Raw genomic sequence first — 56,525 nt, forward strand, 5'->3', positions numbered from 1 at the left:
GTGTTCCTCCAAATCTTTACGCATTTCCCCGCTACACTGGAATTCCACTTTCTTTTTCTGCACTCAAGTCCCCCAGTTTCCAATGACCCTCCACGGTGAAGCCGTGGGCTTTCACATCAGACTTAAGACCCACCTGCGCGCGCTTTACGCCCAATAATTCGGGACAACGCTTGCCACCTACGTATTACCGCGGCTGCTGGCACGTAGTTAGCCGTGGCTTTCTGGGTAGGTACCGTCAAGGTGCCGCCTTATTCAAACGGCACTTGTTCTTCCCTAACAACAGAGTTTTACGATCCGAAAACCTTCTTCACTCACGCGGCGTTGCTCCGTCAGACTTTCGTCCATTGCGGAAGATTCCCTACTGCTGCCTCCCGTAGGAGTCTGGGCCGTGTCTCAGTCCCAGTGTGGCCGATCACCCTCTCAGGTCGGCTACGCATCGTTGCCTTGGTGAGCCGTTACCTCACCAACTAGCTAATGCGCCGCGGGTCCATCTGTAAGTGATAGCTAAAAGCCACCTTTCAATTTTCGGTCATGCAACCAAAAATATTATCCGGTATTAGCTTCGGTTTCCCGAAGTTATCCCAGTCTTACAGGCAGGTTACCCACGTGTTACTCACCCGTCCGCCGCTAGGCCCGAAGGCCTCGCTCGACTTGCATGTATTAGGCACGCCGCCAGCGTTCGTCCTGAGCCAGGATCAAACTCTCCATAAAAAGTTTGAGCAAGCTCACTTGTTTTACACCGAAGTGTAAATTGTTTTTGTACCTCAAGGGTACTAATTTTAACGTTGACGTGTTGTCTTTTCAGTTTTCAAAGTTCAATCACCGTCGCCCTTGAGCGACTTTTATATCTTACAACTTTCAGTCCGAGAAGTCAACATCTTTTTAGTAAGTTTTTTCGTTCGTTCTGATCGTTGTTGTTGCGCTTTGTTTTGCGGCAACGAATAATAATATACCACCATTATTCAGACGGTGCAACACTTTTTTACAAAGAATTAATATTTTTATTCAACTAATTTTATAATCTTAATTTATAAAGGTTTTTCTTGTGATTGAAAGCTATATATAGTAGATAAAGGGCAAATCTAATCATCTTACTTTACTTGTTTCTACTATAAATACTATTTCAATATATAGATCAATCTTATATATAATAAAAAACCTCCAGGTCACGAGACCTAGAGATTTTTATAGAAAGATTAATCACGATGACGCATTAATGGGAACAATAATACGTCACGGATAGATGGTGAGTTTGTCAAAAGCATCACTAGTCGATCAATTCCAATACCTAGTCCACCAGTTGGAGGCATACCGTATTCTAAGGCTTCAATAAAATCATCATCCATCATATGAGCTTCATCATTACCTTCCTCGCGTTCTTTTAGCTGTGCTTCAAAACGCTCGCGTTGGTCAATTGGATCGTTCAATTCAGTAAACGCATTCGCGTGCTCTCGTCCTACAATGAATAGCTCGAAACGATCCGTGAAGCGTGGATCTTCATCATTTTTCTTAGCAAGTGGAGAGATTTCAACCGGGTGACCATAAATAAATGTAGGTTGAATTAACTTATCTTCTACGCGCTGCTCGAAAAATTCGTTTACTACATGTCCATATTGCATCGTGTCTTTGATTTCAATTCCGTGTTCTTTTGCTAAAGCACGAGCTTCTTCATCGGTCATTTCTTTCCAGAAATCTACGCCTGTATGTTCTTTAACAGCATCAACCATATGAAGACGAGTCCACTTTGGCGCTAATTCTACTGAATAGTCACCGTAAGGTACAGTTGTCGTTCCTAATACCTCTTGTGCAATATGAGCGACTAGGTTTTCTGTTAGCTCCATGATATCGTTATAATCTGCATAAGCTTCATATAGCTCTATCATTGTAAATTCAGGGTTATGTCGCGTTGAAACACCCTCATTACGGAATACTCGTCCAATTTCATATACCTTTTCAAGTCCACCAACGATTAGGCGTTTTAAGTGGAGCTCAATGGCAATACGCATAAATAACGGCATATCTAATGCATTATGATGCGTTGTGAACGGGCGAGCAGATGCTCCACCTGCAATACTATGCATCATAGGTGTTTCTACTTCTAGATAGCCATTAGAATCTAAGTAGCGTCTCATCGACTGGATAATGCGACTTCTCGCAATAAACGTTTCACGGCTCTCTTGATTTGTAATTAAATCTAGATAACGTTGGCGGTATCTTTGCTCTACGTCTTTAAGACCGTGATATTTCTCTGGAAGTGGACGAAGTGCTTTGGTTAACAATTCAAAGCTCGTTACCTTAATCGAAAGTTCGCCTACTTTTGTTTTAAAAACAGTTCCAGCAACTCCGACTAAGTCCCCTAGATCTGCTTGTTTGAATAGCTCGTATGCTTCTTCTCCGACAGCATCTTGACGAACATATAGCTGAATTTGACCAGTTAGATCTTGAATATGTGTGAAACCTGCTTTCCCTTTACCACGCTTTGTCATAATACGACCAGCAATTGCAACAGAAGCATTTTTCTCTTCAAGCTCGTCCTTTTCAATGTCAGCGTATTGTGTTTTTATATCTTCAGAAAGATGAGTTCTTTCGAAACGTTTACCAAATGGATCCTTCCCACTTGCACGTAAGCTTTCCATCTTATCGCGACGCACCCGCAGTTGATCATTTAATTCTTCATGGATCATTGTCTTCACTCCAATGCTTTTTTAATACTCTACATGTATTCTATTTATACTTTACCATTTTACACAAATGAAAGGGTTGGCACACCCTTTTACCTGTAAATGGAGAAGAAAAATGTGTAGTCCGAATTATTTTAACGCAAAAGAAAAAAAGTCGCCACATTTAATGACGACTTCCTTTTGCGTTAACCTACGGAAATCACAGGTTCAAGTTCTTCCGCTTGCTCAACTAATCCATCTAGTACAGCTACTAGGTCATGACGAGTGTTACTTTCATTCACAGCATTGCGGAATTTCCCGTTACCGCGAATACCTTTCAGATACCAGGCAGCATGTTTTCTCATTTCCCGTACAGCAACATGTTCACCTTTTAGATTGATTAATCGGTCTAGGTGGAGTTTACATACATCAATTTTCTCACGAGCACCCGGTTCGTCTATTAGCTGTCCTGTCTCAAGGTATTTCACTGTACGATAGATCATCCATGGGTTTCCTAAAGCAGCTCTACCGATCATCACTCCATCAGCACCTGTTTCATCTAGCATACGTTTAGCATCTTGTGGAGTTTGGACATCACCGTTACCGATGACAGGAATACCAACAGATTGTTTCACTTCACGAATGATATCCCAATTCGCTTCACCTTCATACATCTGAACGCGAGTGCGACCATGCAAGGAAACAGCTTGACCACCAGCACGTTCGATCATACGCGCATTTTCGACTGCATATATATGATCCTCGTCCCAACCCATTCTCATCTTAACTGTTACCGGTTTATCTACTGCATCTACTACAGCAGCTACCATCTCATATATTTTATTAGGGTCTAACAGCCATTTTGCACCCGCGTCACATTTTGTGATCTTCGGTACAGGACATCCCATATTAATATCGATGATGGCGGCGTTTGAATGTTTATCAACAAACTTTGCCGCTTCAACTAGCGTTTCTTTTTCTCCACCAAAGATTTGTAAGCTTAGGGGATATTCTCGTTCATCTATATAAAGCATATTCATCGTCTTGGCATTTTGTAAGACAATCCCTTTATCACTTACCATCTCTGCGCAAACAAGTCCCGCTCCAAATTCTTTCACCGTTAGGCGAAAGGCTGAGTTACATACTCCTGCCATCGGGGCAAGTATAACGCGGTTGTCTAGTTGGATGTCTCCAATTTTAAGCATTTGGTTACCTCCTTTATTCGTTTGTCATTTATAAATCTGGAGGAATTAAGTCCTGATACGGAATGTTCAATACTTCTGTTACTTTATGAATGAGCTCAGCTGAGGGCATACGGTTACCCCGTTCAACTTCCCCTAAGACTGAAACAGACACTCCCAGTTCCTTTGCAAAATCCTCTTGTGTAAATCCTTTTAGCTTTCGATAAGCACGTATTCGTCTTCCCCATTTATCTGCTTCCATAACTGAACTCCTTTTGTATTCGGTAATGTTTTTAACACCTCATAGGCAGGTATGTTCATCTTCGGAATGGTTATCTCTGGGGTAAGTTCTAGAAGCGGTATAAGGACAAATGCCCTTTCATGCATCCGAGGATGAGGGATTATGAGCTTCTCCGTTTCCCTATTCTCATGATTATATAATAAAATGTCAAGGTCTATGGTTCTCGGCCCCCACTTCAACTCTCGCTTTCGACCTAGGTCTTGCTCTACCTCTAAACAAAAGTCTAAAAGCTCTTCTGGAGACAAGTTCGTCTGAATCTTCACCACAAGATTTAAGAAGCTTCCTTGATCGACATATCCAACCGGTTCTGTTTCATAAATAGAGCTTGTCGTAAGAAACGAGATGTTTGGATGGTTTTTCATCGCGGCAATCGCACACCAAAGGTAGTATTCACGATCTCCTAGATTGGTTCCCAATGATAAATACGCTATATTCATAGGCTTCTCCCTCTCGTAATCTCAATTGCCACGTATTTATAGTGTCCCGGAATAGGGGGGTCAGGCTTTATTAGCTTCACTGTAACCTGCTGTATACCCAAATATTTTTGTAGAAGAGTAGACGCAATCTTCTCTGCTACCGCTTCTACTAGCTTAAATGGTTGGCCCTCTACTATATCACGGCACTCGTTATATAACTCTCCGTAATTAATGGAGTCGTGTAAATCATCCGATTCGCCCGCTTTTTGCAACGAAACATGGACAGTTAGATCTACTTCAAATCGCTGACCTAGCTTTGTTTCTTCTGGAAAGACCCCATGATATCCATAAAACTTCATACCTTGTACGATAATTTTATCCATGCCACTCCCTCTTTCCTGTTAAAACATCCATCATTTTGACGGTTCTCTTCGTTTCTTTTACATCATGAACGCGGACGATATGACAGCCTTTTTGTATCCCGTAGCTCACTGTAGCAAGCGAGCCTTCTAGCCGTTCATCTACAGGTAAGTCTAACACATGACCAATCAAAGATTTTCTGGAAGTTCCTAGTAAAACGGGAAACCCAAGGCTCACCACTCTATCTAAAAGCTGCATCATTTGAATGTTCTGCTGTACATCTTTTGCAAAACCAATACCAGGGTCTAGAATGATTTGATTATTCGCTACGCCAGCTTCTCTGCAAATGGCAATACTTTCGTATAATTCATATAAAACCTCTTGCTCAAACGATTCATAGTGACTGTCTACTCTGTTGTGCATCACAATAATCGGAACACCATAATGAGCAGCCACTTTGGCAATTCCAGGCTCTCGTTTCGCACCCCATACATCATTAATGATACTTGCGCCTGCTTCCACCGCCTGTCTCGCTACCTCTTCTTTATACGTATCAATCGAAATAGGTACGGAAATCTCTTGGCTTAACCGCTGGATAACAGGAATAACTCGTGCTATTTCTTCTTCCTGGTCAACTGGAAGATGCCCCGGTCTAGTTGATTCCCCGCCCACATCAATAATATCCGCACCTTCTGCTATCATTTCTTTTACTCTTGTTACCGCTTCTTCTAGTCTAGTAAACTTACCGCCATCAGAAAAACTATCAGGGGTAAGGTTCAAAATCCCCATCACGAGCGTTTCCTTCTCTATATTTAACATATATTGACCAGCTTTCATCTCTCTATTCCCCCCTTACTTCAAATCGACTCCACGTCCGCTGAGTATAACGCTCATATTGTTCCATTAAAGAAGTCGTCACCTTACCTGATAACCCTGGTCGCTCTAGGCCGTTACATTCATTTATTGCGACAATCCCCTGAACCGAATTGGTCACAAACAATTCTTCACACTTTTCAAGATCTTCACTCCGAACCCACACTGTTTCAACCTCAAGTCCCATGGATTTCCCAAGCTCCATTACAAATTCGCGTGTTACTCCATTTAAGATACCCGTATCCAGTACCGGTGTAAGCAGACGACCATTTTTCACCAAGAATATATTCGACGTAATTCCTTCCGCTACAAAGCCTTCAGCTGTAAGAAAAAGACCTTCTACTTCAGGCGTATCTTTAATTTCGCGTTTCCCTTCGATGTTATTCATATAGTGATGAGATTTTAATCGATATCTGGTTTCAGGGGTATTGCGAGGTAGAGTTAACACCTTCGCCCGCTTCTCTTTACTCATGTGAACGGGTAGCTCCTTCTGAAAACAAATCACCGTTGGTTCACGATAAGCGCTTGTCTGCAGACCTATCTCTCCAACACCACCCGATACATTGAATCGTATATAAGCATCCTGCAACTCATTCTTTTCTAATAAGCGCTGGACAATCTCACCTACTTCTTCCCTTGTAAAAGAACGCTCTATCTGCAGTTCTCGTAAGCTCCTATTTAATCGGTCAATATGATCGTCTAACAAAAAAGGATGACCCCCGTAGGTACGAAATGTTTCAAACACACCTACTCCGTACAAGAAACCATGATCAAATGGAGAGATTCTCGCTTCTTCTCCTTTTATATAGTCACCGTTCAAATACAAATACATAGGCTTTATTCCTTTGTATGTTGAAGCAAGAAGTTCTTCAACAGCACTTTCCCGTCTTCGGTCATGATAGACTCTGGATGAAATTGAACCCCTTCTACAGGTAAGCTCTTATGACGAATTCCCATGATTTCCCCTTCGGATGTTTCTGCTGTGATATCAAAGCAATCTGGTAGGGTTTCTTTCTTTACGATTAACGAGTGATAGCGAGTAGCTTCCAGTGGATTTTTTAATCCCTTGAAAACCCCTAGTCCTTGATGATACATCTTAGAGGTTTTTCCGTGCATCAAACGTTCAGCCCTGACTACATCGCCTCCAAAGCTTTGAGCTATGGCCTGATGTCCTAAACACACACCAAAAATCGGATACGTCCCTGAAAGCTTTTCTATAACCTCTAAACTTATGCCAGCATCGTTTGGAGTGCAAGGTCCTGGGGAAATCATGATTACCTTCGGACCGAGTTCATTAATCTCTTGTATCGAAATTTTATCGTTTCGCTTTACCACTAACTCTTCACCTAACTCACCGAGGTATTGAACTAGGTTATATGTGAACGAATCGTAATTATCTATCATGAGAATCATGGTGTGATGTCCGCCCCTTCTGCTAGCTGTTTCGCTTTCCATAATGCCTGTGCTTTTTTTAGCGATTCTTTATATTCATACTTTGGATTACTATCAATAACAACTCCAGCTCCCGCTTGTATATAGGCTTTCCCGTCTTTTACTAGCATGGTACGAATGACAATATTTAGCTCTATATCATGGTTGAAGCCTATCCACCCAATACTCCCCGTATACAATCCACGCCGGACGGGTTCAAGCTCTTCAATAATTTCCATTGTACGCACTTTAGGAGCTCCTGTGATCGTTCCTCCAGGAAACACGGCACGAATAAGATCAGCTTCGGTATGCTCTTCTGCTAATTCCCCTTGTACATTGGAAACGATATGCATAACATGTGAGTATTTTTCAATCACCATAAATTCATTCACTTCCACTGTCCCGTATCGGCACACTCGTCCTAAATCATTTCGTTCTAAGTCAACAAGCATCACATGCTCTGCTCGCTCTTTCTCATTGTGAATCAATTCATCTGCAAGCTTTTGATCTTCCTCTTCAGACCTACCTCGAGAGCGCGTCCCTGCTATTGGACGAGTACTAACTTTGTTTCCTGACTTTTTTATTAACAGCTCCGGAGACCCTGATACGATTTGGAATTCTTCCGTCTCCATATACGCCATGTAAGGAGAAGGGTTGAATTTTCGTAACTCTTCATACACCGAAATCGGCTTTGCGTGTAACTCTTGATCTTGTCTCACAGACAAATTCACTTGAAACACATCTCCTGCACTAATGTATTCCTGTATCTTTCGTACAGCCTCACCAAACTGCTCTTCTGTAAAAGAAGGTGTAATAGGGGTACTAGTAGACTTCCCGTACTCCACTTCACTATGGTACGGAACCCTCCAGCGTTCTACTTCCTCCTGCCAACATAAACTATTCTCATCGGTTAAGCTCATTACATATAAAAGTTCTTCACTGTGATCATAAACAACCCAATCCTTAAAGGCTAAAAAATATAAATAAGGTACGTCCACATCAGCACTAGAAGAAGTAGGCAGCTCCTCAATATTTCTGGCATAATCATACGAGATAAAACCAATAACGCCACCCTGGAAATCCGGAAGGTCACCTACCACATCAGTTTCATACCTCTTCATCCACACTTGCATTTCAACTAAAGGATCTCCCATTCTCTCTTCCGTTCCATCCTCCGTTATGATATGTAATCGGTTCTCTTCTCCTTTTAAAATGGTAAATGGTCGAATACCTGCAATACTATAGGTTCCTCCGCGACCACTCTCTAACAGGACAGATTGAGCGCTTTTATCCTGTCTATTCTTATATCTGTTAAAAAATTCTTCTTTTGTCATTGATAACGTATCGTATTTCAACACACTTTTCATTACTCCCACTCCCTACACCCCTGCTTAAAGAACATTATTCTCTCAGTATGTTCGGATTCCTACCTCTTTACACACTTGCTCATTTCACGAGCGATATGCCTCTATTTTATCAAACATATGAGGGAAATAGCATGTAAGAGAAGTAGTGGGACAAAAATATTCCACCTTACGGCGAACCCCTATATGAAAAAAGGGCCCTTCTCTTAAGAAAGGCCCTTTCTATATGTTATTCATCAAATTGATAGAGCGGTGTACTTAAGTATCGTTCACCGTTACTTGGAATAATGGCCAGTACTTTTTTGCCTTTCCCAAGCTCTTTGGCCACTTTTAAAGCAGCTGAAATAGCTGCGCCAGATGAGATTCCGCCTAGGATCCCTTCCTCTTTGGCTGCTTTTCTAGCGTACTCGAATGCTTCTTCATTCGCTACTTTAATAACTCCGTCATACACTTCAGTGTTTAAGATGTCAGGTACAAACCCCGCCCCAATACCTTGTATTTTATGAGGACCTGGTTGCCCTCCTGATAATACAGGGGAATCTGTTGGTTCAATGGCATATAGCTTGATTGCTGGGAAATGGTTCTTCAGCACTTCCCCAGCACCTGTAATCGTTCCACCTGTACCAATCCCAGCAACAAACGCATCCAGTTGATCCATTTGCTTCACAATTTCTTGCCCAGTCGTTTCACGGTGTACTTTCGGATTGGCTTCATTTTTAAACTGCTGAGGCATGAAATATCCTTTGGCCTTTGCTAGCTCTTCCGCTTTGCGGATGGCACCACCCATACCTTCAGAACCAGGGGTTAATACTAATTCCGCTCCGTACGCTTGTAATAGGTTACGTCTCTCCATGCTCATCGTATCTGGCATAACAAGCACTGACTTATACCCTTTCGCTGCCGCTACCATCGCAAGTCCAATACCAGTATTTCCACTCGTTGGTTCAATGATTGTATCTCCACTAGCTAAAACACCTTCTGCTTCAGCCGCTTCAATCATTGCTAGTGCAATTCGGTCTTTCACTGAACTTCCAGGATTAAAGTATTCTAGCTTTAAATACACATCTGCAGATTCTTCTTCTACTAGTCTGTTTAACTTAACAATAGGTGTTTGTCCGATCAGCTCTGTAATTGAGTTCGCTACTCTTACCATCTTCCACCACTCCTAATCCCAACCCTTTTGGTCGGCTTTTTTAAAATGTACCAATCTTGTGGGTATTCTGTCAAATTGTATGTACAGACGATAGAAAAAAAGACAGCATCAAGCTATCTTTTTTGATCATAAAACGTTTGAACATCAAATTCGTCGTAAAACATCCCAACAGAAACCGGAGATGACCGCACTTCTTTTGCAAGCTTCCGTTCAATATAACCACTAACTTCCTTCAAGCTATACGACGTCCCTTTTTCTATCTGATGAACATACACAATCGCATACTCTTCGCCCCACTGGAATACATTAGACCATTTACCTGCCTTCACACCTTTGACCTCTTCCCACATTTCTTCAGGATAAAGGGTATTTCCGTAAAATAAAAAGCCTATCTTTCCGCCGGCTTCGGCACTATAAGGGTCAGTGGACTGCTCTCGTGCTAAACTCTCAAAATCAGCTCCCGTTGAAAGCTCAGCCACAATACGTTTCCCGTCCTTTAAACTAGGCACTTTGATTAAGGAAAGATCATATTTATCAGGAACTTCAAATAAATGTTGATTGGTTTTATAGTAGGACTCTATGTCTGATTGGMTAATATTTACATCCTTACTAACAAGCTTCTGAAATAAAAGGTCATAATAGATAGCTCGCTCTCTTTCCTGTTTTTCCTTCCGATAAATCAGAAGGCAGGATAAGGTCAGTAAGAGACTCTTCTAGTGCGAYTTCTTCTTTTGRAACGTTTAGATCATATCGCTCTGCAGCGAGATCTAACACACGCTCATCCACCAGCTCTTGAAGACTCTTCTCTCCCACTTCAGATTCCAACCGATAAAGCCAATCATTTCTTGTAATACGTTCTTCTCCTACAGTGGCAATAACCTCTTCATTTGCAGCTAAAAAGGACTGCTCTTGGATGACTGGATAAGCTTGTAACTGACTAGAAGAGTACCAACCAATTAATGTCACACAATTCGTTAGTAACAATATACCAATGAGCAAGGTTGTTCTCTTCATCTTCATCCCTTATTTCGCTTCTTTTTCCAACGCTTCAAGTTCTTCTTTTGAATAATTGTATACTTGGTTACAGAAGTGACACTGAGCTTCTGCAGAGCCTTCTTCCTCTATCATTGATCGAATTTCATTCGCACCTAATGAAACAATTGCGTCAGCAAAGCGCTCTTTTGAGCAGCGGCATTGGAATGCGACTGGCATCGTATCAAGGATTTTCATCTGATCTTCACCAAGCAGTTCATATAGAAGCTCTTCTGGTGTTAAACCTTTTTGGATCAGTTCAGAAACAGGAGCGATTGATTTTAAACGCTCTTCAATTTTCACAATCGTTTCCTCATCCGTATTCGGCAATAGCTGAATGATGAATCCACCAGCAGCAAGAATGGAATTATCCGGGTTTACCAAAACTCCTAGACCAACTGAAGAAGGTACTTGCTCAGATGTTACAAAGTAATACGTAAAGTCTTCCCCAAGCTCACCTGACACAAGAGGTACTTGACCAGAGAATTTCTCTTTTAACCCTAAATCTTTGACGACGGTGATAAAACCATTTTTACCAACAGCGGCCCCAACATTTAGTTTCCCTTCTTGGAAACGTTCTTCAATATGAGTTCGAGGATTGGCAACATATCCGCGCACTTCCCCTTTTGCATTACTATCAATAATCATGTGACCGAGTGGACCGTCGGCTTCTATTTTAATGGTAATAAGGTCATCACCCTTCATCATGGCACCCATCATAACGCCTGCTGTCATGGAACGACCTAACGCAGCCGATGCCGTTGGCCATGTTTGGTGGCGTTTTGTGCCTCCCCTACAGTATCTGTTGTTCGTACAGCGTATGCTCTAACCTTGCCATCAAAAGCAAGTGCCCTTACTAAATAATCTGACATTCTTATTCTCCTTTACTAATCCCTTGATTACGCTCATAGATTAAACGCAATCCTTTTAATGTTAAGAACGGATCGACTACATCAATCTCTTCTGATTCCTCAGCAATCAATGTGGCTAATCCTCCTGTTGCAATGACTAACGGTACTTCTTTGCTTTGCTTTTTCATTTTCGAAACAATACCATCAACCTGTCCTACATAGCCATATAATATACCAGCTTGCATAGCAGCAACCGTACTTTTCCCAATGATGCTATCCGGTTTCGCTATTTCAATTCTAGGTAGCTTTGCTGCTTTCGAATAGAGGGCTTCTGTTGATATATTTATTCCCGGGGCAATAGCGCCTCCCATATATTCTTTGTTTTCATTCACAAAGCAATACGTCGTCGCTGTCCCAAAATCCACAATAATAAGAGGACCACCGTACTCAGCTGTGCCTGCCACCGCATTCACAATACGGTCTGCTCCCACTTCTTTCGGATTATCATATTTAATGTTTAATCCCGTTTTCACACCAGGACCCACTACAATTGGTTTTAATTTAAAATACTTTTCACACATACGCTCTAGTGAAAACATAATAGGTGGAACCACAGAGGAAATAATGACTCCTTCAAAATCTTCAAAGCGAAGGTTTACATGAGTAAAAAGTTCTTTAATCATCATCCCGTACTCGTCTTCACTTTTAAAACGATTCGTTTCCATTCTCCAGTGATACGTTAATTCTCCGTTGTTATATACCCCTAATACAATATTCGTATTGCCTACATCTAATACAAAAATCATCCAAATCCACCACACTCATCTAAATGTTCATTAATGCCACCATCATACCATTATATGTTTAAAAAAAGAACCAAGACGCCCAATCTCATGAAATTTCACAGAAAAAAGGTACCCATTCTGGGCACCTTTGTGATTATGCTTTTGGTGACTCATCGTCCGAAGATGGAGTTTCTGCATCCTCTTTCTTTTGGATGTTTACTTTTACACCATCTACTGAATCTGAATCAGATGTACTTACTTTGCGCTCTGGAAGTGTTCCTTGTTCATGTAAATGCTTAATTTGCTGAGCATCTAATGTTTCTACTTCAAGAAGCGTATTGGCAATAAGGTTTAGCTTATCTTTGTGCTCTGTCAAGATTTGCTTCGCACGTTCGTAGCTTTCCTTAATAATGCGTTGAATTTCTGTGTCGATGTCATACGCAATTTTATCGGAGTAGTTTTGTTCGCTGTTAATGTCGCGACCTAAGAACACTTGACCACCCTGCGCTTGACCGAACTGAAGTGGTCCAAGCTTATCACTCATACCGTATTCTGTTACCATCTTACGCGCAATATTCGTCGCACGCTGGAAGTCATTGTGAGCACCAGTCGATACTTCACCAAACGTAATTTCTTCTGCGACACGGCCTCCTAGTAATCCTACGATCTTATCTAGTAGTTCCGGTTTTGTCATAAAGTAACGATCTTCTTTTGGAAGCATAACGGCATATCCGCCCGCTTGACCACGAGGGACAATCGTAACTTTGTGGACCATTTCGGCTTCGTCTAAGATTAAACCAATCACCGTATGACCAGCCTCATGGAACGCAACAATATTACGTTCTTTTTTAGAAACCACTCGACTCTTTTTAGCAGGACCTGCAATAACACGGTCTGTTGCTTCATCGATGTCTGTCATATCTACTTTTTTCTTTATTTTGACGAGCAGCTACAAGAGCAGCTTCATTTAATAAGTTCTCAAGATCCGCACCAGAGAAGCCAGGCGTTCTCATGGCGATGGCCTTTAAGTCAACATGCTCATCTAACGGTTTGTTACGAGCGTGAACTTTAAGGACCGCTTCACGACCATTTACATCTGGGCGATCTACTGTAATTTGACGGTCAAAACGTCCTGGACGTAATAATGCTGGGTCTAGAATATCTGGGCGGTTCGTTGCTGCAACAATAATGATTCCTTCATTCGCACCAAAACCATCCATTTCAACAAGGAGCTGATTTAAGGTTTGCTCCCTCTCATCGTGACCTCCACCTAATCCGGCACCACGTTGACGTCCAACTGCATCAATTTCATCAATAAAGATAATACAAGGCGCATTCTTCTTCGCATTTTCGAATAGATCACGTACACGAGACGCCCCTACCCCAACGAACATTTCTACGAAGTCAGAACCTGAAATGGAGAAGAATGGTACTCCTGCTTCTCCTGCTACTGCTCTAGCAAGTAAAGTTTTACCTGTCCCTGGAGGTCCTACTAATAGTACCCCTTTTGGAATACGAGCACCTAGCTCAGCGAATTTACGAGGGTCTTTTAAGAACTCAACAACCTCAACAAGTTCCGCTTTTTCTTCATCGGCACCTGCTACATCTTTAAAGCGAACTTTTTTCTTTTCTTCGCTATATAGCTTCGCTTTACTCTTACCGAAGTTCATCACTCGGCTTCCTCCACCTTGAGCTTGGTTCAATAGGAAGAAGAATAAAATAAAGATAATGATGAAAGGAATAATGGTCGTTAAGAACGATACCCAACCATTTGCTTCATCTGCTGGTAATGTTTCAACTTTGATGTTTTGTTCCTTCGCAAGGCTGTAGAAGTCTTCTACAACTCCAGATGCAGGAATTAGGTTTGTAATGAATAACTCCCCTTCTTCTGCGCCTTTCATTTTTCCGACAACCTCATAAACCCCTCGCTCAGGCTGAACAGTAAAGCTTTCCACCTCACCGTTTACAACAGCTTGTTCAAACTCTGTAGTGCTTATGTTCTTAGTCGGATTAGCACCGCTATTAAAATAGCTGACCACTCCGATAATCACAAGAAATATTAATAGATAAAAAAAGGTGTTTCTAATAATTCGATTCATCCCTTACCTCCTCCCACGGTCAAAAACTACATCAAATAGTATCATACTGATTCTCGTGGTTTCAATTATTTCCATGCGGGTGACTGGCTTTTTCCATTATACTCTAGTAGACGTCTATTATTCTCCTGTAGAGTATACTTCTGGCTTTAATACTCCGATATAAGGTAGATTGCGGTACTTCTCGATGTAATCTAAGCCGTAGCCAACGACGAACTCATCTGGAACGATAAATCCTACATAGTCCGCTTCGATATCCGCTTTTCTACCAGATGGTTTGTCTAATAAAGTAACAATTTTAATGGACTTTGCTTTTCTGTAGCGGAACAACTCAGCTAAATAGCTAAGCGTTAAACCGGAATCAATAATATCCTCAACAATTAGGATATCGCGACCTTCTACTTTTGTATCTAGGTCTTTTACGATTTTCACTTCACCTGTTGATACAGTAGAAGCACCGTAGCTAGACACGTCCATAAAGTCCATTTCAAGATACGCGTCTACACGTTTTAGAAGATCACCCATAAAAGGCATAGCACCTTTTAATACGCACACAACTAATGGAAATTTATCTTGATAATCATCCGTTAATTGTGCCCCAAGTTCTCTAATCTTTCCTTGAATTTCTTCCTCTGAAAATAATACCTTTTCGATATCTTGTTTCATCTTAACTGCTGCCCCCTAGAAGATTTACTGATAGAGTAGATGAAGATCCTTCTTGCTAGTCGGAGAATCATAAATGTTGACTGATTTTCGAATACCGGGGATCCAAAGTAGCTTGCCCGTTTGATCAAAGATTAATGGCCACGTATTACGTAAAGATATCGGTACTTTTTCATCAATAAAGATATCTTTCACCTTTTTACTTCCATTCAAACCTTTCACCTGCATTCGATCGCCAGGCTTTCGTGAACGTATGACTAGTGGCAAAGAAATTTCTTCCGGTTTTAAATAAACACCACTCTGTTTGACTCCTTCTGTTATAGCAAGAGAGAGCACTTTCCCATCTGTTAAGGAAATGGTTTCTCCTACTCCTAGCTCCCTTTCATCATCGATTCGTTTAGTAGTAGAAGAGAAAGAAAAAATAAGGCAGTTATACGATTTCTCCACTGTTAACTTGCGAGGAAAATCCAGTGAGCCTGAAGGGTGTGGTTTAGATATAAGATCTAACACATCATCAATATGTATAGCCGACAGAGTAAGTGGCTTATGTTGATAAAGATAGTTTAATATTAGATGAATCCCTCTCCTTTGTAAAGGCAGAGGCATTGAACGATAGGCATCAATTTGTAGTTCTACACGATTCTCTCCAAAATATGTACATTTCTTCACGTTTAAAGAAGTTAACTCCCATAAATAGTCATCATCTTCCCTCTGTTCTTTTGAAAACCTCAGAAAATGTTCATGAACTTTTGGGTTTTCAGACTTTAAAAATGGTAGGGTATGTAATCTAAACCGATTTCTCGTGTAATCCTCTTTTTGATTACTAGGGTCTTCTCTATACGGTATACGATGATGTTGTACAAACGAATAAATGTCATCTTTCGTAAGAGGTAAGAGTGGGCGAATGAGAGGATATCCATGAAAATCACGTGTAATAGGAATTCCGTATCCCTTCGATGTACCACCTCTTGTTAATCCCATTAATACCGTTTCAACTTGATCATCACCGTGTTGTCCTAATGCTAGAACGGTTGCCTTGACCGCCTTGAGTGTTTCTAAAAAAGCACCGTATCTCATGTCCCGCGCAACTTGCTGCAGGCTTCCTTTTTGGGCAGTTAAAGCATGCTTAACATTTACCTGCTTACCTACAAAAGAAATTCCATGCTGCTCACAATACGCCCGTACAAATTCTAAATCCTGATAAGATTCCTCCCCCCTTAACATATGGTCCACTGTTACAACGGTAATTTTTAATTCCTTTTCTTTTTGCAAGGCCATCAGCATAGATAGAAGCATCATGGAATCCGCTCCACCTGAAACACCCACGAGAACATGTTCCTCGCCCATTAATAGGCGCTCCTTATCTATGAACTGGCGCACTTTCATTTCACTATTCACTAGTCTATTCTCCTAATGCTAGAGTTATTCCCTCTTCATCAAGAGGAAATAATGGTATGAAAAGATTATAACAATTCCCCGTAAATATATAAAAGATAAAGAACAGACATAATAGAAAGAACTAAAACCGTTTCTGTCATAGCCCCTCGTTTTTGCCTTGTACTCCTGCGCTCCTGTCTAGTTGGTGCCGAATTCCTCTGGTTCGTAGGAGCCGACACCTGCGCATGGTGTACTTTTCTCACCTTTCGGTCATGGTCTTGCTTTTTTTGGACAATCTGAAGAAGGTCTTGTCGCATCGTTTTCGCCGTAGAGTATCGCCCCTGAAGTCCATTTAGCATCCATTTTTTATATGGATGTAATTCTTGCTTCTGGTCAATCGCCCTTTCTAATTGCGATAAGCCCATCTCCTTCCTTTGAAATCTTGTAGGATAAGCTGTATTGAGGAAAATCATAGAAACAGCAAACAAATCATATGTCGGCTCAGCTTTTCTAGACCCCATCCCCCAGTAGCCACGGTCGAAAAACTCCGTAAACTCTTTAATCGCTCTTCCTTGTTGTGTCGTTCCACCAACGTCAATACAGCGTATTTTGACTGGATGATGAGAGATGATTAAATTTTCCGGCTTCAAATCACCAAATACCCATCCGTTCTGATGGAGTGAATCGAGATTGGATAACAATTGTAAAATAAGAATAGGAGACCAAGTGGCCCCCCTCATTCGAATAAAATCTAGAAGATCCGGCCCATGAATATATTCCATGACATAAAATGAAAAGGTCTTTCCATTCCACAGCAAATCATCGACATCCACTAACTCTGGACCTAAAACCGATTTTTTATCTTTTGAAAAAGCTTTCAGCACATTAACCTCAGAAGTAATCGTGTAGCTCGTATCACTTACTTTTAAGGCTTGTCTTTCTCCTTTTTCATCCTTCACCAAAAATACAGTACCGTTTGCTCCGTATCCCAGCTCTTTCAGTATCCAATAAGACTGATGATGCCACTTTCCTCTAATGTGTGTCCCTGGTGGGAAATTAAATGGTTTCTTCAAAGTAGGATTCATCATCATGACTCAACAAACTCCTAAAGGAACGCTTTTTCTTGAAATGACCTATAGCTTCTTGTATAGCAGGACCGGTTGGTGTTATTCCTCCAGGCTTTAGCTTCGAAAAGACAGAAGTTAGGGATTCCAATTTTGGTGTCCAATCTAATAATCTTTCTACCTCTTGGTTTTTCCCAGGAAATATAAAGACAGAAAATTTATTTTCTCCCATTCTAGCATTTAAGCTAAGAGACAAATCTAAAAGTGCCTCTTTCACCATTGGAAGCTTATGCTTCATGCTCGCGCTTGTATCTACTAGTATGAGCACCTCCATACTAACCGATTCTCCCAATTCATCGACAACCTCCATTACCTCTCCGCGTTTTTCTGGAGGTAATTCTTCCACTGTAGAAGATTTCCCTAGAATACTCTTTAACTGCTGATTCACCACCCCATGTAACGTTTGAGTCATTGCTTTTCTTGTGACCATCTGCACAGTCTGTGATAAATTTTTCGCATAGACAATTTGGCTCACTCCACCCCCTGATGTCGCAATCCCTTCAATTTCACTCATGCCCTTTTCATCAATTGTATCGTTATCCATTACACCTATAACATTAATCGTTAAACCTTGTTCATAAGCAAGCGCCGCCATAGCCACAGGATCTCCACCTGAATTGGAGCACCCATCCGTTAGTAATAAAATTTGTTTGATGGTACCTACACTCATCTTTTTCCCCTCCTAATTTGCGAGTTGTTACCATCCTCGTCAAATAATCGAGAAAATATACGAGCTTTTCAGCTAAGAAATTTTACTCTTCTGAAAAGAATATTGATTAGCTGGAATGTTTGCCCACCTTGGTGTATTATGATCAATCCTTGTCACCAGTACCGTCATATCATCTTCTATATCACCGGACCTTGAACGAATAACCTCCTCCATAATAATGTCTGCAATATCCTGAGGGTCACTTGTTTCAATTTCTGCAATCTTGCGTTTGATCCACATTTCATAATTCTCCACATGCTTAGGTCCCTCAAAGATTCCATCACTCATCATGACTAATATGTCGCCAGCCTTTAATTGCTCGGATACAATTTCAACATCAAACTCATAAAAGATACCCATCGGTAAATTTCCAGACTCTACCTTTACCATCTTACTTCCCCTTTTAATAAAGCTAGGTGAAGATCCAACCTTTAAAAACCGTGAAGAAGCATCATGTAAATCAATAATGGCTAAATCTAGCGTAGAGAAAATTTCATCCGTGGTTCGTAACGAAAGAATGGAATTAACAGACTTAATGGCTACTTTTTCTTTAATACCTGACTGTAAAATTTGTTGAAGAAGTCTCAAGGTCTCATTACTTTCACTATGAGCACGCTCACCATTCCCCATTCCATCACTAATCGCCACCGCATACTTCCCAGCCCCAAGCTCAATCATCGAATAACTATCTCCTGATATTAATCCTCCATCCTTTGCAGCGTTCGCCACTCCTGTCGTAATTTTGAAATTTTGGGCAGATCCGAATATATACCGTGTCGGACCCGTCGCAAATTCTGTTTTTTCAATTTTGCTAATGATAATGGTCTCTCCTAAAATTTCCGATAGCATCGGAGCGACTAGTTTTTCTCCCATCCCGTGCTGGTCTGTATAAGGAATCGTCACTTCAATATCCACATTCCCTTTATCTAAACTGTAAATTTCCACCCGCTCAACATCGACACCAAACGTTGAAAAGTTATGCAATATTTCTTCTTCTAAAGCATAATGATTCTCCTGTTCCTTTTGAATCTCCTGTGCGAAATCGTTCATGACTTCTGATACACCTTTTAACTGCTCTGAAACAAGTTTTCGACTCTCCTTTACTTGCTGCTTTAATTTAATATTCGCTTGATAAAATGTTAGCTCCTTCGATATCGCCTGAAGAACCTGTTGACTCCTCGAGCACTTTGCTTTTAAATCCTTATGGAGCTTAGGGGTGAGCGGGACGGGCCCGTTCTCATATTCATGTATAACATCCTTCATCACATTGTACGTTTCATCAAAGTTCCTCACCCAGCAATGCTCCTTTTTAAAACACGTTTGGCACGTCTTTTCTGTCACATTGCTTAGTAAGAAATCAATTTCTCGCTCCTCCTCTAATTCGTCTTTCCCATGCTCTAATTGATCGAAGCTCTTCGCCAGAGCTTGAAAGACGGTACCAAATTGAGCTACTCTACTAGACGTAACGTCCCGAATCTTGCTCAAATACTGATGCTGCTCCTGATAATTCTCTGCCGTTCCTGGAATATGCTTGGCGAGGTTTTGAGTTAAGAATGTTGGGGTAAGGAATAAGAGAAGAGCTGCAACCCCAGATTCGATTAATGTCGGTAAAATGTTGCCACTACTATCACCGTACATGGCCATAAGTAAGGTGGCAATCACTAATCCACTAGCTACCCCTAGTTTTTTCCCTTCTTTCATTAAACCGCCGAGTAAACCAGCAAATGCTAACAAACTAAGCTGATACAGTGAAGTGACATTCGCTAAACTAAAAATTAACCCTGTCACGACACCTACCGTCGACCCGACAGTAGCACCCGCTACAAAAGCAAATAAAATCACTAAATATCTAGATAATATATGCTCTACGGATAGGTCATACATCGACCATCCAATCGTTCCGGTTAAAACTGAGCTCAAAAGAATCACTAAGCTCACAACTTCTTCCGTTTTTAAGGTATTTTTTTGTTTTCTTGATGGATAAAAGGGGAATACTCTGCATAAATATGAGAGTAAGAATAAAGGCAAGAGAAGCTTCTAATCCTGAAATCAGCCCATCATAAATGGTCAGCTGAAAACCGGCATCAAGGTAAAGGGTAGTTAATTTAGAAAAAAGACAACAATAAATGTTATATAGGGCAAGGCATACACATTTTCCTTTCTAAGTTTTGCCGTCGCCTTATACAACCCAATAAAAAAGAGGGCCGCAGAAAATGTATAGACCATTGATTGAAACGATAGGGTTAATGATCCTAGAAGTAGTCCAACAAGTGCAATAGGTGATTGATTCCGCTTCATTACAAATACCGCTGCAAAATACGGCAGGGCAAAAGGAGCTAAATGAGTCAAAATCAGCGCTCTACCAAGCAGTAATCCGACAACAAATAAAAGCAATCCTTTTTGGAATAATAACCACTCTAGCTTCAACTGCATCTTTTTGATAGAAGGCTTCTCCTTTTCTGATGCTGCTCCAAATCCCATATTCTTCTCCATCGGCATATAACCAGCGTTCACTTTCCCCATCATTTAACACTCCCCCAATTACATTTAGTACCACTAATTATAAAAGGACAATTCTTAAAACATTGTCACAATTACAGGACGAGCAGTAAAAATAAATCGACTAACTTCTAGGCATACTGTGTAATATTCTGAATATTCAACGCATTTTCATCATATTACGACCCCTTCTTCCTTCTCTAATAACTTTCAAAAATATATTGACACTTTTTTTATTTTCTATGTATTATAGATTTTGTGCTTTAAAACATAATTTATGGCGGTGTAGCTCAGCTGGCTAGAGCGTACGGTTCATACCCGTGAGGTCGGGGGTTCGATCCCCTCCGCCGCTACCATATTTTTGCGTTTCGGCCCGTTGGTCAAGCGGTTAAGACACCGCCCTTTCACGGCGGTAACACGGGTTCGAATCCCGTACGGGTCATCGGCATAAAAAAGAGAGAATGAAGGTACAAGCTGCCTGGAATTCTCTCTTTTTTTTGTGTGTTTTTTGGTATTGTACTTTTGTGAAGTAAAGGTTAGCTCGGTTGGGACTGCTTTTTAAACGAAATTTTGTGGCTTGGATTTTTTTGCGTGCAGGTTTGTCGTGGGTGGGACTGTCTTCTTGTTCTCTTTTCCTCTCATCTGGTGCGCCTATCTCCAAATCCCGTGCGACTCTTACTTTCTTGTGCGGCTAAACCCTCTTCTCGTGCGGGTTTACTCCAATCTCGTGCGGTCCCCTTCTCTTCTGGTGCGCCTATTTCCCATTCCCGTGCGACTCTTACTTTCTTGTGCGGCTAAACCTCATCCTCGTGCGGGTTTACTCTAATCTAGTGCGGTTCCCTTCTCATTTGGTGCGCCTTTCTCCCATTCTCGTGCGACTCTTACTTTCTTGTGCGGCTAAACCTCATCCTCATGCGGGTTTACTCTAATCTCGTGCGGCTCCCCCAAGCCTCCCCCTACTCTGCACACCTAAAATCCAGCACAAAAAAAACCAAGACACAATGATCTTGGCTGAAGTGGCTTATATCGCATGTAAGCCTGTATATAGAATGGACAGCAAGTTACCCTCTTTTAGCTCCTTTTCCGCCTCTTCTAGATTCTGTGTTCTTTTTAAGAGAGGAAAGGCGGTCTTCACTATCTTTAAGAAAGCGAGCCATTTTTTGTTCGAATGTTTCTCCTCTTGGTGCCGCGCGGTCTTGCTTGTGGTTTGAATTGCCTCGTGGACGTCCGCCACCTGATGGACGGTCATGACGTGGTCTTTCTGGTCTGTCCGGTCTTTCTGGCTTGTCAACTGCTTTACGTATAGATAGGCCGATCTTTCCATCACTTTCTACATTAAGGACTTTAACTGTCACTTCGTCTCCTACTTTTAAGTGATCGTTAATATCCTTTACGTAGTTATCTGCTACTTCACTAATGTGAACTAGACCGGTTTTACCTTCTGGCAACTCCACGAACGCACCAAAATTTGTAATACCTGTCACTTTCCCTTGTAACTTGCTGCCTACTTCGATTGACATAAAAAAATGTTTCCTCCTTAGAAAATGAAAATAACCTTACTATATATTATAGACTTTGATTAAAATACGTGTCAACATACCGAACTCTTATTATGGATTGGAGGTTTCTTCCTTGTCTTTAGGTAAGGTGAAAATAATCTCTCCCTCATCCGAAAGAAAATAATCCCGCCTTGCCAGCTTTTTAATGTATTCGTCGTCATTCAGTTTGATAATCTCTTCTTCTAGCATTTGTTGCTGCGACTCTACCTGTTGTAATTGTTCTTTTTGAGCCTGCAGTTCTTCTTTTTTTGCTTGAAGCGTCCCAGAGCTTGAAAACAACACATTTGCGAGTGCACCAATAATCGCTACGGATAAAGTGAACAATACTAGTAATCTTCTTACTAGCATTTTCTTCTTTACAGATTTTTTATGAGATTGTTGTTCTCGGTACGTTACATAGTCGTTTTGCATCGTTGTAATTTTACGTCTGGAGCTCATTCAAGTTCCTCCTACTTCTTTTTCCTATTACTTATATAATGAACTAGAGCCTTCTTCTTTTTCAAGATAAATTTTCCTGTTCCTTCATATAAGTTATCGACACGAGTTGTAAGAGTTTTAGGGAAAAGTTTCCACGCCTGTAGAAAAATCCACTTCAATGGGAGTAAAAGAAAAATTCTCACGAATTTCCACAATAATAAGAACAACATCCCGACAATTTTCCAGATGGCTCGTCCAATCCATAGAATCGTAGCGAGAAGAAATAGCAGGAGTCCTCTTATAGGTCTGTACACTAGAATGGTAAGTAATTTTACAATGAAACGATAAACTGAGACGACCCCATCGATTACTGATTCCTGTAGCATTAGATAAAACCGCTTTAACAAGGCTTGATACATACTGAAGCCCAAGAGTATCGCGAGGAATAAATAGAATCTCACTTCCCCATAATTAACTAAGTACAGCACGTAAAATATAACGAGTGCTTGAAGAATCCAAAACAATAGGTCATGGACAAACACAATCCAGCGGTTCCGGTTGGGACGGTTTAGAAACCGTTGGTAGGTGTCTAAACTCATCCCTAAAAGAGAACCCATTAAGATCATTGAAAGCATCGTATAGAATTGTGTTGAGAGGGTCATCGGAACAACTTGCCAAAGAAACCTTTAGCTTTCTCCTCATTCTGCTCATCCAGATAGACTATATCAAAGATCTTTCCTTTAATGGAAACCAAGCCTTTGTCGACGTCTAGATTTTTCATTTGTAAATTTTGACCGCGAACAGCTAAGAATCCCATGACTGTTTCTAGGAGAAATTCTTCGTTATCGAAGCTTTCGACTTGTTTTACCCCAGTTATCTCTAATAACCTTCGTCCTCTCATCACAACATCGTGCTCGACCGCTACCTTTGAATGGTTAGGTTGATTTTGATCACCATAATATTGAGTCATTGCTATCCCCCACATCTCTAAAGTACAAGCTTTTGTACTAAGTGTATGTGATGTTGGATCAGGATAGAACTAAAAGGTTATCCTTCTAATTCCTTGACCATTTCCTCACTTACAATCGTGTAAAGAGAAGCTGCATCTTCTTTTTTCGTTGTATCTTTAAGGCTTTCCACTTTAGCGGTTACCACTTTTTGACCAAAGCGTACCTGAAGCTCGTCACCTACTTTTACAGTGGAGCTTGCTTTTGCCACATTCCCATTAATCGTAATTCTTCCTTGGTCGGCTACTTCTTTTGCAAGTGTTCTTCTTTTGATTAAACGTGATACTTTTAAGAATTTATCTAATCTCATCGTTTCCATACTCTTTATTCTCTCCCCTTTGCCTCATTCCATAGAGCATCTAATTGTTCTAATGATAGGTCTGTTAATGTTTGACCTCGTCCAGCTACCGCTTGTTCTATGTACTGAAATCGATGTTTAAATTTCAAGTTTGTTTGAACTAACGCTTCCTCTGGATGGATGTTGAGCATTCTTGCTACATTCACTAGCGAGAAGACCACATCTCCCCATTCCTTTTGGAGGTCTTCATTATTTCCATGCTCCCATTCTTGTGCAAATTCTGCTAGCTCTTCTTTTACTTTTTCCCAGGCGTCTTTAGGATCTTCCCAATCAAATCCAACTTTAGCCGCTTCCTTCTGAAATTCATACCCTTGTTGAAGAGGAGGTAACCCCTTTTTCCCGTCTAAAATTGAGCTTACGTTTGACGACTTCTCCTGCTTTTTAATTTCGTCCCAGTTAGACGTGACCTCATCTGCGTCCTTTACGCTTACATCGCCAAATACATGAGGGTGTCGCCTTACCATCTTCTCACTGATGACTTCTATAACATCTGTGATATCAAACATCCCGTCATCTGCACCGATTTGCGCGTGGAGCATGACTTGTAATAGAACATCACCCAGCTCTTCAATAATGCCATCAATATCATCTTGGTCAATTGCTTCTATTAACTCATATGACTCTTCTAGAAGGTACTTTTTTAATGATTCATGGGTTTGCTTTCGATCCCACGGGCAACCATTTGGCCCTCTGAGTGTCGAGATAATCTCTTTTAACGTAGCAAATTCTTTATACAATTCCTCTTTTTTTGTGAGAGCAGGTACGAATAAACTGGTTAAGTTGTTAAGTTCTGCATGATGATCCATTTCGTACAGTGGAACTTCTCTTATCACTTCATCTCGACTTCCCGCAGCGGTGACGAGCTTCACCTTATGATCGTACGGATATTTCTCAAGTAGCACCAGCTTTACTTCAGAAGCAACCATTGCATCATACACTTGTCCAACAAAGATATTTTGAGTGGGTAAAATGCTGCTTGGATGTAAGTTCGTTCCATCTACTAGCTGAAAGCCCTCAATTGGATCTACTTTTACAGAGGTGAATAAACTATCTAAAAAGCTTTGTCCTCCTAGAATCCCCAGCTCTATTTCTCCATTTCGCTCCGCCTCTATTAGTAATTGAACGGTACGCTCGGCTACTAATGGGTGCCCTGGTACCACGTATAAAACAGGCCCTTTTTCAGACTTTTTGATTAATGTTTGAACGATTGCTTCATACACCGCTTCAAACTGATCGTGTTCTTCGTAGACGGCATCGAATGATTCATACTCGAACCTTCCTTTTCTAACTCTCTTACAACAGGATGTTCTTTCGTACGAAGATATGCGTGAGAGCTTTCTTTTAATCGTTTATAGATTCCATACGGCAGTTGGTCTAAATCTCCTGAGCCTAGCCCTATGACGTCAATTTTATTCATGGAATTCATCACCTTTCTCGTTTCCATTGGAGTTTCTTTAATCGATCTCCAAGTGGGAGGAGTTCTATTTCTCCCTCTTCAAATATACGGCTATTTATCATAGCCAGTGCAAATATGCTAGCTCCCCACGCAACACTAGTAAATGTTTTGAATACAGCTAGTAATCGGTCATCTGGTGCACCTATTCCACTTAGAACAAACAACCAGGCTTGTATGGTTAACGTCATGAGAAAGAGTGCAATCATCCCATCGATAAAAAACGCTTTGGAGAAGGCGCGAACGTCAAATATTTTACGAATTGAGAAAACAAGACACGCACTAATCAAGCCTAACGCCAAAACGGTTGCTATGGATGCACCCATTGTTCCCAATCTTGGAACTAATACGGTGTTACAAGCATATTTGAATACTACTCCTAAAAGAATGAAGATTCCTGGAGTATATATTTTACCAATACCATGTAAAACCCCTGATACTGTTAAAATGATCGAGCTAAACAAGATACTGATGACGAATACAGCAAGTACATTAGATCCTTTATTGGTAGAGAATAATGTAATATTTGTGACCTCTATCACATTCACAAGTCCAACAGCAGCTGCCGACCCTATGACTATACTTACCTTTATGGCTAGTATAATATACCGGTTCACCTCACGATTCTCTCCGCGCTTAAAAGCACCTGATAGCAGCGGCACACTTGTTAAAGATAGTGACGTAGCTACAACCGTTCCTAACTGAATAAGAGGCTGCCCTCTGTCGTAGACACCTTTTTCTATCTTAGCAATGGCTTCGTCTATACCGCTTTCTAAAAGCATGGGATAGACACTAAAGGCATCGACTAGCTGTAAAAGTACGAGCAACATTCCACTTATACAGATAAACGTTCCGTTGACGAGAATCTCTTTCATTAAACGGATATCTAGTGAGGCGTAAGAATGCTTTAACATGCCTTCTTTGTATGTAAAAAAGAATAAGACAAGCATGCCTGTTAATCCACCAGTTACGGACCCAAATAATGCTCCTTCTCCAGCAGCATATAAGGAACGCCCTGAGGCTACAGCAAGATACGATAGAAGTAAAATGGTGACGACTCGGACGATTTGTTCTAGCACCTGCGAAACCGCGGTCGGTATCATATTCCCTTTCCCTTGAAAAAGACCTCTCCATAGAGACAAAAAAGGGAGAAACAAGAATGAAATGGATACCATTTGGATGAGAGGAGTTAAGTGGGGATCTCCCATTCCTTTACTAATAAAAGGGGCAAAGGAAAATAAGAAAGAAAACCCAAGTAATCCCATCCCAAGCAGCAACCAAAAGCCTGTTTTCAAGACTTGGGAAACTCCATATTGGTCGCCATCCTCTATTCGCTCGGCTATCATTCTTGAGAATATGACGGGGAAGCCGTAGGTAGATAACGCGATGAGTACCCCATAAAAAGGATACACCTGCTGATAAATATAGAATCCAGTATCCCCTACTATATTTTGAAAAGGAACTCGGTAGATGGCACTGAGCACTTTCGTCACAAGGGCTGCTACGGTAAGGATCAGCGCTCCTTTCAAGTAGTTCCTAGAATCATGCATATTCAAACCCTCTTATCAATAGAATTACTTGGTATTATAGCATATTTAGGAAGAAAAGAAGGGGAGAGGGGCATGAAAAAAGGTTGTCCATCTATAACGATGAACAACCCTCTCTCCTATTATGATTCCATTTGTCTTGCTAAGAAACTAGCCGCTGTTTCCACAGCTTTTTGCTCTACTTCTCCAAGAGTTCTTTCCTTTGAAGAAATAACCACTGCACCGATTGGGTCTCCGTTCGCTACAATTGGAGCTACCGTATAGGCATGTAATTCTTCATCAAACCCATCGACAAGTGAAACCGTAGATTTTGACGTATTCAATACGGATGTTCGCTCATCCATTGTTTTTTCTAGCAATTCACTGATGCTTTTATTTAAATACTCTTTCTTTGAACCACCAGCAACAGCAATGATGACATCTCGGTCACATATCATGACTGGACTTGCTAAGCTATCATACAAGGCTTCTGCGTACTCTTTTGCAAAATCACTTAACTCACTGATTGGTGAATATTTCTTTAAAATAACTTCCCCTTCACGATCGACAAAGATCTCTAAAGGGTCACCCTCTCTAATACGAAGTGTTCTTCTGATTTCCTTCGGAATTACTACACGTCCCAAATCATCAATTCGACGAACAATACCAGTTGCTTTCATCTTACGTTGCCTCACTTTCATCAGATGATAAATGGAAAGGATTCTGTATCTCTTGAATCAATTTCCAAGATTGAAATTAGTATCCTTCAATCGCCCATGAATATACACTAACAACGTTTTTTCTCTATGTTACATAAATCTACTACAACAGGGTGAACTTTCCATATTAGAATACATAGAGACTTTACCCGTTTTCTAGTGGTTAAAACGTATCATCTGATAGCTGCGAGATTAGTCACGCTTGGCATGTTTTAAATTTTTTACAATATCGTAGGCTTTTTCAAACCATTCTTTAGGTTTAACACCCTTCGTCTTAATGGATACCTGCAGTTGGTTGCTTTCTAAACGCAGCTCCACATCTCTACCGTGTTTAAGAGTCGTTAGCTCCATCACCTTACTACCGTCAATTGAGTTGGTACCCTCTTCTGTCATATAGATGGTTACTTTTCCTTTTTCATCTTTTATCGTTTGCAGCTTCGACTCGACTGCAAAAATACGCATTTCAGCGATCTGAAGAAGAAGCGATACTTCTTCAGGATATTCTCCGAATCGGTCAATCAAAATTTCTTTAAGCTCCTCTACCTCTTCTTCCGTAGAAAGAGCTCGCACTTGTTTATACATTTCAATCTTTTGCTTTCCATCAGGTATATAAAATTCAGGAATGTAGGCGTCTAGACTTACCTCTACTTCAAACGCTGACGTTGATTCTTTAGGTGAAGTTGTTTTCATCGATTTGTCTTCCTTCAATACGCTCTTACGTTCTTCAATCGCATCTTTTAGCATTTGAGAGTACAAATCAAAGCCAACAGAATCAATAAAGCCGTGCTGCTCTGCTCCTAATAAGTTTCCTGCTCCGCGGATACTCAAATCGCGCATCGCAATTTTAAAGCCTGAGCCAAGCTCTGTAAATTCTTTAATCGCTTGAAGTCGTTTCTCTGCAACATCTGATAATACTTTATCTTTCCGATACGTAAAGTAAGCGTAGGCCACGCGGTTTGACCGTCCGACGCGTCCACGCAGCTGATACAGCTGCGAGAGACCCATACGATCCGCATCATGTACGATTAGAGTGTTCGCATTAGGAATATCCACACCCGTTTCAATAATAGTGGTCGTCACTAATACATCTGCTTCTCCTTCTAAGAAGCTTAATATAACCGATTCCAACTCATTCTCGGTCATTCTCCCGTGTGCATATACCACTCTTGCCTCTGGAACAAGCATCGCAATCTCGTCTGCCTTGCGCTCGATATCCTCTACCCGGTTATATAAGAAGAATACCTGTCCTTCTCTAGCTAATTCTCTTTCAATCGCTTCCCGTACGAGAGCTCCGTTATATTCAAGAACGTACGTCTGAACCGGGAACCTGTTCTCTGGTGGTGTTTCAATGACTGATAAATCACGCACCCCAAGCATCGACATATGTAACGTTCTTGGAATAGGGGTAGCTGTTAAGGTTAACACGTCAATATTCGTTTTAAGCTGCTTAATTTTCTCCTTATGGGTCACACCAAATCGTTGCTCTTCATCAATAATTAATAATCCCAAATCCTTGTATCCAATTTCCTTTGATAATAAGCGATGGGTTCCAACCACTATATCCACACTACCATCCTTTAACCCTTTAATGGTATCTGTTTGTTGCTTGCGTGTTCTAAAGCGGCTGAGTAAAGAGACATTGACCGGAAAATCTTGAAAACGTTCCTTCATCGTCTCATAATGCTGTTGAGCTAAGATGGTCGTGGGTACGAGAAAGGCTACCTGCTTCCCATCCGCAATTGCTTTAAAAGCAGCACGAATGGCCACTTCTGTTTTTCCATATCCCACATCTCCGCAAAGAAGACGGTCCATCGGCCGAGATTTCTCCATATCCCGTTTAATCTCTTGAATAGATCGTGTTTGGTCTTCCGTTTCCTGATATGGAAACAACGATTCAAATTCACGCTGCATTTCTCCGTCTGGATTAAAGGCGTAGCCGACCGCCGCTTCGCGCTCTGCGTATAACTTAATTAAATCATCGGCAATATCTTGAACAGAGGATTCAACTTTTCGTTTAACCTTTGCCCATTCACTACCCCCAAGCTTATACAGCTTTGGTTCTTTGCCTTCAGATGCAACATATTTCTGAACAAGATCAATTTGCTCTACTGGAACATATAATTTGTCTGTTCCTTGGTAGCGAAGATGCAAATAGTCTTTATGTGCCCCGTTAATCATGAGCGTTTCGATTCCTAAATACTTCCCTATCCCGTGATTAACGTGAACAACATAGTCGCCTACCTTTAGTTCTGAGTAGCTCTTAATACGCTCTGCGTTTGAAAGCTTCTGCCTTCTTGCAGGAGCTTTTTTCGTTTTTTTATTGAACAGCTCTTCTTCTGTGATGACGGCGAGCTTCTGAAGCGGCAACTCGAAACCGCTATGTAAAGAACCTTCGACAAGCTGAGCAATGCCGTATTGAAAGGCTTCATTTTCACTTAATACTGTAGTATGAATCTCATATTCTTCTAGCATTCTTTGAACTTTTGTTTGCCGCTCTTTTGTCGGAATCAAAAGTAAAACAGCTGTCCCTGTTTTCTTCCAACGTTCAATTTCTGCTTTAAATACATGCATTTGTCCGTGAAAGTTCTGCATTGGCTTACAGGAAAGATTGACAATATTCTCCGGAGAAGATTGCGGAATGCTTCTCATGAATAACGACATATAAATCTTTGTTTGTTCACATAGGGCCTTTACTTTTTCTAACGAATAGGAAATGGTTACATTGTGGACAATCTTTCCTTCTTCAAGTAAGCTGGTAAACCATTCTCCTTCTTCCTTTTCAAGAGACTGATTAATTTCTCCTATCCTACTGTACTCATCAAAGATAACAATCCCGTTTGAAGCAACATAATCTAGCAAACTACTCGGCTCTTCGTACGCTAAACTACTATACTTAAATAAATCATCTGGTAACTGACCATTTCGTAATCTTTCTAAGTCATATCCAATATTTTGGGATAATTTCTCTTTTGCTTTCGTCGATTTCAGCTTTTTTAAACTTAGCGCAAGCTCTGTTGCAAGCTTATCCCCTAGCCTTGCAATGTCTTGTGAGGTTAAAACAAGCTCTGTTGCAGGGGGGATAAGGACCGTTTGAAGCTTATCAATCGATCGTTGATCTTCTGCTGAAAACGTACGAATAGAATCAACCTCAGTATCAAAGAGTTCAATACGTACAGGATCAGTGCTTGTTAAAGGATAGATATCAATAATTCCTCCTCTAACGCTAAATTCTCCTGGGGCGCTAACCATATCAGCACGTGTGTACCCAGTTTGAACTAAAGATGTTAATAGGGAGGATACGTTAATATCCTCTCCTACCGTTAACGTGATTTGGAACATTTCCCACTCTTTTTTTGGTGGCAACAGTTTCCTAATCCCTGCCATTGGAACAATATAGATTCCCTTATGGCCAGAAGCCATATGATATAGCGTATCGATCCGCTGTGCTTTCAACTCAGGACTTGAAATACTTAATTCAGCAGCAATAAGCTCATTCGCTGGATAAAGATAAACAGACTCCTCCCCTAAAAGAGCAATCAAATCCTCCTGCAGCTTTTGAGCTTGAAATAGATTATGAGTAACCACAACAGTTTGTCTATTAGTATCCTTAAAAACAGAAGCAATAAATAAACTTCTCCCAGAGCCAGACAGGCCTGCAATGAGTTGCTCATGCAAGCCTTCTTGAATCCCCGAAACAATGGATTGTACATCTTCCTTTTCAGAAAGCAATGAAATCATTTTATGCAACTTGTGCTCCTCCCCTTCTGCAAGCACGATCAAAAGAATCATGAATCGTATATCAATAGAAAAAACGCTTTGGACCCATCTTTTTGTTTCCAAAGCATGCTATCAATGAATGAGAAAATCTAAAAGATGATAATCAGGTGTTCTTTCTAGAGATTCTTGGCAATCTTCACATATGGCTTGTATCATGATATTCCCATCATCAGTATAGGAAACCATCTCATTTCGTTCTTCTTGATTTAATGCTTGAAGACCTAGTTTTTCTGAGTGAATAGACATGTTTTGAATCGAACCAATATGAGTTCCACAATGTCTGCACGTATAGTGTATCGCCATGCTCTAATCCCCCTTCCGGTCCATACTTCTTTTTATAGTATGAACGGAAAAGGGATGTGTTATTCATAGAGGAAAGCCTAATTAAATTTATTCATAACAGATAAAAATGGTTCTTTCAACCAGGCTTCACAAGCATCTGCGGAAGCCTTTACAACTTCTTCAACTAACGGCTGTTCACTTGCTGTGAATTTCCCTAGAACATAGTTTGGGACGGTCATTCCTGAAGGTGGACGGTCAACTCCGAGTCGAATTCGGTTGAATTGCTGACTGCCTAAATGAGCAATCGTCGACTTCATTCCATTATGTCCGCCGGCACTTCCCTTTTGTCTTAAACGTAGCTTGCCAACCGGAAGATCAAGATCATCATAAATGACAACCAGATCTTCTATATCTATATCGTAATAGTCCATAAGTGGACGAATACTCTCTCCTGATAGGTTCATGTAAGTGAGAGGCTTTAATAAGATAAACTTCTCCCCTTCATGACGAACGATGGAATAGACTCCTTTAAATTTAGATTGATCTAGAGCTACATTAAATCGTTTGGCGAGCTCATCAATTACTTCAAATCCAATGTTGTGGCGTGTTCCATCAAACTTAGCCCCAGGATTTCCTAAGCCAACTATTAGCTTCAACTACATACACCTCTCTTGTTACATTATCTTTAGTCTATACGAAAATGGGCTTAACCACAAAAGGTTAAGCCCATTTTTTTCGTTATTTATTCTTCATCAGAACCAACAGGCTCGGTTTCTCTACCTTCCTCATTTGTAGGGTGACCGCCCTCTTGTTCTTCACCACTGTTGATTTCTTCTTCTTGTCTTGGCGCTAGAATCGAAGCGACCGTTACATCATCTTCTAGGTTTAGCTCGTAAGAGAATTGCTGTCTTATATCTCCTACCGTAATCGTTTCCCCTACTTGAAGATTCTCCACATCTACTTTTATGCTATCTGGAAAGTCTTGTGGTTTTGCCGTGACAGATATTTCATGAAGAGGTTGTTGCATAACGCCACCATCTTTCACACCTGCAGCATCTCCTACTAGATCAATTCTTACGCTTGCTTCCATATCTTCAGACATGTTAATCGCTAGGAAGTCCGCATGAACCACTTCGTCTTTAATTGGGTCACGTTGATAATCTGTTAAGACTACCTGCGTTTTATTTCCGTCAACTAATAGATTAATGATACCATTCCTTCCAACTTCTCTCATGGTTTTAATGAAAGAAGGTTCATCAATCATAATAGAGGTTGAATCCATTTTATGCCCATATACTACCGCAGGGATACTCCCTTGATTTCGTAAGCTTGTTAAATCAGAACGCTTGAACCCTTCTCGTTTTGTAGCCGTCAATTGGTTTGACATATGTACTCCACCTTTCTACTGAATAAATAAGCCTTTCTATTAAAATTCCCCAAATAGAACCGGTCTAAACAATAGAAAATGAAATGTGTGGAAAGAGCTATAAAAAAAAGACTATCCAAAGATGAAAAACCTTTGGATAGTCTCCTATCATTAATCGAATAAAGTACTTACAGATTGCTCTTCAAATACGCGGATAATCGCTTCACCGATTAGAGGAGCAACACTTAACTGTACAAGTTTTTCTATTTTCTTTTCTTCTGGAAGGGCAATAGAGTTTGTCACCACTAGCTCTTTAATTTGAGAGTTATGAATACGGTCAATAGCAGGCCCTGATAGTACAGGATGTGTACAGCATGCGTACACTTCTTTTGCACCGTTTTCAACTAGAGCATTTGCTGCTAACGTGATCGTACCGGCGGTATCGATAATATCGTCGATTAGAATCGCTTTTTTACCATCAATATGACCTACGATATTCATCACTTCAGCAACATTTGGCTTTGGACGACGTTTATCAATAATAGCTATCGGTGCTTTAAGACGCTCTGCAAGCTTACGCGCACGTGTTACACCACCGTGGTCTGGAGATACAATGACTACATCCTCATCTATGAAACCTTTACTTTCAAAGTAATCACCTAAGATTGGAACACCCATTAAGTGATCAATAAGAATATCAAAGAATCCTTGAATTTGCGGGGCATGTAAGTCCAAAGTAATCACACGATCAGCACCAGCAGTTTCTAATAGGTTTGCTACTAGTTTTGCTGTAATTGGTTCACGAGCACGTGCTTTACGGTCTTGTCTAGCGTATCCGTAATATGGATTAACAATATTAATGGTTTTTGCTGACGCACGTTTCAACGCATCAATCATAATTAATAACTCCATTAGGTTCTCATTCACTGGAGCGCTTGTTGATTGGATAACGAATACATCACAGCCGCGAATACTTTCTTCAATGTTGATTTGAATCTCACCATCACTGAATCGTTTTACCGAACATTGACCAAGCTCTACACCGACTTCGCTTGCGATCTCTTTCGCCAGCTCTACATTTGAATTCAAAGCAAAGACCTTTAGCTTAGAATTTTGGTACTGATTTTCCATTTGTTATTGACCCCTCCAACTATTACTTTAAGTTAAGATTTTTAACGTAATCTTCTTTATTCACTTGACGAGCTCTTGCTATAGTTAACGCCTCAGACGGAACATCTTCTGTAACAGTTGATCCCGCTGCTACATAGGCTCCTTTACCAACGGTAACTGGTGCTATTAGATTAGAGTTACATCCAATGAACGCTCCGTCTTCAATCGTGGTTAGATGCTTATTTTTCCCATCATAGTTCACGGTAATAGAGCCGCATCCTAGATTCACATCAGAACCAACCTTTGCATCACCAATATAGCTTAGGTGAGATGCTTTACTCTTAGGACCCATCTCTGATTTCTTCACTTCCACGAAGTTTCCTATTTTTACTTCATTATGAATACTTGAAGCTGGACGGATATGGGCAAATGGCCCAATTGTAACCTCATCCCCAATTTCACTGTCATGTGCAACAGATTGCTTAATAGTCGTAGCGTTACCTATTTTACATGCTTTAATCTCAGTTCCTGGTCCGATCAAACAATCTTCTCCAATCACTGATAGACCTTGAATATAAGTGTTTGGAAGAATAACTGTATCTTTCCCAATTTGTACATCCGCTTCAATATAAGTGGATGCTGGGTCAATAATAGTTACACCGTTTCTCATATGAGCTTCATTTATTCGTTTTCTCATAATGGTCTCTGCTTGAGAAAGAGCTACTCGGTCATTAACCCCTAGAGTTTCTTCCAAATCAGAGGTCTGATAGGCAGCGACAATTTGTCCTTCTGACTTCAAGATCTCCATAACATCTGGAAGATAGTATTCACCCTGTGCGTTATCATTTTTTACTTTTTTAAGCGCCTGGAATAGTGCTTCATTATCAAAGCAGTATGTACCCGTATTAATTTCTTTTACACTCTTTTCTGCTTCAGAAGCATCTTTTTGCTCCACAATGCGCTCTACATGACCGTCTTCATTACGAATGACGCGCCCATAGCCAGTTGGGTCTTCAGCATAACCTGTTAGGACAGTGGCTTTTGCTCCCAGCTTGGTATGCTCTTCCATTAACGCTTCCATTGTAGACGTTTTAATTAGAGGGGTATCCCCACAAATGACGAGAGTGATTCCTTTTTTATCTTGTAGCAGTTCTTCTGCTTGCATAACGGCATGAGCCGTTCCTAACTGTTCTTTTTGAAGAGCAAAATCACTTTTACCTTCTAAGTATGATTGAACTTTCTCAGCACCAAACCCTACGATTGTTACAGTTTGATCTATACTTAAAGAAGATAGTTGATCCACAACGTGTTCAACCATTGGTTTTCCACAAACTGGGTGCAATACCTTATATAACTTAGATTTCATTCGAGTTCCTTGACCTGCTGCCAGAATAATAGCATATCGATTCATTAATTTAGGCCTCCAGTAACCTTTTTATCCATTAAAGACTATATCCTAAAACCTCCTTGATTTCAAGACAACATATGAAACTACCGAATTGAATTTCTTTATGAAATGGGAATAAATGTTTAAGATGGGGATGTTGGGGTAAATGGGGAAGGGATTAAGGTAGAAAAAAACTTAATAAAAAAAGAGCCATACTTCTAGAAGCAGGCTCTAGTTGCAAACGATTCTATTAGGAGGCACCGGCTTCTTCTAATTCCATCCCCTCTAGCTCTCCTAAACGATGGTATTCTTCAAGAACAGCATCTTGAATCTTCCCACGTGTAGTAGAATTAATTGGGTGAGCAATATCGCGGAATTCTCCATCAGGAGTACGCTTGCTTGGCATCGCGACAAATAGACCGTTGTTGCCATCGATCACACGAATATCATGAACAACAAATTCATTGTCTAATGTAATTGACGCAATTGCACGCATGCGACCATCCGTATTTACTCGACGTAATCTTACATCAGTTACTTCCATTTTGTTCACCACCTTTTTTTCTAGATGAAATGTCTTTAACTATATTCCATAAAAATTTCAATATTCCTTCTTTATCGTTAAAAAAATTAAAAAAAAATTAACGAAAAATAGGTAAATATACCGTTCAATCTACCCAAAATACTATATTTGGTAAACTCAACATGGCCGATTTTCATATATTTCTACCTGTTTTTACTAAAATGATCGCGCTAAAGCATTAAAAAAAGACAAGGTTCAAATCACACTACCAACCTTGTCTTTTTTTCTACATTTTATACCTTTTATAGGTCTTTTTTTATACCACCATTATTTCACTAAAGCAATGACTTCAATTTCAATAGAAACATCCTTCGGAAGCTTAGATACTTCCACACATGAACGCGCTGGTTTATGAGTAGAAAAATAAGTCGAATAAATGTCATTCACTGTTTGAAAATCGTTCAGGTCCTTCAAGAAAATAGTCGTTTTCACAACTGTCTCAAAGCTTGCACCTGCCTCCTCCAAAACCGCTTGCAAATTCTTCATTACTTGATGCGTCTGTTCTTTAATAGACTCCCCTACAAGGTCGCCATCCTTCGTTAAAGGGATCTGCCCTGAACTATAGAACATGTTATTCACGATAATTCCTTGCGAATATGGACCAATAGCTGCTGGAGCTAGGTCAGTATGAATCGCCTTCATCTTATTAGACACCCCTTCTTATAAGAATTCTTGCTTTGTTTCAAAGTAATTTCCTAAAGAAACTTTAATGGTTTTTTCTCTTTCGTTCACTTCTGTTAATTTCACCAGCGAGACATAATCATCAACTAAGCGATCTTTCGTTTCTTCGGATTCAACTAACACACCTATCCCCGCGACATTCGCAGAAAATTCTTCAAGAAGGCTCTTCATGCCGTTTACCGTTCCACCAGCCTTCATAAAATCATCCACGATCAAGACATTAGCATTTTCTTTTAAGCTTCTCTTAGATAAAACCATCGTTTGAATTCGTTTGGATGATCCAGACACATAATTAATAGAAACCGTGGATCCTTCCGTTACTTTACTGTCTCTTCTCACTACAACCACAGGAACATTTAAATGATTAGCTACTGCATGAGCAATTGGAATACCTTTTGTTGCCACGGTCATAATGACGTCGATATCTTTTTGGTGAAAGGCATTTGCTAAGAGCTTGCCCATTTTATTTAATGTTTTAGGATCCCCGAGCAGGTCCGTCATATAGAGATAACCACCAGGCAACAACCGAGTAGCCGCTCCAAACTGCTCACATAAGTCTTCAATTAATTCCCTTGCTTCTGACTCTTGAAGGCGAGTAATAAACCGAACGCCCCCAGCAGCTCCTGGTACTGTTTGTAAGGTTCCTATTCCACGTTCTTCAAACGTCGCTTTAATAATCACTAAATCCTCGCTGATGGATGATTTAGCTGCATTATATATTTCAGCAAAGTAAGACAAGGAAATCAGTTGAAAAGGATTTTTCACTAAATAATACGTCATATCGACTAACCGTTCACTTCGTTTAAATTTCACTAGTCTAGTCGCCTCCTGTAAAACCGAATAATTTATAGATAATATAACACTAATATACGGTTTTATACAAGAGAGTTTCGCTCACCCTGCATACGAACAGCAAAGACCTGATCACAAAATCCTCTTAATCCGTTATATACTCTTTGTACCTTTGACTCATACTCGACAATTCCAAACACAGTTGGCCCACTTCCACTCATTAGTACAGCGTCTGCGCCGAACCTTAGCATTTGTTCTTTAATTTGAGCAACCTCTGGATGCATGGTGAGTGTCACGCTCTCTAATACATTTCCTAATTGATCACACATCATGTCATAATCGCTTAGGGTTAGTGCTTGAATCATTCCTTTTGTATGGGGGTGACTAACAGAATCTAGCTTAAGATTTTTATATACGTCCGCCGTCGATACACCAATAGTCGGCTTTGCTAAGATGACCCAACAATTAGGCGGGGCAGGTAACTCTTGAATCTTTTCACCTCTACCTGTCGCTAGCGCCGTGCCTCCGTGTACGCAGAAAGAAACATCTGAACCTATTTTTGAGCCTAGTTCTGCAAGTTCATTTTGAGATATCCCAAGATTCCACAGCTGATTCAAACCGCGTAGCGTAGCAGCTGCATCACTACTTCCACCAGCTAAGCCAGCTGCAACTGGAATAACCTTATCAATGGAAATAGAAACACCTTGTTTAATTTGATACTGCTCTTTTAATAGCTTTGCTGCTTGATAAGCTAAGTTTCTACCATCATCAGGAACAAAGCGATTATGAGATAAAATACGAATTTCATCCTGTGGTAATTCTTGCAGATCAATTCGATCCGCTAAATCAATCGTCGTCATGACCATTTCAACCTCATGGAATCCATCCGGCCTTTTATGTAGTACATCTAAGGATAAATTAATTTTCGCTGGAGCTTTTACCATAAGCTTCAATACAAACACCTACTTCTTCTCATCACTCTAATAATTGTCTTTATTTTACCACTTTTCTTCTTAAATCGTAACTGCCTGTACATCTTCATGGTAATTTCATTAGAATGTTCAATAAATGAGGTGCACAGAACCACCAGTAGGAGCAGTTCCTCTATATAGAAAAGAAAAGCCGAACTCAAAGGTTCAGCTTTTAGTGGCATGGTATGGTAATAAAAAGATCAAACTAGTTATTGGTTCATCAGCTGTTGCTGTGCAATTTCAACGGCACGTTTGGTGATATTACCAGCATCTCGGGCTGTAATACCACCCCAACCTTCTCTTTCGACAACATCATAAAAGCCGAGTTCTTTCGCAATCTCTTCTTTTACTTTATAAGAAAGAACACCTTTTCGTCTGCTCATCTTATCAACCCTTTCTGTGCCACTACCTTTAGTTTTCTTCATTATTTAAGAATTCATTAGCGTAATTCTTGGGTCTTTTACCAACCATCCAAAGCAAACGAAAAAAGCAGAGAGCAAAAGGCTACAAATCAACCTGCTGTTCTCTACTTTTTTCGAATTGCATTATGTCATTGCAACGTTCCCTGGTGCTTCTTCGTAAAATGTTAACTCAACTGTTTCAGTTAAGACATCGGCATAGCTGTATGAAACTCTCTCAAAAGCATTTTCTTCTTGGTCTAGCTCCACTACAAAAACAGAAGGATACGTTTCAGAAAGAATTCCCGTTCGTTCGATGGTCTTACGACGTCCCCCGTTTGCTTTTAGTAAGAGTCGTTTTCCAAGATTAGAATCGAGTGCTTTTTTAATATCGCCTAGAGTTTTTGGCATTTCGCTCCACCTCACTAATTATAGTGTAACACGGATACAAAAAAACGTACAAATAAATATTTAATTTTAACAAGGAAAATAAAATTTTGTCAACGTTTTTTCTTCTACAAATTCTTGTCAATTTCAACATACTTAGTATATCCCAGATTTTTTTTCCTATGTAAAAAGGCCGATAGATCTATTTATCGGCCTAACGTTACTCTTCTTCACCTATTGAATGGTACGGCATCCCTGTCCTTAATACACCTTTTGACTCTATGCCACCAAGTCCTTTATCTCCCGTTAAGGTATTCCGAACGACTTCCCACACGTTTATGTGGTCTTTAAAAGGCGTATAAGCTATTTTAGACACAATATAAACAGGATCTAATGCATGAATATTAATACGTGTAGGAGAGCTTGCAAAATTAGCACCTGCGTGGATAAGAGACTCAAAGTGTGACTGACAAGCTCCCGCAAAAATAACAAGCTGATCTAAATGTGGAAATTTCTTTCTAGCCTCAAGCACCGTTTGAACAAAATAGGCAGAATGACGATACGCTTGAAGGTCCGTCTTCTTTCCTTTAGACCTAGAATAAGCATCGTGACCTGTAATGACTACTATTTGAGGACGGTAATAATCCAATAGCTTTCCTATTTCATTTGGCATCTCTTTTTCATTGCAGTAGAACCCATGTACAGGAACACCTATTTTTTCATACAAATCTAAGCATTTTTTTAAATACTGAGGATCTCCGTCTAAATGAAGAACCTTTCCAGGCACTTGAAAATAAGGTGAATGTTCCGTGTACCCTTTTGTAGAAATATGCTGCTCCCTTTCAAGGAGTAATCGCTTATCTTGCTGAAACAACTCAAAGGACTGCTCCTCTAAATTCTTCAGTTCCTTCGCTTTCGCATGGACACTTCTTGTATCCATCTCGACTAAATCCTCAAGCGGTGCATCCGCTATTAGGCGATAGTCTTCACCGTACAATATCGCAAACTCTTTCCCGTCTATTTTTTTCAGTTCAATAACCCGAAACACTATATCTTTATCATAAGATCGTCTTCCAACGACTGAATGAAGCTTTATTGTCACCTTCCTCATCTCCAGTTGGACCATTATCCCAAATTCTTTTCTTTCTACTTTATGCGTAAAAGGGAGGAGAAGTGAATGGAACCTTTTACCCCAAGAGAGTGAAGTCTGACTTTATCTCTAAAAGCCTAGTCAAAGTTCTAAACATCCCCTACAAAGCAGCACCTACATACCACTCTATTTGTTCAAGCTTCACCCACTTTTAACTACCCTACAAAACAAAAAAAGCCTCCAAATGGATATCTGAAGGCTCAATATACTAGATATTCTCTTTAAAATGCGGGTAGAGAGCGTTGCTTAGTTCAGCAAACTCTTCAATACTTAATGTCTCTCCTCGGCGCGTAGGATCCACTCCTACGCTCTCTAGACACTGAACAAGTAGATCCTTTTTGTTTTTTCCTTCTACTAACTGAGACGACAAGTTGTTCAGAATCGTTTTTCTTCTCTGGGCAAAAGACGCTCTCGTTACGGTAAAAAAGAAATCTTCATCTTCTACCCTAGCAATAGGTTCTTTTCGTTTCGTTAAACGTATAACCGCTGAATCTACATTAGGCTGCGGCATAAAGACCGTTTTCGGTACAATCATCACCGTTTCCGCTTCCGTATAGTATTGGATGGCAATCGATAAAGAACCATATTCCTTCGTCCCTGGCTTGGCAGAAATACGATCAGCCACTTCTTTCTGAAGCATCACCACAATACGATCGATCGGCAAGCGTTCAAGTAGCACTCTCATAATAATGGGTGTCGTAATATAATACGGCAAGTTAGCCACCAGCATGAGTGGGTCATCTGGAGAAAACTGTTCGCGTAATACTGATTCCACATCCGCCTTTAAGAAATCCTGTAGGATAATTTCAACATTATCATATGGAGATAGTGTATCTTCTAATATAGGCACTAGACGCTGGTCGATTTCAAACGACACAACCTTCTTCGCACTCCTAGCTAAATGCTCGGTTAAGGCCCCAATCCCAGGGCCCACTTCCACTGCGCCGAATTCTTTTGTTAATCCTGCAGCTTCCGTAATATTTCGAAGTATATTGGGATCGATTAAAAAGTTCTGTCCCAGACTCTTTTTAAAAGAAAATCCATGTTTTTGTAAAATCTCTTTCGTTCGTATCGGTGTAGCAATATCCTTCACTCAGCTTGTTCCTCCTCGATGATTTCTTGTACAGCACTACTAAATTCTTCTTTAGAAATTTGAAACATTGTTAATCGCTGATATAACTGTTTCCCATTTGTATACCCTATACGTAGCTTAGTGCCTAATCGCTCTCTTCTTGCCTTGGAGCCAGGTCCTGCGACCAAACCGGCATCTAATAAATCTTCTTTGGTAATAAATGATTCTGTGGGTGCCTCCATCGTTAATGCGTGCCGTAAGGCCTCCTGAATACTTCCTTTACTCGCATGCTCCACCCCTACTCCCTTTCGGTTGCGTCCGTACGCTTCCTCTCGTGGAATAAAGGCATGCTTGCATCCCGGTACAGCCTGTTCAATGGTTTTGCGGATCTTCTGCCCTGGATAATCAGGGTCCGTCAAAATAATGACCCCTCTTTTTTCTTGTGCGTGTTTTATCTTTTCAATGGTTTCAGATGAAATGGCAGATCCATTCGTTTCAATCGTATCTGCGTTCACTGCTTGCTGCACAGCAACCGTATCATCTTTACCCTCTACTACTATAATCTCTTTAATTTTCACTATAAACGCCTACTTACTTTACTCTTTTTCGTTGGTATCCTCACTATCATACTCATTCTACACTAAAAAGCGCAAGTTCCTCCTTTTAGTCCTTGATTTCTCTGTATCATTTTGAAAAGAAGCTTTGTTCTATCTGGATTGTTGATTTACGATCATCCTCAGTAGTGGATTGGAGCGGAAGCCCACAACAGTATAGAATATATCCAAAAAGAAAACAGGAGACATAAGCCTCCTGTTTCCCTTTTAACCTATTAATCTAGGATTTTAATTAAGACATTCTTTCGCCCGAACGCTAATGCATCTGACTTAGAAGAAAAGAATAAATCAATCTTGTTTCCTTTAATCGCTGATCCTGTGTCAGCAGCAACGGCATAGCCGTACCCTTCCACCCAAACTTTGGTTCCTAATGGGATAACACTCGGATCAACAGCAATTACTTTGGAATTTGGATTTGCTCTTAAATCAATACCTGTCGCAGTTACCCCAGAGCATCCGTTACAAAAAGCGGTATACGCTGTGGCACTCACATAAAACTCACGAGCACTTGATGATGGTGCGGATGAAGATGTGGTCCCACGAGACACTTGTGCTGTCACAACTTTTGTTCCAACGGCAACAATTTTATCTTCTGCTTTCTCTACAACTTCTTCCGTCACAAGTTTGCGGTCTACTTCTTTGCCATTTTCTTTAATGACTTCGTATTCTTTTTTCACTTTACCGCTTTTACCTGATTGAACGACTTTTTCTACACCTTTTCAAGACTTGAATCCTTCTGTGTAACAACGGCATAATCCGTGGATTCTTCCACTACATCGGTGACTTTTTCAACTCGGATGATATGGATCCCATCATTTTGAGAGATCAATTTGTCTAAGCCTGGCTCTACACGGTCAAGTTCACCTAGTGTAAATCCTTGTTGCTTTAAAAAGTCAGCGACCGTAGTCGAAACGGACCACACTTCTTTTTCTTCTCCGCCATCATTTACTTTAACAGCGAATGCTTTCTGTATTTGTACCTTCGTATCTTTTGCTAACTGTTCGCTTAACTTCGGAGTTACTTGATCATTTTCTGCAAGGGTAATATCTTGCTCTCTCAACAGCTCTTCAACGGTATCGGCTGTCGTCCATACGGAAATAATTTCTTCTCCTACAGTTAATTGTACCTGTTTTGCTGGTTCCCAAATGACTTGCATATGATTGGTTACCTTCGAATCCAACGCTGGGTATACATAGTCCTTTTCGTTAAAGGCTACGTCTAAATCTTGTAATATTTCTTCAACTGATGCTGCTCTCGTAGATAAGGTTTGTTCTTCTCCGTCAAGAATAACAGTGATTGAGTGCTTTGAAGTTTCAAAAAGAATAAAACCATAGATGATTGAAAAAGCTATGGAACTTGTAATCGCAATCAACCAATTCCTTTTACGCGATGAATTAGAAAACAGGCTTTTCATGTTTGTAAAGTTCATGAAAAGTCCCTCCTTTTCTTTCGGAGTGATTATATAGGATAGTTAAATAGAATGTCAACTGGTAGGGATTTCTAATTCAAATGATGAATCATAAAACAAAGTAGAATTCTCCTTCTTCGTACTAGCCGTACAACTCCCTGACAAACCTAACTGATTCCTATATAATCACTGCATAATATCGACCATGCCTCTTGTATTAACGATCAGCTTGAATGTTAAATACACGAAGGGCATTTTCTGTCGTAATTTTTTCTACCTCTTCTATAGAAATTTCTTTAATAGAAGCAATCTCTTCTGCTACTAATCGAACATACGCCGGCTCATTTCGCTTCCCACGATAGGGATGCGGAGCTAGATAAGGACAATCAGTTTCAACTAGTAATTTTTCTATTGGGACAACGTTGGCTACTTCTTTCGGCTTCTTTGCATTTTTGAATGTTACTGGTCCACCTAGAGATATGTAAAAGTTCAGTTCAACACATTCCATCGCTGTTTCTGCACTCCCACTAAAGCAGTGCATAATTCCTCCAACTTCTTGTGCATTTTCTTCTTTAAGTATTTCAACTATATCTGCTGTGGCATCTCGATTATGAATGACAATGGGTAACTGAACCTTACGAGCTAAGCGGATTTGCTTTCTAAATACTTCTTTCTGCACATCCTTTGGTGACTTATCCCAGTGGTAATCTAACCCCATCTCTCCAAGAGCAACAACTTTTGGGTGAGCGGAAAGTTCTTCAATCCAAACTAGATCTTCATCTGTCATATCAATGGCGTCAACAGGGTGCCACCCCACACTAGCATATAGAAAATCGTATTCTTCAACTAGCTCCATTGCTTTTTTTATCGTTGGACGATCAAACCCAACAACGACCATCTTTTCTACTCCAGATTCTTTTGCTCTCCCTATCACCTCGTTTAGGTCAGAATCAAATTGCTCAGCGTTTAAATGTACATGAGTATCAAACAACATAACCAAAAACACTTCCTTTGGTAAAATTAGTGTAACGGAAAAGATAATGACAAGCATCTCATTCCCATAACAATTCTATTACATTTTTCCTATAGTACTTGTAATATATCCTTAAAAGCGATAATATGTCGGACTTTCGTTTCATATGGCGATATAGCTTTACCCTTGTAGAATGCTGTTTAAACCATTCCTATTTTTTTACTCGCTCTTACTTTTTAGACAAAAATCACCACTTGGCAGAAGAAAAAAAAGAGATTCACGTCGAAAAATGTTTCACGTGAAACTCTTTTTACTCATTACTTCACTTGCGTACCATTCGGTAAGGTTTCAGCGATAGAAGCGAGGGATAATGCACCGTCTTCTTTCCCTGCTAAGATCATTCCTTGAGATAATTCTCCTCTTAACTTCACTGGCTTAAGATTTGTAACACAAATGACTTTTTTGCCCACTACTTCTTCAGGTTTATAAAACTCGGCAATACCAGAGACAACTTGGCGTTTTTCATACCCTAAGTCAAGCTGAAGCTTTAGAAGCTTATTGGCTTTTTTGATGGGCTCCGCTTCTATTACTTCTGCTACTCGAAGATCAATTTTCATAAAGTCGTCAATCGTTATCTCTTCTACTTCTGGGATAGCTGGTGCTTCTTTTGTTTCTTCTACTGAAGCTGACCCACTCATTTTTTCTTTAATATAGGTTACTTCCTCTTCCATTTCTAAGCGAGGGAAAATTGGTTCACCCTTTTTCACCACTTTTGTACCACTAGGAATAGAATCAAAACGTTCAATGCTTTCCCAAGATTGTAACGATTCATCTGTTACGCCTAATTGTTCAAAGATTTTCCCAGGCGTTTTGGTTAAGAAGGGCTTTAATAAAACGGCAGCTCTTCTTAACGATTCCGCTAAATGATACATAACCTCTGACAACTCTTCTTTTCTTTCTTCCTCTTTTGCCAGTGCCCAAGGAGACGTTTCATCAATGTATTTATTTGTTCGGCTAATTAACTGCCATACTTTTGTTAACGCAACAGAAAACTCCATGTTCTCCATCGCTTCCTCATACCCTTTTACGGTCTCATGGTTTACCTTAACTAATTGTGTTGAGAACTCATTTTTTGATTCACTATATGAAGGTATTTCACCATCAAAATACTTGTTCATCATAGCCACCGTTCGGTTTAAAAGATTTCCTAAGTCGTTAGCAAGATCAAAGTTAATGCGTTCCACGAAACCTTCTGGCGTAAATACTCCATCTGCTCCGAACGGTACTTCTCTTAGTAAATAGTAACGAAGTGAATCTAATCCATAACGATCAATTAACGTAACAGGATCCACTACATTACCTTTAGATTTACTCATTTTTCCGTCTTTCATTAATAACCAACCATGAGCAAACACCTTCTTTGGTAATGGTAGATCTAAAGCCATTAACATAATCGGCCAATAAATGGTATGGAAACGAACAATCTCTTTCCCAACTAGATGTACATCAGCAGGCCAATAGTTAACATATTTATGGTCATCCTCTGAACCGTATCCAAGAGCAGAGATATAGTTTGATAACGCATCAATCCAAACATACACAACGTGCTTAGGATTTCCAGGAACTTTAATTCCCCAATCAAAGGTTGTCCTAGACACTGCTAAATCCTCAAGTCCTGGTTTAATGAAATTGTTAATCATTTCATTTTTACGAGATTCAGGTTGGATGAAGCCTGGATTTTCTTCATAGTATTGTAATAAACGGTCTGCATATTTACTTACTTTAAAGAAATAGGATTCTTCCTTTACCTTTTCTACTTCTCGCCCGCAATCAGGACATTTTCCGTCAACTAGTTGACGTTCTGTAAAGAAGGATTCACAAGGTGTACAATACCAGCCTTCATATTGATCAAGGTAAATATCCCCTTGTTCTACAAGCTGAGCAAAGATTTTTTCAACCACTTGCTTATGACGGGATTCAGTCGTTCGGATATAATCGTCATATGAGATATCAAGCTTCTCCCATAGATCCTTGACTCCCTTCACAATCTCATCTACGTATTCAATCGGTGTAACATTTTGCTCCTCTGCTTTACGTTGGATCTTTTGTCCATGCTCATCTGTGCCTGTTAAATACATCACGTCAAACCCTCTTAGGCGTTTATATCTTGCCATGGCATCTCCTGCCACAGTTGTATACGCATGCCCAATATGTAAGTTACCGCTAGGGTAATAGATCGGGGTCGTTATATAGAATGTATTTAGTTTCTCTTGCATATTTTCTCCTCCTTTAACTTCAAATCCTTAAGGATCACTAGATAAAACATATGGTCTCATACCAATTATACAAATAAAAGCAAGAAATTCCTCGGTATTCCTATCCTCTTATTCTAAATATCTTTACATTTTTTCCTCTTCTATCATCAAAATATACCTAAAATTAAAGACTGCTGCAACTTTCTACCTTATATATAGGCTTGGATAAACAGTATGCGGAGACAAAGAATAACGAAAGCTACTCGCTCACGCTAGAATAGAAACTTCAAAAGGTGTTCTTTTGCTTCTAAAATGCCTTAAAGGACTTAGCCGCTGGAGCTCGACAAGACCCTACTAACTTCTTCAGGACACTAAATAATATCCCTTGAATTGTTAGCGGCCGAAGGGGGTTTTTCTCGTCGAATAGACCGGATTTTTTGTCGAATTTTGTCTTACGATGTAGTTTTTCGACATTAAGAAGTTAGTACGGGAATAACTTTTTCTTTCATTTTTTCCAATAGAAATAAATGTAAAATTGCATAACGCTAGCATTACACACGATATTTTGACCAAAAAATTTACAGTTATTATTATTGACGTTTTTAGGAAACGCTGATATGATAGATTCATAAGCAAGAATATTGTCGAATGTTGACGAAATGATAACAGATCATTATGACATAAATAAACTAGTAATCTTAATTAGTAGGAGGAGAATTATATGAAATCTACAGGTATTGTACGTAAGGTTGACGAATTAGGACGCGTGGTTATTCCAATCGAGCTGCGTAGAACTTTAGGAATTGCTGAAAAAGACGCATTAGAAATCTACGTAGATGATGACAAAATCATCTTAAAGAAATACAAACCAAACATGACTTGCCAAATTACTGGTGAAGTTTCTGACGATAACCTAAAACTTGCTGAAGGAAAAGTAATCCTTAGCCGTGAAGGTGCAGAGCAATTAATCAGCGAAATTCAAAATTCGTTTAAATTAAAATAATACCAAAAGCGTCATTCATGTAAATATGAATGACGCTTTTTCTTACTATTCAATCTCATGATAAGCCTGATACACTTCACGCTTTTGAATAGTACGCTCTACTGCCACTTTTTTTATAGCATCCTTTGAAGATAATCCTTTTTCATCTATGTAATATAAAACATGCTCACGAAGGCCTAATGTTTCCCACCAGTTGGGTTCTTCTACCTTTTCAGAGCCTTCAATAATCATGCAAAATTCCCCTCTAATCTCATGGTCTTCTGCCCATTTAACCGCTTCTGCCGTTGTCCCTCTTAAAAATTCTTCGAACTTCTTGGTTAATTCCCTACATAAGACGATTGGACGTTCACCTAGAATGTCTAAAATCGTATGTAAGGTGTCTTTCAGACGATGGGGAGATTCGTAAAGAATAAAGGTTGAGGTTTGTTTAGTTAACTCTTCAAGCTCTCGTTTTCTTTGCTTTTTATCACGAGATAAAAATCCATAAAAATAAAATGGCTGAGGAACGAGACCTGACGCTATGAGAGCCGTTAACGCTGCATTCGCACCTGGAAGTGGAATCACACTGATTCCTGCCTCAATTGCCTCTTGGACAAGCTCATAGCCTGGGTCTGAAATACACGGCATCCCTGCATCACTTACAAGAGCGACCGTTTGACCGCTCTGCAGCTTTTCAATTAAATGACCCCCACTAACTCGTTTATTATGATCATGGTAGCTAACAATCGGTGTCGTAATATCAAAATAATTACATAGTTTTTTCGTATTTCTTGTATCCTCTGCTGCAATCCAGTCCGCCTCTTTTAGGAGTCTTACACAACGGAATGTCATATCTTCAAGATTTCCAATGGGAGTAGCAACCAAATATAGCTTTCCTAGCGACTCCACTTCATAGCTTTTTTGACTCTTCACCGTTAACTCCTCCACTCATTTGATCTATTTTACGTTTTCTAGATTGCTTTTTAAAATAATACTCCGCCCTCATGGCTTCTCTCTTACTTTCAAATGTTTCCCAGTACTTTAGTGTCACTGGTCGCTTGGCCTTCGTATATTTGGCCCCTTTTCCTGTATTATGCTCATGTACACGCCTTACCATGTCCGTCGTATAACCAGTATAATAACTACCATCTGTACATTCTAGCACATACATATAATGACGCTTATTCGTCATACAATAAAGCTCTCATCTCTTTTGTATAATCCTCTCCAGTAAAAATATAAAAAGGAGGAAGAATTTTCAAGTCGGGCTTCCCATGCTTGATTCCTTCTATTAAAAGAATGTTTGCTTCCTTTCCGACACGTGGATATACAAGCTGCATTCGTTTCGGTTCAAGGTCATGGGATCTCATACTTGTAATGATATCGACCAGTCGACCTGGACGATGGACAAATGCCGCTTTCCCACCGTACTTTAGGAGTCCTGACGTCGTTCTCATCACATCATCTAATGTGCAATAGATCTCGTGTCTTGCGATGGCTAGGTGTTCATTAGGATTGATCACCTCTTCATGACTGGTCGTGAAATACGGGGGATTGCAGGTCACGGTATCATATGAATCCTTCCTGATTTCCTTAGGAAGATCCTTTAAATCTCCATGGTACAACTTTATCTGACCTTCTAGCTCATTATACTCCACGCTTCTTCGTGCCATATCATACAATCGTTCCTGTATTTCTAGCCCTTCAATAAATGTCCTTGTTTTACTGCTAAGGAGTAGTGGAACTACCCCATTTCCCGTACACAGGTCCATGACTTTCCCTTTGGCACGGGGGACACTTGCAAAGTTTGCAAGCAATACCGCATCAAGAGAAAAAGAAAAGACAGAAGGACTTTGAATGATACGTAGATTTTCTTTTAATAAGTAATCCAAACGCTCGTCATTTTTTAACATACACGCACCTCGTTCTCTGAAAAAAACCTTCCTATTTATGTATAGGAAGGTTCATCTATCTTACCATCATCACTCATGCTAGGCCCTGCTTATTTTTTATTTAAGAAGGATAAGCAAAACAAGCAATCTTCATCTTTACGTGGACTACCAAAGTGAACATTACAGATATGAAATCCTTCTTGATAGAGTCTAGCTAAGTTATCATAGCCTTCTCCTACGTCCGTAGTGGATTCCACTTCTTTTTTCTTTGTTCCTTTAGGGTGGACCTGTTGAGAGTTCTCGGTTGTCTCCAGTCGTTGACGTAAAAGCTTATTCTCCATTTGAAGTGTGTGATTTTCTTCAATCATTTCAGCTAGTACATGCTTAAGCTGGCCAATTTGTTCGTGCATTTGACCTATTTGTTGTTCCATCTGAATGACAGAATCAAAGAACTCTTTTTTATCCAATACATCCACCTCATTACTCTGTGGCTTGAATAACAGCGCTAGCATTCATCAACTCATCTAGCGTATACTCAAGTACTCGCTCTAATTCAGGAACCTCCACTTGGAGGATTCTTTCTAATAAATTCAACCCTACCACTTTTCCTTTACCTGCTGGAGTCGTAACAGACGCTCCGATATCAGGAAGTAACTCTTTCGCTTCCTCATATTCATCATTTTCATATTTTAAGCAGCACATTAAACGGCCGCATAAGCCCGAAATCTTAGTAGGATTCAATGACAGATTTTGATCCTTTGCCATTTTAATCGACACCGGTTCAAAATCTCCTAGGAATGTAGAACAGCAAAGCATACGTCCACACGGCCCTATTCCACCTAGCATCTTCGCTTCATCGCGTACTCCAATTTGTCTTAGCTCAATACGCGTTCTAAATATAGAAGCTAAATCCTTTACTAGCTCACGGAAGTCTACACGACCATCCGCTGTAAAATAAAAGATGATTTTATTACGATCAAATGTATACTCTACATCCACTAGCTTCATTTCAAGCTGATGCTCGTTTACTTTCGTACAGCAAATATCATAGGCTTGTTTTGCTTCTGCTACATTTTCTTGAACAATGAGTCGATCCTTTTGGTCAGCAATGCGAACGACCTTTTTTAGTGGAAGCACAACATCATGCTCTTCGACAAACTTTGAACCAACCACGGCTTTACCGTATTCGACTCCACGAACAGTTTCTACAATGACATAGTCATCTTGTTGTATATCAAGATCCCCTGGATCGAAATAATATATTTTGCCCGCTTTTTTTAAAGCGAACGCCAATTACCTTATACAAAGGTGTATCCCCCCTGCAATTTTAACAAAAGCTGCTCCATTAACAGCTGTGTGTTCATATTTGCGTTTAATTTACCTTTAGCTTCTAAAACGATAGACATATTGTCTGTGAGCATGCTAGATGAAAGATGGAGTGCTTCTCCTTGGAATTGTTCCAATTTGTCTGGGTAAGCAAGCTCCTCCTGCTTATTTAAACCCAAATAAAGGAGGTCTTTATATAGTAATAATAACAAGTCTAGTCCACGTTCTACTTGTTGCTTATCTTTAAAGTGTTGTAAATATTCCTCTTGCAAGTATATAAGAGCTTGCATCGGTTCTTTACGAAGTACTTCATATAATTTTAACACTATCTTTCGTGCTTGTGCAAACCACTCATCTGACGAAAGCTCTAATGCTTCATGATAATTATTGGTAAGATTCGAGATAAGAGAGGCAATCGGTAGACTAACCCCTTCTTCTACTAATCGATTTTTCACTACATGATGAGGAAGAGATTGAAAGGATATCATTTGACAGCGTGACAGAATGGTAGGCAAAATTCGGTGCTGTTGCTCTGTAATAATAATCGCTACCGTATCTGCTTCCGGCTCTTCTAAAAATTTCAACAAGCTATTAGCCGCGTTGACTGTCATTTTATCTCCATGATCGATAATATAAAATTTATGCTTCGATTCCACTCCGGTCTTACTAAACTCTTCTTGCAAGGAGCGAATTTGATCTTTTTTAATCGATAGTCCGTCTGGCTCAATGATATGAACGTCCGGATGATTCCTACGCTGTATCCGCTGACAATTATTACACTTTTCGCATGGCCTATACTCTACGGGTGTTTCACAAAACATTCGTTTTGCTAGAAGAATCGCCGTATCTAGCTTCCCTGTTCCTCGTTCCCCTTCAAATAAATAAGCATGACCTATACGATGTTTTTCTATACTATTTCGTAGCATCTTCAATACAATCGGCTGAAGAGCTTCTAACTCATTCCACGTTGAACTCACACATATCACTCACTTAAGTGTACAAGTTTATTAATAATCCTTTAACTTCACCAATTTTGTTTAAAATGTGAAGAGCGGGCTTTTCTTTATCTAATAGGTCTTCAGTTAATGAGATTAACATCTCGTCAATTTGACGAACGATCTTTAAATGTCTTCCTTCACCAAATTGATTCCACGTATGAGATTGTTTTAAATCAAATCCATACTCAACAGCTTCCTCTACGAATTTCTTTACAAGGTTTTTATATTTAGCTAAATCTCTAGCATTTCTACTTCTAGCAAGCCTCGCTCCTGCTTGTTCAATATCTCCGAACATCTTAGCTAGCTGCTCTGCTTGAAGCTTTTGTCCCTCGGTTCTAACAAGAGACTGAAAGCTCCTACCATTGGGCGGAGACTGCTTCGTATCAAGTCTTGATGAATCGATGCCAACACGAATATCTTGATTTATTTTCATAGAGATCCCCTTTATACCTTAGAACTGCATAAACTTTTCAATTGGTAGAACGAATACAGTGGCTCCCCCAACCTCAACTTCAACCGGGTAAGGTATATAAGAATCAGCGTTTCCACCCATTGGAGAGACTGGTGCAACCATTTGATCTCTAGATTGACAGCTTTCTTTAATAACGCTTAGTGCTTTCTCCACACGAATGTCCTCTGTACCAATCATGAACGTAGTGTTTCCTGAACGGAGAAAACCACCGGTGGTTGCGAGTTTAGTTGATCGAAAATTATGCTCCATTAAGCTTTGAGATAATTTATTACTATCCTGATCTTGAACGACCGCAATAATTAATTTCAAAGGTATTCCCTCCCCTTACACTCCTTCTTCCTACCATTATAACAATTTTACGTATAACCTACACAGGAAATCTCTGTGAATTCCTATATTTTCTATAAAAAAGATAAAATAAACAGGTGGGCTACTATATATAGAAAAACAGACCTCTTCATAGGTCTGCTATCTATCACCCTATTTTATATGGTGTAAAATAATCTGAAGTGCCTCTTCTACTACTTGATGAACGTCTTGATCTGCATTGACTAACTGTACACGATTCTTATTTCTGCTTATGACTTTTTTATAGCCTTCATACACCTTATGATGAAACTCTATTCCCTCTAAATCTAAACGATTAATCTCTCTACCTTTATTACGAGCGATTCTCTCTAATCCTGCTTCAGGAGAGATATCAAAAAAGAGAGTTAAGGAGGGCATACACCCATCAATAGCAAATTCGTTTATGTTCAACACTTCATCAACCCCAAGCCCTCTAGCATAGCCTTGATACGCAAGAGAACTATCTAAGAATCGGTCGCAAATAATCACTTTCCCGTCCTCTAAAGCCGGTAACACCTTTTCAACCAAGTGTTGCCTTCTAGCAGCAGCATAAAGGAGTGCTTCCGTTCTTGGGTCCATACTAGTATTTTCTGGGTTAAGGATAATACTACGTATATCCTCTGCAATCGCAATCCCCCCTGGCTCTCTAGTCGCCACCGCGTCAATGGATTCCTCCTGCAACCTCTCTAGAAGCCTCTTCACAACCGTTGTTTTCCCGGCTCCCTCAGGTCCTTCTACTGTAATAAAATAACCACTTTTTCTCATGTTCCATCCTCCTGCTTGCCCAATAAATACGTTAAGACCTTCCCTGATTTACCTATATTACTACCTTGAAATCGAACGCCAGATTGAAGTAATCTCTCGATTTCTCTCCTATGTTCCCTTTTCATAAGTTCACCCTTTAGTACTACCGGTACTCCTGGTGGGTATGGAATTAACGTTTCTGCTGATACCTTTCCCTCTGCTTCCACTACATCAACTTCCATGGTTTTCGTACCATCTGGAATAGATACAAGAGACGTAATATGTTGGAGAACAACCACTGGTGTAGTCACCATAAGTGGCTCTTGTGTTAAAAGGTACTTTACTGCCAGACGAATAGATTCTACAGATGCTTCTAAATACGTCTCTTCGCCTTCTTTAAGTAAAGGTAAGACCATTAAAACCTGATAAGAATCGCCTAACTCAGCATACACACCTTCTCTTAGCAATGCTTCTAGTAACTGCTGACCATTATATCCCTCGCATCGAAGTAGCAGTTTTAGGGGATCGTCTGTCTCTACAACAGATATGCCTTCTACATTCCAAAGAGCCTGTATAAAGCTAGCTCTCTTCGTTATGTAGTATATCTCATCTTGTTCATTATAAGTAGACAGATAGTCACGGGCCCAGTCTAATGACATCATGATAGGATATGAAGGCGAGCTAGACTGTAGCAATGATAGGTACTCTTTGACTTTCACTCCGTCTACTCTATTTGATCCAATATGCAGATAAGAGCCCATTGTCATTGCAGGTAATGTTTTATGAGCAGAATGAATCACAATATCGGCTCCCATGAAGAGGGAGGACTGGGGGAAATGTGCACCTACCCCAAAATGAGCCCCGTGAGCTTCGTCTACAATCACAACCATTCGATTCTCATGACATATCTCGATTAATTCCTTTATGTTATACGTTATTCCGTAATAAGTAGGATACGTTAAAATACACACTTTTACATGAGGATACTGACAGATTGCTTCTTTTAATAGAGTAGAAGAAACGCCTGTGACACTTAAGGTCAGGTCATCCCATTCAACAGGCAAAAAGACCCCATGCCCTTTTGCTAAACGAACCCCATTCATCACAGACTTATGACAATTCTTTTGAACGAAAACCTCTTCTCCTTCTTTCACACAGGATAGGATGGCTGCAAGATTGCCTACTGTACTTCCCCCGACTAAAAAAAAGCTTTTATGAGATTGATAATAGTTGGCCAGTAAACTCTCTGCCTCTGCTATTGGACCACTCGGATCATGTAAATCATCTAAGCCTGACAGCTCCGTTTGATCAAAAGACAAAAACGATCGAACGTCTTCTGAATAACGACCAACCCACCCATTTTTATGACCTGGTACATGATAGGAGTAGGGCTTCTTTTTTTGATGGGTCATCAATGCTTCCACTAATGGGAGGCTTGTCCTCTTTTCTTTCAATTCATTTCGCTCCTTTTCTTTCTCATCCATTTTAAATAGAAAAAAAGCTCTTATGTAAGAGCTTCTTTATGATGGAATCTGACTAGATGTTACTTTTCTTAGTTTCGTAACATAATAGGAGTAACTAATCTCATTTGTCTCAGTTGAAACCATGTCCCGTTCACATTCCATACAGATAAAAGAAGTATATAAATGAATTCCTTCTTCTTTGATTTCTTCACATATAATACAACATTCTCCGCTCCATTTATTTTGGTTCATCTCCTCCACCTCCAGTAGGTTAGTTTTCCCACTTTTACTGATTGTATACAAGATTCAAACTTTTATAGGTATTATAACTATATGTAGCGAGATCCTATTTGTGTATGTCTACCCTGATTTATCTACCTCATACAGATTTTTACAAAAAAAACAGTCTATCTCTAAAGATAGACTGTTTTATCATTTGCACGGSGACGTCCTACTCTCACAGGGGGAAGCCCCCAACTACCATCGGCGCTGAAGAGCTTAACTTCCGTGTTCGGTATGGGAACGGGTGTGACCTCTTCGCTATTGCCACCATACATATTCAGTTTGACAGTAAATTGTACTCTCAAAACTAGATAAAGTTCATGAAGATACGTTGAATATCGTGTGTTAGATTATTTTGGTTAAGTCCTCGACCGATTAGTATTCGTCAGCTCCATATGTCACCATACTTCCACCTCGAACCTATCAACCTGATCATCTTTCAGGGGTCTTACTTCAAAGAAAGAGAAATCTCATCTTGAGGGGGGCTTCATGCTTAGATGCTTTCAGCACTTATCCCTTCCGCACATAGCTACCCAGCGATGCCTTTGGCAAGACAACTGGTACACCAGCGGTGCGTCCATCCCGGTCCTCTCGTACTAAGGACAGCTCCTCTCAAATTTCTTACGCCCACGACGGATAGGGACCGAACTGTCTCACGACGTTCTGAACCCAGCTCGCGTACCGCTTTAATGGGCGAACAGCCCAACCCTTGGGACCGACTACAGCCCCAGGATGCGATGAGCCGACATCGAGGTGCCAAACCTCCCCGTCGATGTGGACTCTTGGGGGAGATAGCCTGTTATCCCCCGGGGTAGCTTTTATCCCGTTGAGCGATGGCCTTTCCATGCGGAACCAACGGAATCACTAAGCCCGAATTTCGTCCCTGCTCAACTTGTAG

At 40.2% G+C, this 56,525-nt stretch carries 55 protein-coding genes, 2 tRNA genes, 3 rRNA genes and 5 pseudogenes; 3 read left to right on the top strand and 62 right to left on the bottom strand.

Annotated features, from left to right (window positions below):
• The 22 genes and pseudogenes from M44_RS00305 to M44_RS28645 form a co-directional block, all read right to left on the bottom strand.
• Positions 1 to 711: ribosomal RNA gene (locus tag M44_RS00305) — 16S ribosomal RNA — on the bottom strand; the annotation flags it as partial.
• Positions 712 to 1,196: 485 nt separating this feature from the next.
• Positions 1,197 to 2,684, bottom strand: a complete 1,488-nt coding sequence (gene lysS / locus M44_RS00310; protein WP_029326654.1) for a lysine--tRNA ligase — start codon at positions 2,682 to 2,684, stop codon at positions 1,197 to 1,199.
• 182 nt (positions 2,685 to 2,866) lie between these two features.
• Positions 2,867 to 3,865, bottom strand: a complete 999-nt coding sequence (gene dusB, locus M44_RS00315) for a tRNA dihydrouridine synthase DusB (RefSeq protein WP_010169502.1) — start codon at positions 3,863 to 3,865, stop codon at positions 2,867 to 2,869.
• 28 nt (positions 3,866 to 3,893) lie between these two features.
• A complete protein-coding gene (locus tag M44_RS00320; RefSeq protein ID WP_010169503.1) occupies positions 3,894 to 4,103 on the bottom strand; it encodes a helix-turn-helix domain-containing protein in 210 nt (69 codons plus the stop codon).
• Positions 4,055 to 4,579 (bottom strand): 2-amino-4-hydroxy-6-hydroxymethyldihydropteridine diphosphokinase, encoded by a 525-nt coding sequence (folK, locus tag M44_RS00325; protein WP_010169504.1) that lies wholly within the window; start codon positions 4,577 to 4,579, stop codon positions 4,055 to 4,057. The genes M44_RS00320 and folK overlap by 49 nt, the downstream gene beginning before the upstream one ends.
• Complete coding sequence (gene folB / locus M44_RS00330; RefSeq protein ID WP_010169505.1) at positions 4,576 to 4,941, bottom strand: dihydroneopterin aldolase; 366 nt, start codon at positions 4,939 to 4,941, stop codon at positions 4,576 to 4,578. Before folB ends, folK begins: the two co-directional genes overlap by 4 nt.
• Entirely contained in the window at positions 4,934 to 5,755 is an 822-nt protein-coding gene (gene folP / locus M44_RS00335) for a dihydropteroate synthase (RefSeq protein WP_010169506.1), read from the bottom strand. The genes folB and folP overlap by 8 nt, the downstream gene beginning before the upstream one ends.
• A 4-nt stretch (positions 5,756 to 5,759) precedes the next feature.
• Positions 5,760 to 6,623: an aminodeoxychorismate lyase gene (gene pabC / locus M44_RS00340; protein WP_010169507.1), complete on the bottom strand. Its 864-nt coding sequence runs from the start codon at positions 6,621 to 6,623 to the stop codon at positions 5,760 to 5,762.
• Positions 6,624 to 6,628: 5 nt separating this feature from the next.
• The gene (pabA, locus tag M44_RS00345; protein ID WP_010169508.1) at positions 6,629 to 7,204 is read right to left on the bottom strand and encodes an aminodeoxychorismate/anthranilate synthase component II; all 576 of its coding nucleotides are present in this window, start codon (positions 7,202 to 7,204) and stop codon (positions 6,629 to 6,631) included.
• A complete protein-coding gene (locus M44_RS00350) occupies positions 7,201 to 8,589 on the bottom strand; it encodes an anthranilate synthase component I family protein (protein ID WP_010169509.1) in 1,389 nt (462 codons plus the stop codon). The genes pabA and M44_RS00350 overlap by 4 nt, the downstream gene beginning before the upstream one ends.
• 226 nt (positions 8,590 to 8,815) lie before the next feature.
• Positions 8,816 to 9,739, bottom strand: a complete 924-nt coding sequence (gene cysK, locus M44_RS00355) for a cysteine synthase A (protein ID WP_010169510.1) — start codon at positions 9,737 to 9,739, stop codon at positions 8,816 to 8,818.
• 113 nt (positions 9,740 to 9,852) lie between these two features.
• Positions 9,853 to 10,440, bottom strand: a complete 588-nt coding sequence (locus tag M44_RS25685) for a peptidyl-prolyl cis-trans isomerase (RefSeq protein ID WP_081447353.1) — start codon at positions 10,438 to 10,440, stop codon at positions 9,853 to 9,855.
• Complete coding sequence (locus tag M44_RS00365) at positions 10,373 to 10,759, bottom strand: SurA N-terminal domain-containing protein (protein ID WP_010169512.1); 387 nt, start codon at positions 10,757 to 10,759, stop codon at positions 10,373 to 10,375. The genes M44_RS25685 and M44_RS00365 overlap by 68 nt, the downstream gene beginning before the upstream one ends.
• A gap of 3 nt (positions 10,760 to 10,762) precedes the next feature.
• Positions 10,763 to 11,643: pseudogene (gene hslO / locus M44_RS19435) on the bottom strand (Hsp33 family molecular chaperone HslO).
• 2 nt (positions 11,644 to 11,645) lie between these two features.
• Positions 11,646 to 12,428: a type III pantothenate kinase gene (locus tag M44_RS00375; protein ID WP_010169518.1), complete on the bottom strand. Its 783-nt coding sequence runs from the start codon at positions 12,426 to 12,428 to the stop codon at positions 11,646 to 11,648.
• A 133-nt stretch (positions 12,429 to 12,561) separates the two neighbouring features.
• A pseudogene (ftsH, locus tag M44_RS19440) lies at positions 12,562 to 14,506 on the bottom strand (ATP-dependent zinc metalloprotease FtsH).
• A gap of 117 nt (positions 14,507 to 14,623) precedes the next feature.
• On the bottom strand, positions 14,624 to 15,169 hold the full coding sequence (hpt, locus tag M44_RS00385) for a hypoxanthine phosphoribosyltransferase (RefSeq protein ID WP_010169520.1): 546 nt from the start codon (positions 15,167 to 15,169) through the stop codon (positions 14,624 to 14,626).
• A 24-nt stretch (positions 15,170 to 15,193) separates the two neighbouring features.
• A complete protein-coding gene (gene tilS / locus M44_RS00390) occupies positions 15,194 to 16,564 on the bottom strand; it encodes a tRNA lysidine(34) synthetase TilS (protein WP_010169522.1) in 1,371 nt (456 codons plus the stop codon).
• Positions 16,565 to 16,629: 65 nt separating this feature from the next.
• Entirely contained in the window at positions 16,630 to 17,634 is a 1,005-nt protein-coding gene (locus M44_RS00395) for a protein kinase domain-containing protein (RefSeq protein WP_010169524.1), read from the bottom strand.
• A complete protein-coding gene (locus M44_RS00400; protein ID WP_010169526.1) occupies positions 17,600 to 18,337 on the bottom strand; it encodes a VWA domain-containing protein in 738 nt (245 codons plus the stop codon). Before M44_RS00400 ends, M44_RS00395 begins: the two co-directional genes overlap by 35 nt.
• A 72-nt stretch (positions 18,338 to 18,409) precedes the next feature.
• Complete coding sequence (spoIIE, locus tag M44_RS19445) at positions 18,410 to 20,404, bottom strand: stage II sporulation protein E (RefSeq protein ID WP_010169529.1); 1,995 nt, start codon at positions 20,402 to 20,404, stop codon at positions 18,410 to 18,412.
• A pseudogene (locus tag M44_RS28645) lies at positions 20,385 to 20,902 on the bottom strand (stage II sporulation protein E); the annotation flags it as partial. The gene spoIIE and the pseudogene M44_RS28645, both read right to left, overlap by 20 nt.
• 252 nt (positions 20,903 to 21,154) lie before the next feature.
• On the opposite strand from M44_RS28645, the gene M44_RS00410 reads away from it, so the two are divergent.
• Both M44_RS00410 and M44_RS00415 read left to right on the top strand, forming a co-directional pair.
• Positions 21,155 to 21,231, top strand: a tRNA-Met gene (locus M44_RS00410).
• A 14-nt stretch (positions 21,232 to 21,245) separates the two neighbouring features.
• Positions 21,246 to 21,317, top strand: a tRNA-Glu gene (locus M44_RS00415).
• 619 nt (positions 21,318 to 21,936) lie between these two features.
• Here the strand turns inward: M44_RS00415 and M44_RS00425 are convergent.
• The 27 genes and pseudogenes from M44_RS00425 to metG all read right to left on the bottom strand — a co-directional run bounded on the left by M44_RS00425 (position 21,937) and on the right by metG (position 47,141).
• Positions 21,937 to 22,395 carry a S1 domain-containing RNA-binding protein gene (locus tag M44_RS00425; protein WP_010169537.1) on the bottom strand — a complete coding sequence of 153 codons (459 nt, stop codon included), beginning with the start codon at positions 22,393 to 22,395 and terminating at the stop codon, positions 21,937 to 21,939.
• A gap of 90 nt (positions 22,396 to 22,485) precedes the next feature.
• The gene (locus tag M44_RS00430) at positions 22,486 to 22,872 is read right to left on the bottom strand and encodes an FtsB family cell division protein (protein WP_010169539.1); all 387 of its coding nucleotides are present in this window, start codon (positions 22,870 to 22,872) and stop codon (positions 22,486 to 22,488) included.
• 11 nt (positions 22,873 to 22,883) lie between these two features.
• Positions 22,884 to 23,513 (bottom strand): spore cortex biosynthesis protein YabQ, encoded by a 630-nt coding sequence (gene yabQ, locus M44_RS29695; protein WP_010169541.1) that lies wholly within the window; start codon positions 23,511 to 23,513, stop codon positions 22,884 to 22,886.
• A complete protein-coding gene (yabP, locus tag M44_RS00440) occupies positions 23,510 to 23,821 on the bottom strand; it encodes a sporulation protein YabP (RefSeq protein ID WP_010169543.1) in 312 nt (103 codons plus the stop codon). Before yabP ends, yabQ begins: the two co-directional genes overlap by 4 nt.
• Positions 23,822 to 23,898: 77 nt before the next feature.
• Entirely contained in the window at positions 23,899 to 24,168 is a 270-nt protein-coding gene (locus M44_RS00445; protein ID WP_010169545.1) for an RNA-binding S4 domain-containing protein, read from the bottom strand.
• A gap of 14 nt (positions 24,169 to 24,182) precedes the next feature.
• Positions 24,183 to 25,633: pseudogene (yabN, locus tag M44_RS19450) on the bottom strand (bifunctional methyltransferase/pyrophosphohydrolase YabN).
• A gap of 8 nt (positions 25,634 to 25,641) precedes the next feature.
• The gene (locus M44_RS00455) at positions 25,642 to 27,219 is read right to left on the bottom strand and encodes a putative polysaccharide biosynthesis protein (RefSeq protein ID WP_010169547.1); all 1,578 of its coding nucleotides are present in this window, start codon (positions 27,217 to 27,219) and stop codon (positions 25,642 to 25,644) included.
• A gap of 119 nt (positions 27,220 to 27,338) precedes the next feature.
• Entirely contained in the window at positions 27,339 to 27,875 is a 537-nt protein-coding gene (gene spoVT, locus M44_RS00460; RefSeq protein WP_010169549.1) for a stage V sporulation protein T, read from the bottom strand.
• 231 nt (positions 27,876 to 28,106) lie between these two features.
• Positions 28,107 to 31,652 carry a transcription-repair coupling factor gene (gene mfd / locus M44_RS00465; RefSeq protein WP_010169550.1) on the bottom strand — a complete coding sequence of 1,182 codons (3,546 nt, stop codon included), beginning with the start codon at positions 31,650 to 31,652 and terminating at the stop codon, positions 28,107 to 28,109.
• A 111-nt stretch (positions 31,653 to 31,763) separates the two neighbouring features.
• Entirely contained in the window at positions 31,764 to 31,994 is a 231-nt protein-coding gene (locus M44_RS00470) for an anti-sigma-F factor Fin (RefSeq protein WP_010169552.1), read from the bottom strand.
• Between the two features lie 77 nt (positions 31,995 to 32,071).
• Positions 32,072 to 32,629: an aminoacyl-tRNA hydrolase gene (gene pth, locus M44_RS00475; RefSeq protein WP_010169554.1), complete on the bottom strand. Its 558-nt coding sequence runs from the start codon at positions 32,627 to 32,629 to the stop codon at positions 32,072 to 32,074.
• Between the two features lie 86 nt (positions 32,630 to 32,715).
• Positions 32,716 to 33,360 carry a 50S ribosomal protein L25/general stress protein Ctc gene (locus M44_RS00480; protein WP_010169556.1) on the bottom strand — a complete coding sequence of 215 codons (645 nt, stop codon included), beginning with the start codon at positions 33,358 to 33,360 and terminating at the stop codon, positions 32,716 to 32,718.
• 150 nt (positions 33,361 to 33,510) lie between these two features.
• On the bottom strand, positions 33,511 to 34,470 hold the full coding sequence (locus tag M44_RS00485) for a ribose-phosphate diphosphokinase (RefSeq protein WP_010169558.1): 960 nt from the start codon (positions 34,468 to 34,470) through the stop codon (positions 33,511 to 33,513).
• Between the two features lie 22 nt (positions 34,471 to 34,492).
• Complete coding sequence (gene glmU / locus M44_RS00490; RefSeq protein ID WP_010169560.1) at positions 34,493 to 35,860, bottom strand: bifunctional UDP-N-acetylglucosamine diphosphorylase/glucosamine-1-phosphate N-acetyltransferase GlmU; 1,368 nt, start codon at positions 35,858 to 35,860, stop codon at positions 34,493 to 34,495.
• Between the two features lie 226 nt (positions 35,861 to 36,086).
• Complete coding sequence (gene spoVG / locus M44_RS00495; protein WP_010169562.1) at positions 36,087 to 36,380, bottom strand: septation regulator SpoVG; 294 nt, start codon at positions 36,378 to 36,380, stop codon at positions 36,087 to 36,089.
• A 306-nt stretch (positions 36,381 to 36,686) separates the two neighbouring features.
• The gene (locus tag M44_RS00500) at positions 36,687 to 37,061 is read right to left on the bottom strand and encodes a RidA family protein (protein ID WP_010169564.1); all 375 of its coding nucleotides are present in this window, start codon (positions 37,059 to 37,061) and stop codon (positions 36,687 to 36,689) included.
• A gap of 18 nt (positions 37,062 to 37,079) precedes the next feature.
• On the bottom strand, positions 37,080 to 37,913 hold the full coding sequence (gene purR / locus M44_RS00505) for a pur operon repressor (RefSeq protein ID WP_010169566.1): 834 nt from the start codon (positions 37,911 to 37,913) through the stop codon (positions 37,080 to 37,082).
• A gap of 62 nt (positions 37,914 to 37,975) precedes the next feature.
• On the bottom strand, positions 37,976 to 38,836 hold the full coding sequence (gene ispE / locus M44_RS00510) for a 4-(cytidine 5'-diphospho)-2-C-methyl-D-erythritol kinase (RefSeq protein WP_420167081.1): 861 nt from the start codon (positions 38,834 to 38,836) through the stop codon (positions 37,976 to 37,978).
• A 236-nt stretch (positions 38,837 to 39,072) separates the two neighbouring features.
• On the bottom strand, positions 39,073 to 39,246 hold the full coding sequence (locus M44_RS00515) for a small, acid-soluble spore protein, alpha/beta type (protein ID WP_010169570.1): 174 nt from the start codon (positions 39,244 to 39,246) through the stop codon (positions 39,073 to 39,075).
• Between the two features lie 162 nt (positions 39,247 to 39,408).
• Positions 39,409 to 39,672, bottom strand: coding sequence for a biofilm formation stimulator Veg (gene veg, locus M44_RS00520; RefSeq protein WP_010169572.1), 264 nt, complete (start codon positions 39,670 to 39,672; stop codon positions 39,409 to 39,411).
• A 196-nt stretch (positions 39,673 to 39,868) separates the two neighbouring features.
• Positions 39,869 to 40,759, bottom strand: a complete 891-nt coding sequence (yabG, locus tag M44_RS00525; protein ID WP_153007726.1) for a sporulation peptidase YabG — start codon at positions 40,757 to 40,759, stop codon at positions 39,869 to 39,871.
• A 247-nt stretch (positions 40,760 to 41,006) separates the two neighbouring features.
• On the bottom strand, positions 41,007 to 41,891 hold the full coding sequence (gene rsmA, locus M44_RS00530; protein WP_010169577.1) for a 16S rRNA (adenine(1518)-N(6)/adenine(1519)-N(6))-dimethyltransferase RsmA: 885 nt from the start codon (positions 41,889 to 41,891) through the stop codon (positions 41,007 to 41,009).
• Positions 41,888 to 42,448, bottom strand: a complete 561-nt coding sequence (rnmV, locus tag M44_RS00535; RefSeq protein ID WP_010169578.1) for a ribonuclease M5 — start codon at positions 42,446 to 42,448, stop codon at positions 41,888 to 41,890. Before rnmV ends, rsmA begins: the two co-directional genes overlap by 4 nt.
• A 251-nt stretch (positions 42,449 to 42,699) precedes the next feature.
• A complete protein-coding gene (locus M44_RS29200) occupies positions 42,700 to 43,161 on the bottom strand; it encodes a 3D domain-containing protein (protein WP_337443970.1) in 462 nt (153 codons plus the stop codon).
• 32 nt (positions 43,162 to 43,193) lie between these two features.
• Positions 43,194 to 43,913, bottom strand: a complete 720-nt coding sequence (locus M44_RS29215) for a ubiquitin-like domain-containing protein (RefSeq protein WP_337443971.1) — start codon at positions 43,911 to 43,913, stop codon at positions 43,194 to 43,196.
• Between the two features lie 196 nt (positions 43,914 to 44,109).
• Entirely contained in the window at positions 44,110 to 44,886 is a 777-nt protein-coding gene (locus M44_RS00545) for a TatD family hydrolase (RefSeq protein WP_010169580.1), read from the bottom strand.
• A 296-nt stretch (positions 44,887 to 45,182) separates the two neighbouring features.
• Positions 45,183 to 47,141 carry a methionine--tRNA ligase gene (metG, locus tag M44_RS00550; RefSeq protein ID WP_010169582.1) on the bottom strand — a complete coding sequence of 653 codons (1,959 nt, stop codon included), beginning with the start codon at positions 47,139 to 47,141 and terminating at the stop codon, positions 45,183 to 45,185.
• A gap of 700 nt (positions 47,142 to 47,841) precedes the next feature.
• On the opposite strand from metG, the gene M44_RS00555 reads away from it, so the two are divergent.
• The gene (locus M44_RS00555; protein WP_010169584.1) at positions 47,842 to 48,123 is read left to right on the top strand and encodes an AbrB/MazE/SpoVT family DNA-binding domain-containing protein; all 282 of its coding nucleotides are present in this window, start codon (positions 47,842 to 47,844) and stop codon (positions 48,121 to 48,123) included.
• Positions 48,124 to 48,168: 45 nt separating this feature from the next.
• On the opposite strand, the gene rsmI is transcribed toward M44_RS00555, so the two are convergent.
• The 13 genes and pseudogenes from rsmI to M44_RS00620 form a co-directional block, all read right to left on the bottom strand.
• Positions 48,169 to 49,035, bottom strand: a complete 867-nt coding sequence (gene rsmI, locus M44_RS00560; protein ID WP_010169585.1) for a 16S rRNA (cytidine(1402)-2'-O)-methyltransferase — start codon at positions 49,033 to 49,035, stop codon at positions 48,169 to 48,171.
• Positions 49,013 to 49,294, bottom strand: a complete 282-nt coding sequence (locus M44_RS00565; RefSeq protein ID WP_010169587.1) for a GIY-YIG nuclease family protein — start codon at positions 49,292 to 49,294, stop codon at positions 49,013 to 49,015. The genes rsmI and M44_RS00565 overlap by 23 nt, the downstream gene beginning before the upstream one ends.
• A complete protein-coding gene (locus M44_RS00570; RefSeq protein ID WP_010169589.1) occupies positions 49,284 to 50,015 on the bottom strand; it encodes a tRNA1(Val) (adenine(37)-N6)-methyltransferase in 732 nt (243 codons plus the stop codon). The genes M44_RS00565 and M44_RS00570 overlap by 11 nt, the downstream gene beginning before the upstream one ends.
• An 89-nt stretch (positions 50,016 to 50,104) precedes the next feature.
• Positions 50,105 to 50,461, bottom strand: a complete 357-nt coding sequence (gene yabA, locus M44_RS00575) for a DNA replication initiation control protein YabA (protein ID WP_010169590.1) — start codon at positions 50,459 to 50,461, stop codon at positions 50,105 to 50,107.
• 13 nt (positions 50,462 to 50,474) lie between these two features.
• Positions 50,475 to 51,300, bottom strand: a pseudogene (locus M44_RS19460) (PSP1 domain-containing protein).
• Entirely contained in the window at positions 51,293 to 52,297 is a 1,005-nt protein-coding gene (gene holB / locus M44_RS00585; protein ID WP_010169596.1) for a DNA polymerase III subunit delta', read from the bottom strand. Before holB ends, M44_RS19460 begins: the two are co-directional and overlap by 8 nt.
• Before the next feature lie 13 nt (positions 52,298 to 52,310).
• Entirely contained in the window at positions 52,311 to 52,751 is a 441-nt protein-coding gene (locus tag M44_RS00590) for a YaaR family protein (protein WP_010169598.1), read from the bottom strand.
• A gap of 18 nt (positions 52,752 to 52,769) precedes the next feature.
• Positions 52,770 to 53,099, bottom strand: a complete 330-nt coding sequence (locus M44_RS00595; RefSeq protein WP_010169599.1) for a cyclic-di-AMP receptor — start codon at positions 53,097 to 53,099, stop codon at positions 52,770 to 52,772.
• Positions 53,100 to 53,270: 171 nt separating this feature from the next.
• Complete coding sequence (gene tmk / locus M44_RS00600) at positions 53,271 to 53,903, bottom strand: dTMP kinase (RefSeq protein ID WP_010169601.1); 633 nt, start codon at positions 53,901 to 53,903, stop codon at positions 53,271 to 53,273.
• Positions 53,900 to 55,336: an aminotransferase class I/II-fold pyridoxal phosphate-dependent enzyme gene (locus M44_RS00605; RefSeq protein ID WP_029326658.1), complete on the bottom strand. Its 1,437-nt coding sequence runs from the start codon at positions 55,334 to 55,336 to the stop codon at positions 53,900 to 53,902. Before M44_RS00605 ends, tmk begins: the two co-directional genes overlap by 4 nt.
• A 66-nt stretch (positions 55,337 to 55,402) precedes the next feature.
• Entirely contained in the window at positions 55,403 to 55,597 is a 195-nt protein-coding gene (locus M44_RS00610; RefSeq protein ID WP_010169606.1) for a sigma factor G inhibitor Gin, read from the bottom strand.
• Positions 55,598 to 55,783: 186 nt separating this feature from the next.
• Positions 55,784 to 55,899: ribosomal RNA gene (gene rrf, locus M44_RS00615) — 5S ribosomal RNA — on the bottom strand.
• Between the two features lie 83 nt (positions 55,900 to 55,982).
• Positions 55,983 to 56,525 (bottom strand): 23S ribosomal RNA (locus tag M44_RS00620); the annotation flags it as partial.

Source organism: Bacillus coahuilensis m4-4 (genome assembly GCF_000171615.1).
GTDB classification, from domain to species: domain Bacteria; phylum Bacillota; class Bacilli; order Bacillales; family Bacillaceae_K; genus Bacillus_T; species Bacillus_T coahuilensis.

Bases quoted from the DNA above. Each gene is read 5' to 3' on its own strand.
- M44_RS00610 (WP_010169606.1), bottom strand. From the start codon at position 55,597: ATGAACCAAAATAAATGGAGCGGAGAATGTTGTATTATATGTGAAGAA.
- M44_RS00455 (WP_010169547.1), bottom strand. From the start codon at position 27,219: ATGCATGATTCTAGGAACTACTTGAAAGGAGCGCTGATCCTTACCGTA.
- M44_RS00480 (WP_010169556.1), bottom strand. From the start codon at position 33,360: ATGTCAAACCAATTGACGGCTACAAAACGAGAAGGGTTCAAGCGTTCT.
- folP (WP_010169506.1), bottom strand. From the start codon at position 5,755: ATGAAAGCTGGTCAATATATGTTAAATATAGAGAAGGAAACGCTCGTG.
- M44_RS00375 (WP_010169518.1), bottom strand. From the start codon at position 12,428: ATGATTTTTGTATTAGATGTAGGCAATACGAATATTGTATTAGGGGTA.
- mfd (WP_010169550.1), bottom strand. From the start codon at position 31,652: ATGATTTCATTGCTTTCTGAAAAGGAAGATGTACAATCCATTGTTTCG.
- yabQ (WP_010169541.1), bottom strand. From the start codon at position 23,513: ATGACCCTCTCAACACAATTCTATACGATGCTTTCAATGATCTTAATG.
- dusB (WP_010169502.1), bottom strand. From the start codon at position 3,865: ATGCTTAAAATTGGAGACATCCAACTAGACAACCGCGTTATACTTGCC.
- folB (WP_010169505.1), bottom strand. From the start codon at position 4,941: ATGGATAAAATTATCGTACAAGGTATGAAGTTTTATGGATATCATGGG.
- M44_RS00470 (WP_010169552.1), bottom strand. From the start codon at position 31,994: ATGGCGATACACTATACGTGCAGACATTGTGGAACTCATATTGGTTCG.
- M44_RS00350 (WP_010169509.1), bottom strand. From the start codon at position 8,589: ATGAAAAGTGTGTTGAAATACGATACGTTATCAATGACAAAAGAAGAA.
- glmU (WP_010169560.1), bottom strand. From the start codon at position 35,860: ATGAATCGATATGCTATTATTCTGGCAGCAGGTCAAGGAACTCGAATG.
- M44_RS00400 (WP_010169526.1), bottom strand. From the start codon at position 18,337: ATGAGTGTAGGTACCATCAAACAAATTTTATTACTAACGGATGGGTGC.
- M44_RS00425 (WP_010169537.1), bottom strand. From the start codon at position 22,395: ATGTCAATCGAAGTAGGCAGCAAGTTACAAGGGAAAGTGACAGGTATT.
- M44_RS00565 (WP_010169587.1), bottom strand. From the start codon at position 49,294: ATGACGAATAAGCGTCATTATATGTATGTGCTAGAATGTACAGATGGT.
- M44_RS00500 (WP_010169564.1), bottom strand. From the start codon at position 37,061: ATGAAGGCGATTCATACTGACCTAGCTCCAGCAGCTATTGGTCCATAT.
- tmk (WP_010169601.1), bottom strand. From the start codon at position 53,903: ATGAGAAAAAGTGGTTATTTTATTACAGTAGAAGGACCTGAGGGAGCC.
- ispE (WP_420167081.1), bottom strand. From the start codon at position 38,836: ATGGTAAAAGCTCCAGCGAAAATTAATTTATCCTTAGATGTACTACAT.
- spoVG (WP_010169562.1), bottom strand. From the start codon at position 36,380: ATGGAAGTAACTGATGTAAGATTACGTCGAGTAAATACGGATGGTCGC.
- M44_RS00545 (WP_010169580.1), bottom strand. From the start codon at position 44,886: ATGTTGTTTGATACTCATGTACATTTAAACGCTGAGCAATTTGATTCT.
- M44_RS00320 (WP_010169503.1), bottom strand. From the start codon at position 4,103: ATGGAAGCAGATAAATGGGGAAGACGAATACGTGCTTATCGAAAGCTA.
- spoVT (WP_010169549.1), bottom strand. From the start codon at position 27,875: ATGAAAGCAACTGGTATTGTTCGTCGAATTGATGATTTGGGACGTGTA.
- M44_RS29215 (WP_337443971.1), bottom strand. From the start codon at position 43,913: ATGAACTTTACAAACATGAAAAGCCTGTTTTCTAATTCATCGCGTAAA.
- M44_RS00485 (WP_010169558.1), bottom strand. From the start codon at position 34,470: ATGGAAAATCAGTACCAAAATTCTAAGCTAAAGGTCTTTGCTTTGAAT.
- yabG (WP_153007726.1), bottom strand. From the start codon at position 40,759: ATGAGGAAGGTGACAATAAAGCTTCATTCAGTCGTTGGAAGACGATCT.
- M44_RS00445 (WP_010169545.1), bottom strand. From the start codon at position 24,168: ATGAGATTAGATAAATTCTTAAAAGTATCACGTTTAATCAAAAGAAGA.
- M44_RS00430 (WP_010169539.1), bottom strand. From the start codon at position 22,872: ATGAGCTCCAGACGTAAAATTACAACGATGCAAAACGACTATGTAACG.
- cysK (WP_010169510.1), bottom strand. From the start codon at position 9,739: ATGGTAAGAGTAGCGAACTCAATTACAGAGCTGATCGGACAAACACCT.
- M44_RS00515 (WP_010169570.1), bottom strand. From the start codon at position 39,246: ATGAGCAGACGAAAAGGTGTTCTTTCTTATAAAGTAAAAGAAGAGATT.
- pabA (WP_010169508.1), bottom strand. From the start codon at position 7,204: ATGATTCTCATGATAGATAATTACGATTCGTTCACATATAACCTAGTT.
- yabP (WP_010169543.1), bottom strand. From the start codon at position 23,821: ATGACTCAATATTATGGTGATCAAAATCAACCTAACCATTCAAAGGTA.
- pabC (WP_010169507.1), bottom strand. From the start codon at position 6,623: ATGTATTTGTATTTGAACGGTGACTATATAAAAGGAGAAGAAGCGAGA.
- M44_RS00590 (WP_010169598.1), bottom strand. From the start codon at position 52,751: ATGAAAATAAATCAAGATATTCGTGTTGGCATCGATTCATCAAGACTT.
- M44_RS00555 (WP_010169584.1), top strand. From the start codon at position 47,842: ATGAAATCTACAGGTATTGTACGTAAGGTTGACGAATTAGGACGCGTG.
- veg (WP_010169572.1), bottom strand. From the start codon at position 39,672: ATGCCAAAAACTCTAGGCGATATTAAAAAAGCACTCGATTCTAATCTT.
- folK (WP_010169504.1), bottom strand. From the start codon at position 4,579: ATGAATATAGCGTATTTATCATTGGGAACCAATCTAGGAGATCGTGAA.
- M44_RS00395 (WP_010169524.1), bottom strand. From the start codon at position 17,634: ATGATGATGAATCCTACTTTGAAGAAACCATTTAATTTCCCACCAGGG.
- hpt (WP_010169520.1), bottom strand. From the start codon at position 15,169: ATGAAACAAGATATCGAAAAGGTATTATTTTCAGAGGAAGAAATTCAA.
- lysS (WP_029326654.1), bottom strand. From the start codon at position 2,684: ATGATCCATGAAGAATTAAATGATCAACTGCGGGTGCGTCGCGATAAG.
- M44_RS00570 (WP_010169589.1), bottom strand. From the start codon at position 50,015: ATGTTAAAAAATGACGAGCGTTTGGATTACTTATTAAAAGAAAATCTA.
- metG (WP_010169582.1), bottom strand. From the start codon at position 47,141: ATGCAAGAGAAACTAAATACATTCTATATAACGACCCCGATCTATTAC.